At 41.0% G+C, this 54,023-nt stretch carries 46 protein-coding genes and 2 pseudogenes; 36 read left to right on the top strand and 12 right to left on the bottom strand.

Annotated elements, in window-relative coordinates; translation table 11 throughout:
- Positions 1 to 791: pseudogene (locus Q0R88_RS04590) on the bottom strand (OmpA family protein); the annotation flags it as partial.
- A gap of 148 nt (positions 792 to 939) precedes the next feature.
- Here Q0R88_RS04590 and Q0R88_RS04585 point away from each other — a divergent pair.
- Positions 940 to 2,229 (top strand): aminopeptidase P N-terminal domain-containing protein, encoded by a 1,290-nt coding sequence (locus Q0R88_RS04585; RefSeq protein WP_295712911.1) that lies wholly within the window; start codon positions 940 to 942, stop codon positions 2,227 to 2,229.
- A gap of 34 nt (positions 2,230 to 2,263) precedes the next feature.
- On the opposite strand, the gene meaB is transcribed toward Q0R88_RS04585, so the two are convergent.
- Positions 2,264 to 3,160 (bottom strand): methylmalonyl Co-A mutase-associated GTPase MeaB, encoded by an 897-nt coding sequence (meaB, locus tag Q0R88_RS04580; protein ID WP_295712909.1) that lies wholly within the window; start codon positions 3,158 to 3,160, stop codon positions 2,264 to 2,266.
- 114 nt (positions 3,161 to 3,274) lie between these two features.
- On the opposite strand from meaB, the gene Q0R88_RS04575 reads away from it, so the two are divergent.
- The 3 genes from Q0R88_RS04575 (at position 3,275) to Q0R88_RS04565 (ending at position 5,931) form a co-directional block, all read left to right on the top strand.
- Positions 3,275 to 4,270 (top strand): glycosyltransferase family 9 protein, encoded by a 996-nt coding sequence (locus Q0R88_RS04575; protein WP_295712906.1) that lies wholly within the window; start codon positions 3,275 to 3,277, stop codon positions 4,268 to 4,270.
- Between the two features lie 469 nt (positions 4,271 to 4,739).
- Complete coding sequence (locus Q0R88_RS04570; RefSeq protein ID WP_295712903.1) at positions 4,740 to 4,877, top strand: hypothetical protein; 138 nt, start codon at positions 4,740 to 4,742, stop codon at positions 4,875 to 4,877.
- Positions 4,870 to 5,931: a glycosyltransferase family 1 protein gene (locus Q0R88_RS04565; protein WP_295712900.1), complete on the top strand. Its 1,062-nt coding sequence runs from the start codon at positions 4,870 to 4,872 to the stop codon at positions 5,929 to 5,931. The genes Q0R88_RS04570 and Q0R88_RS04565 overlap by 8 nt, the downstream gene beginning before the upstream one ends.
- Here Q0R88_RS04565 and Q0R88_RS04560 read toward each other — a convergent pair.
- On the bottom strand, positions 5,917 to 6,660 hold the full coding sequence (locus Q0R88_RS04560; RefSeq protein WP_295712898.1) for a glycosyltransferase family 2 protein: 744 nt from the start codon (positions 6,658 to 6,660) through the stop codon (positions 5,917 to 5,919). The genes Q0R88_RS04565 and Q0R88_RS04560 overlap by 15 nt on opposite strands.
- An 83-nt stretch (positions 6,661 to 6,743) precedes the next feature.
- Between Q0R88_RS04560 and Q0R88_RS04555 the strand changes: the two genes are divergently transcribed.
- The 4 genes from Q0R88_RS04555 to Q0R88_RS04540 all read left to right on the top strand — a co-directional run bounded on the left by Q0R88_RS04555 (position 6,744) and on the right by Q0R88_RS04540 (position 11,461).
- A complete protein-coding gene (locus tag Q0R88_RS04555; protein ID WP_295712895.1) occupies positions 6,744 to 7,832 on the top strand; it encodes a glycosyltransferase family 1 protein in 1,089 nt (362 codons plus the stop codon).
- A gap of 91 nt (positions 7,833 to 7,923) precedes the next feature.
- A complete protein-coding gene (locus Q0R88_RS04550) occupies positions 7,924 to 9,783 on the top strand; it encodes an ABC transporter ATP-binding protein (protein WP_295712892.1) in 1,860 nt (619 codons plus the stop codon).
- Positions 9,784 to 9,851: 68 nt separating this feature from the next.
- Positions 9,852 to 10,448 (top strand): hypothetical protein, encoded by a 597-nt coding sequence (locus Q0R88_RS04545; protein ID WP_295712890.1) that lies wholly within the window; start codon positions 9,852 to 9,854, stop codon positions 10,446 to 10,448.
- A 62-nt stretch (positions 10,449 to 10,510) separates the two neighbouring features.
- Entirely contained in the window at positions 10,511 to 11,461 is a 951-nt protein-coding gene (locus Q0R88_RS04540) for a nucleotide-diphospho-sugar transferase (protein WP_295712887.1), read from the top strand.
- 61 nt (positions 11,462 to 11,522) lie between these two features.
- Here Q0R88_RS04540 and Q0R88_RS04535 read toward each other — a convergent pair whose 3' ends face one another.
- Entirely contained in the window at positions 11,523 to 12,203 is a 681-nt protein-coding gene (locus Q0R88_RS04535) for a porin family protein (protein WP_295712884.1), read from the bottom strand.
- Between the two features lie 123 nt (positions 12,204 to 12,326).
- Here Q0R88_RS04535 and Q0R88_RS04530 point away from each other — a divergent pair, with 123 nt between their 5' ends.
- Positions 12,327 to 14,054, top strand: a complete 1,728-nt coding sequence (locus Q0R88_RS04530; RefSeq protein WP_295712881.1) for a glycoside hydrolase family 3 N-terminal domain-containing protein — start codon at positions 12,327 to 12,329, stop codon at positions 14,052 to 14,054.
- Positions 14,055 to 14,162: 108 nt separating this feature from the next.
- On the opposite strand, the gene Q0R88_RS04525 is transcribed toward Q0R88_RS04530, so the two are convergent.
- On the bottom strand, positions 14,163 to 14,333 hold the full coding sequence (locus Q0R88_RS04525; protein WP_295712878.1) for a hypothetical protein: 171 nt from the start codon (positions 14,331 to 14,333) through the stop codon (positions 14,163 to 14,165).
- Positions 14,334 to 14,505: 172 nt separating this feature from the next.
- Here Q0R88_RS04525 and Q0R88_RS04520 point away from each other — a divergent pair, with 172 nt between their 5' ends.
- The 9 genes from Q0R88_RS04520 (at position 14,506) to Q0R88_RS04485 (ending at position 27,405) form a co-directional block, all read left to right on the top strand.
- Positions 14,506 to 15,135: a hypothetical protein gene (locus Q0R88_RS04520; protein WP_295712876.1), complete on the top strand. Its 630-nt coding sequence runs from the start codon at positions 14,506 to 14,508 to the stop codon at positions 15,133 to 15,135.
- 69 nt (positions 15,136 to 15,204) lie between these two features.
- A complete protein-coding gene (locus Q0R88_RS04515; RefSeq protein ID WP_295712872.1) occupies positions 15,205 to 18,378 on the top strand; it encodes an ATP-dependent DNA helicase in 3,174 nt (1,057 codons plus the stop codon).
- 204 nt (positions 18,379 to 18,582) lie between these two features.
- The gene (locus Q0R88_RS04510; protein WP_295712869.1) at positions 18,583 to 19,926 is read left to right on the top strand and encodes a M28 family peptidase; all 1,344 of its coding nucleotides are present in this window, start codon (positions 18,583 to 18,585) and stop codon (positions 19,924 to 19,926) included.
- Positions 19,927 to 20,065: 139 nt separating this feature from the next.
- A complete protein-coding gene (locus tag Q0R88_RS27170; RefSeq protein WP_366086741.1) occupies positions 20,066 to 20,209 on the top strand; it encodes a DUF6728 family protein in 144 nt (47 codons plus the stop codon).
- Positions 20,206 to 20,583: a RidA family protein gene (locus Q0R88_RS04505; protein ID WP_295712866.1), complete on the top strand. Its 378-nt coding sequence runs from the start codon at positions 20,206 to 20,208 to the stop codon at positions 20,581 to 20,583. The genes Q0R88_RS27170 and Q0R88_RS04505 overlap by 4 nt, the downstream gene beginning before the upstream one ends.
- A 396-nt stretch (positions 20,584 to 20,979) precedes the next feature.
- Complete coding sequence (gene recG / locus Q0R88_RS04500; RefSeq protein WP_295712863.1) at positions 20,980 to 23,082, top strand: ATP-dependent DNA helicase RecG; 2,103 nt, start codon at positions 20,980 to 20,982, stop codon at positions 23,080 to 23,082.
- Between the two features lie 130 nt (positions 23,083 to 23,212).
- Positions 23,213 to 24,595 carry a M20/M25/M40 family metallo-hydrolase gene (locus Q0R88_RS04495; protein ID WP_295712860.1) on the top strand — a complete coding sequence of 461 codons (1,383 nt, stop codon included), beginning with the start codon at positions 23,213 to 23,215 and terminating at the stop codon, positions 24,593 to 24,595.
- A gap of 273 nt (positions 24,596 to 24,868) precedes the next feature.
- Positions 24,869 to 26,188 (top strand): MFS transporter, encoded by a 1,320-nt coding sequence (locus tag Q0R88_RS04490; protein ID WP_295712857.1) that lies wholly within the window; start codon positions 24,869 to 24,871, stop codon positions 26,186 to 26,188.
- Positions 26,189 to 26,232: 44 nt separating this feature from the next.
- Entirely contained in the window at positions 26,233 to 27,405 is a 1,173-nt protein-coding gene (locus tag Q0R88_RS04485) for an aminotransferase class V-fold PLP-dependent enzyme (RefSeq protein WP_295712854.1), read from the top strand.
- 8 nt (positions 27,406 to 27,413) lie between these two features.
- Here Q0R88_RS04485 and Q0R88_RS04480 read toward each other — a convergent pair whose 3' ends face one another.
- Positions 27,414 to 28,361, bottom strand: a complete 948-nt coding sequence (locus Q0R88_RS04480) for a tryptophan 2,3-dioxygenase family protein (RefSeq protein ID WP_295712851.1) — start codon at positions 28,359 to 28,361, stop codon at positions 27,414 to 27,416.
- 216 nt (positions 28,362 to 28,577) lie between these two features.
- Here Q0R88_RS04480 and Q0R88_RS04475 point away from each other — a divergent pair, with 216 nt between their 5' ends.
- Positions 28,578 to 29,048, top strand: a complete 471-nt coding sequence (locus Q0R88_RS04475; RefSeq protein WP_295712848.1) for a universal stress protein — start codon at positions 28,578 to 28,580, stop codon at positions 29,046 to 29,048.
- Between the two features lie 88 nt (positions 29,049 to 29,136).
- Here the strand turns inward: Q0R88_RS04475 and Q0R88_RS04470 are convergent, their stop codons facing one another.
- Together Q0R88_RS04470 and Q0R88_RS04465 are read right to left on the bottom strand one after the other, a co-directional pair.
- Entirely contained in the window at positions 29,137 to 30,426 is a 1,290-nt protein-coding gene (locus tag Q0R88_RS04470; protein ID WP_295712846.1) for an HAD-IB family phosphatase, read from the bottom strand.
- Positions 30,427 to 30,574: 148 nt separating this feature from the next.
- On the bottom strand, positions 30,575 to 31,540 hold the full coding sequence (locus Q0R88_RS04465; RefSeq protein WP_295712843.1) for an NAD-dependent epimerase/dehydratase family protein: 966 nt from the start codon (positions 31,538 to 31,540) through the stop codon (positions 30,575 to 30,577).
- Between the two features lie 248 nt (positions 31,541 to 31,788).
- Between Q0R88_RS04465 and Q0R88_RS04460 the strand changes: the two genes are divergently transcribed.
- The 3 genes from Q0R88_RS04460 to Q0R88_RS04450 all read left to right on the top strand — a co-directional run bounded on the left by Q0R88_RS04460 (position 31,789) and on the right by Q0R88_RS04450 (position 35,465).
- Complete coding sequence (locus Q0R88_RS04460) at positions 31,789 to 32,970, top strand: formimidoylglutamase (RefSeq protein WP_295712840.1); 1,182 nt, start codon at positions 31,789 to 31,791, stop codon at positions 32,968 to 32,970.
- 57 nt (positions 32,971 to 33,027) lie between these two features.
- Complete coding sequence (locus tag Q0R88_RS04455) at positions 33,028 to 34,200, top strand: TlpA disulfide reductase family protein (RefSeq protein ID WP_295712838.1); 1,173 nt, start codon at positions 33,028 to 33,030, stop codon at positions 34,198 to 34,200.
- A 131-nt stretch (positions 34,201 to 34,331) separates the two neighbouring features.
- Complete coding sequence (locus Q0R88_RS04450) at positions 34,332 to 35,465, top strand: TlpA disulfide reductase family protein (RefSeq protein ID WP_295712834.1); 1,134 nt, start codon at positions 34,332 to 34,334, stop codon at positions 35,463 to 35,465.
- Between the two features lie 113 nt (positions 35,466 to 35,578).
- On the opposite strand, the gene purD is transcribed toward Q0R88_RS04450, so the two are convergent.
- The 4 genes from purD to metK form a co-directional block, all read right to left on the bottom strand.
- Positions 35,579 to 36,853 (bottom strand): phosphoribosylamine--glycine ligase, encoded by a 1,275-nt coding sequence (gene purD, locus Q0R88_RS04445; protein WP_295712831.1) that lies wholly within the window; start codon positions 36,851 to 36,853, stop codon positions 35,579 to 35,581.
- 205 nt (positions 36,854 to 37,058) lie between these two features.
- Positions 37,059 to 38,093 carry a YncE family protein gene (locus Q0R88_RS04440; RefSeq protein WP_295712828.1) on the bottom strand — a complete coding sequence of 345 codons (1,035 nt, stop codon included), beginning with the start codon at positions 38,091 to 38,093 and terminating at the stop codon, positions 37,059 to 37,061.
- A 129-nt stretch (positions 38,094 to 38,222) separates the two neighbouring features.
- Positions 38,223 to 40,745 (bottom strand): M1 family metallopeptidase, encoded by a 2,523-nt coding sequence (locus Q0R88_RS04435; RefSeq protein ID WP_295712825.1) that lies wholly within the window; start codon positions 40,743 to 40,745, stop codon positions 38,223 to 38,225.
- A 210-nt stretch (positions 40,746 to 40,955) separates the two neighbouring features.
- Entirely contained in the window at positions 40,956 to 42,206 is a 1,251-nt protein-coding gene (gene metK, locus Q0R88_RS04430) for a methionine adenosyltransferase (protein ID WP_295712822.1), read from the bottom strand.
- Positions 42,207 to 42,429: 223 nt separating this feature from the next.
- Here metK and Q0R88_RS04425 point away from each other — a divergent pair, with 223 nt between their 5' ends.
- From Q0R88_RS04425 to Q0R88_RS04360, 14 genes and pseudogenes are all read left to right on the top strand, one after another.
- Positions 42,430 to 43,311: a diacylglycerol kinase family protein gene (locus tag Q0R88_RS04425; protein ID WP_295712819.1), complete on the top strand. Its 882-nt coding sequence runs from the start codon at positions 42,430 to 42,432 to the stop codon at positions 43,309 to 43,311.
- 13 nt (positions 43,312 to 43,324) lie between these two features.
- On the top strand, positions 43,325 to 43,660 hold the full coding sequence (locus Q0R88_RS04420) for a translation initiation factor (RefSeq protein WP_295712815.1): 336 nt from the start codon (positions 43,325 to 43,327) through the stop codon (positions 43,658 to 43,660).
- Between the two features lie 411 nt (positions 43,661 to 44,071).
- Positions 44,072 to 44,917: a MotA/TolQ/ExbB proton channel family protein gene (locus Q0R88_RS04415; protein WP_295712812.1), complete on the top strand. Its 846-nt coding sequence runs from the start codon at positions 44,072 to 44,074 to the stop codon at positions 44,915 to 44,917.
- 90 nt (positions 44,918 to 45,007) lie between these two features.
- Entirely contained in the window at positions 45,008 to 45,634 is a 627-nt protein-coding gene (locus Q0R88_RS04410) for a biopolymer transporter ExbD (protein ID WP_295712809.1), read from the top strand.
- A gap of 6 nt (positions 45,635 to 45,640) precedes the next feature.
- The gene (locus Q0R88_RS04405; protein ID WP_295712806.1) at positions 45,641 to 46,186 is read left to right on the top strand and encodes a biopolymer transporter ExbD; all 546 of its coding nucleotides are present in this window, start codon (positions 45,641 to 45,643) and stop codon (positions 46,184 to 46,186) included.
- 39 nt (positions 46,187 to 46,225) lie between these two features.
- Positions 46,226 to 47,056 carry an energy transducer TonB gene (locus Q0R88_RS04400; protein ID WP_295712803.1) on the top strand — a complete coding sequence of 277 codons (831 nt, stop codon included), beginning with the start codon at positions 46,226 to 46,228 and terminating at the stop codon, positions 47,054 to 47,056.
- Between the two features lie 224 nt (positions 47,057 to 47,280).
- Complete coding sequence (locus Q0R88_RS04395) at positions 47,281 to 48,207, top strand: substrate-binding domain-containing protein (protein WP_295712800.1); 927 nt, start codon at positions 47,281 to 47,283, stop codon at positions 48,205 to 48,207.
- Between the two features lie 9 nt (positions 48,208 to 48,216).
- The gene (locus Q0R88_RS04390) at positions 48,217 to 49,935 is read left to right on the top strand and encodes a tetratricopeptide repeat protein (RefSeq protein ID WP_295712795.1); all 1,719 of its coding nucleotides are present in this window, start codon (positions 48,217 to 48,219) and stop codon (positions 49,933 to 49,935) included.
- A 100-nt stretch (positions 49,936 to 50,035) separates the two neighbouring features.
- Positions 50,036 to 50,407, top strand: coding sequence for an NADH-quinone oxidoreductase subunit A (locus Q0R88_RS04385; protein WP_295712793.1), 372 nt, complete (start codon positions 50,036 to 50,038; stop codon positions 50,405 to 50,407).
- 125 nt (positions 50,408 to 50,532) lie between these two features.
- Positions 50,533 to 51,075 carry an NADH-quinone oxidoreductase subunit B gene (locus Q0R88_RS04380; RefSeq protein ID WP_295712790.1) on the top strand — a complete coding sequence of 181 codons (543 nt, stop codon included), beginning with the start codon at positions 50,533 to 50,535 and terminating at the stop codon, positions 51,073 to 51,075.
- A complete protein-coding gene (locus Q0R88_RS04375; RefSeq protein ID WP_295712789.1) occupies positions 51,075 to 51,578 on the top strand; it encodes an NADH-quinone oxidoreductase subunit C in 504 nt (167 codons plus the stop codon). The genes Q0R88_RS04380 and Q0R88_RS04375 overlap by 1 nt, the downstream gene beginning before the upstream one ends.
- 57 nt (positions 51,579 to 51,635) lie before the next feature.
- Positions 51,636 to 52,847 (top strand): NADH-quinone oxidoreductase subunit D, encoded by a 1,212-nt coding sequence (locus tag Q0R88_RS04370; RefSeq protein WP_295712787.1) that lies wholly within the window; start codon positions 51,636 to 51,638, stop codon positions 52,845 to 52,847.
- A complete protein-coding gene (locus Q0R88_RS04365) occupies positions 52,840 to 53,364 on the top strand; it encodes an NAD(P)H-dependent oxidoreductase subunit E (protein WP_295712785.1) in 525 nt (174 codons plus the stop codon). The genes Q0R88_RS04370 and Q0R88_RS04365 overlap by 8 nt, the downstream gene beginning before the upstream one ends.
- 8 nt (positions 53,365 to 53,372) lie before the next feature.
- Positions 53,373 to 54,023 (top strand): annotated as a pseudogene (locus Q0R88_RS04360) (NADH-quinone oxidoreductase subunit F); the annotation flags it as partial.

The raw sequence follows: 54,023 nt of genomic DNA, 5'->3' as shown, positions 1-54,023 counted from the left end.
AATTCATCATACATTTGAGCAACCGGGTTTACCCACTCTAAGTTTTGTTTTGATTTAGGACCAAAAGTATACTCTAAACCACCGTAAGTATAAGAGTAGTGGCTAAAAGTAGGATAAGTGTGAGCACCAGAGAAGTTATATCCCTGTACAAAGCTAACAGTGTAACCTAAGTTTAAAGCTAACGCATCAGATAATCTGAATTTAACACCTGCACCTACAGGAGCAAATAATTCTTTCACGTTTTTATCACCGAATGGTAAAGTATTTACAGTACCTCCTGCAGATGTATTGCTCTTAATTTTATACATATCTAAACCTAAACCGGCAGATGTATAAAAGTTAACGCTGTTTTTGCGGTGTAAAAAGCTAACACTTGCAATGTTGAATACACCACTGATAGCTCCTGAATTGAAAGAAGTTTTATACTCGGTGATACCAAATTTCTCAGTTCCTGCTTTATCAATACCGTGAACTTTACCACCTAAGTAGTCTAATTGTAAGCTAAAGGTGTGAGATAGTTGTTGCCTTAAAGTAACACCATAACCCAAATCAACTTTGAATTTGTTTGTAGTGTTAATAGTAAATGGAACAAGTCCGTCTGTAATACCAACGTTAACGCCGATACTAAAGGTGTTGTACTGACCAATACCACCAAATACCTTGGCAGTAGATGTTTCAGACGAAGTTGTAGTTGCTGTTTTGGTGGAATCGGTTTGAGCATTAGCCATACCTACAACCATCAAAGAAGCAAATGACAATGCGACTGTTTTCTTTAATGTAGAATAATTCATAGTTTTTAAGATTAAACGATTTTAATTGTGATTTTTTTCAAATTTAGTAATTATGTTTGAAACGATGACCAAACATTGTTCCAAAAATTGTAATAGTTACACAAATAAGGAAAAAAAAATGATTTATTAAAATAATCAATTATTAAATATGAAATATTCTGCGATTCAAAACACTTTGTTTACAAATAATAGAAAAAATTTCGTTTCGAGAACAAAAAAGGGTTCGATTGCCATTTTTCATGCAAATGACGAGTATCCTGTGAGCGGAGACCAGACCTTTTCCTTTAAGCAAAATCCGGATTTTTTTTACCTTACTGGCATAGATCAGGAGCAAAGTATACTTATTTTATATCCGGATTGTCCTAATAAAGCATACAAAGAAGTACTTTTTTTAAGACAAACCAATGAACATATTGCTATTTGGGAAGGACACAAGTATACCAAAGAGGAAGCAAGGCTTGCATCGGGCATCGAGAGTGTTTATTGGCTCCATGAATATGATACGATTTTACATAGTATCATAAATTATGCCGAGCATATTTACATCAATACCAATGAGAATGATCGTTATGCCCATACGGTACCTTACCGTGATCTACGGATGTATGAGGCTTTAAAACAGAAATATCCTTTGCATAAATATGAACGCTCGGCGTTGATTTTGAGGGATTTACGGGTTGTTAAATCCGGCATTGAGGTTGAGCTTACCCAAAAGGCCTGTGATATCACCAACGATGCATTTAAGCGGGTGCTGAAATTTATAAAACCAGGCGTTGCTGAATATGAAATAGAGGCCGAAATAACGCATGAATTTTTAAGGCAGCGGGCTACAGGGCACGCTTACCATCCTATAATTGCATCAGGTAAAAATGCTGTGGTACTTCATTATATTGATAATAACCAGGTGTGCAATGATGGCGATGTCATTCTTTTTGATTTTGGAGCTCAATACGCTAATTATAATGCAGATATGAGCAGATCTGTACCGGTAAATGGTAGGTTTACCAAACGTCAGCGTGCCGTTTATGACTCGGTTTTGCGTGTTATGCGTGAGGCAACCAAAATAATAGTGGCCGGTACCATTTTGAACGATTACCATGACGAAGTAGGAAAGATAATGACAAGCGAACTGATAGGGCTTAAATTGCTTGATAAGCATGATGTTGCTAAGCAGGATGCTAATGCGCCTTTATATAAAAAGTATTTTATGCACGGTACATCGCATCATTTAGGGTTGGATGTTCATGATTTTGCAAGCAGGTATAAAGGCTTTGAAGTTGGAAATATACTAACCTGCGAACCAGGTATTTATATCCAGGAAGAAGGACTGGGTATAAGAATAGAAAACAATATTTTAATTACTGAAGGCGGCAACCGCGATTTGATGGTAAACATACCCATTGAGGCCGACCATTTAGAGGAGATAATGAACAGTTGATTGTTTGATGAATAAAGCTTTTTTGTAATAATAGCTACCTTATGTACGTGTCCACAAAATTGTACAGGTTAAAATTTCCTTTTTCCGAAGCTTCAGCAACATCTTGCTGAAGCTTTTTTTTATCAATGTGTTGGGTTAATTTATGCTGGATTAGTTTGTACGCTTTTTCTGCCAGTAATATTTCGCGGCGTTTGTTTTTAAAGTTTGATGATGTCTTGATGAAATCCGCAACCTCCTTAATCCCATTTGCTTGTGATGCGATGGTTTTGAAAACAGGTGGTTGCTCATGTTTCTTTTGAGTTAATATTTTTTTTAAGTTGTTTGCAAAAATGTCAGCGTCAGCCCTGTCGGCTTTATTAATAATAAACGCGTCGGCAATTTCCATAAGGCCCGATTTAATATGCTGGATCTCATCACCAGCTTCGGGTACCAGTACCACAAGGGTAATATCAGCCAGCCCGGTTATCTCAATTTCTGATTGGCCAACACCAACTGTCTCAATCAATACATAATCAAATCCGGCTGCCCGTAATACATCGGCCATCTCGATGGTTTTGGCAGATAGGCCGCCTAATGAGCCCCGGGTAGCCAACGAACGTATAAAAACACCGGGATGGTTAAAATGCGATGCCATCCTTATTCTGTCGCCAAGCAATGATCCAAAGTTAAATGGCGAGGTTGGGTCAATAGCCAGTACAGCTATTTTGCTGCCATCCTTTAAAAGCACATCTATCAACGCGTTAACAAGGGTGCTTTTGCCGGCCCCAGGCGGGCCGGTAATACCAATAATAGGGGTGGGTTTATTAAATGTAAGGCTCTTTAACAGTACGTTACTTTCGGCCAGGTCATTTTCAACAATGGTTAGGGCTCGCGCCACCTGCTTAAAGTCGCTGTAATTAATCATTGCCGGTTGGGTAAAAACAGTTGCCACATTTATGTTTGTAACTGCAAATGACGAAAATTATCATTACATAAGGCAATTTAATCTTTATTATTGCAGTTGTACAGCGGTTAATTTGCCTGTAAATATGCAATCATAAGCACAATGCCCCAATCCGAACAAAAAAAAATACAGCATATATTAATCAGCCGGACTGATGCCATTGGTGATGTGGTGCTTACCCTGCCCATGGCAGCCTACATAAAAGAGCTAATTCCGGGAGCCGTTGTTTCATTTTTGGGCCGTACATATACCCAGCCGGTTATAAACACCTGTGCTGCCGTAGATATTTTTATCAACTACGATGAGATAAAGAAGTTGCCGCAAAATGAGCAGGCTCTTTACTTGAAAAGTAAAAAAATTGATGCTATTATCCACGTTTTCCCTAATAAACATGTTGCCGAAATAGCAAAGGCAGCCGGGATAAAATTAAGAATAGGTACCACCAACAGGGTGTTTCATTGGTTTACCTGTAATAAACTGGTAAAACTAAGTCGTAAAAAATCAGATCTGCATGAAGCTCAGCTAAATCTTATATTATTAAAAGCCTTAGGGCTAAAATTGGTGCCGTCGCTACAGAATATTGTCAGTCATATTAGTTTTGAAAGCAAAACCTTGCTTCCTGACGAATTAGCAAAAAAACTTCCTGTTGATAAATTTAATCTTATCATCCACCCAAAATCCCATGGCAGTGGTATGGAGTGGGGGCTTAATAATTTTGAAGAGCTCATTCATGCTTTGTCTGCTGATAAATACAATATTATTATAACAGGATCAGACAAAGAAAAACTGTTACTGGCCGATTGGATTAAAACGCTGCCGGCAACTGTAACAGATATGACAGGTAAAATGACCTTGCCGCAATTGATAGCTTTTATAAGCCATGCCGATGGATTGATTGCATCGGGAACAGGTCCTTTGCACCTGGCGGCTATGGGTGGTATTAATACATTGGGTTTATTTCCATCGGTAAGGCCGATCCATCCGGGGCGTTGGGCACCATTGGGTGTTAAGGCGGGATACCTGGAAAGTAATACAGCTACCATAAGCCAGATTACGGTTGATATAGTGGCCGAAAAAATAGCCACCTGGCAAAAATAAATAACAAGCTGGGCCGTTGCCAGGCATACCGCATTTAAAGTTTAAATGGAGGCAGGCCATCGCTGTTCTGCTATAAGTAATTTTGCACAGATACATAATCAAAATACTTGTGTATCTGTGTTAGTGCGAAAAAAAATACCTTCCCTTATATCGTATTGAGGGTATCTGCAGTAGTATTGTGTGGCCCAACTGTAAAAATAATAATATGCAGTTTTATCCGCAGGTTGCCGCATGTAAGCTGTTGCAATTTTAATGCAGGTAAACAAATTGTAGCAGATAGCCATTGATATGCGTATAGGGCTTAAAAGAAGCTTTTGTTAGACAAAAAACTTTTGCGTTTGGTAACCACGCTTTGCAAAACAATGATCATAACTGATAGTTGACGTTAGCATAACGGCATGCAAAAAAATGGAGCAAACTGTAAAATGTAATTTTGCCTTACGCATAATTACAACGGGCTCTATAATTGATGACACTTGGCTGTATGGTGAGTGCTAAAACAGGTATGGCTTTTGTACCGGTATTAGCCAGTACATGTATTAAAACATCAGCCGTAAATTTTTATAAAACAGCACAACACGCTACCTATTATTGTACAGATGAATGAAACCAATATTTTAATAACACTGGATTCCATGCGTTATCCCAATACGGGATTATATCATTTTGGTAAAAGTTTGGGGCATGCATTGATAAAGGCCGACGATCCTCGGTTTAAGTTAAATTTCTTTTTACATCACAATACCAAAGAGTTTGATAATGAGGCAGTGGATAAAATGTATCTTAAAAAGTATCACAAATTCTTTTTTGTCAACTATAAAAAAATAAAGCTTTTTCATTTTACAGACCAAATGTCGAGGCTAAAGCCAAAAAAGGTTTGGGGCGAAAAAAAGATCCTCACCATTCATGATATCAACCAGGTACATGAAAACGTGAGCGCAGAAAAATTAAATACATATATTAAAAAGTTGGGCGAGCGGATTTACAAGTGCGAACGGATAGTCGCTATATCACAATTTGCTGCCAATGATATACTCAACTATTTCCCTGATATTGCTAATAGGATTAGCGTTATTTATAACGGTGCTGAGAAATTGGAATTAAAGCATGGGCATCAGCCTAAATATCTACCGCAAAAAAAGTTTCTGTTTGCTATAGGTATTATATCGGCCAAAAAGAATTTTCACGTACTGCCCGCGCTATTGGTAGGTAATGATCATGAGCTGATAATAGCCGGCATTATTACGCCGTATGTTGATCAGATAAAAGCAGAGGCAAAAAAACACGGCGTTGCCGATAGAGTAAAAATACTTGGACCGGTATCTGACGATGATAAGGCATGGTATTATAAAAATTGCGAAGCCTTTGTATTTCCGTCCATAGCCGAGGGTTTTGGCTTGCCGGTGATTGAGGCCATGCACTTTGGTAAGCCTGTTTTTGTGTCGACCCGTACATCGCTGCCAGAAATTGCAGGTGATGCAGCCTATTATTTTGAAAGTTTTGAGCCGGAAGCGATGCAACAGGTTTTAAGTATTGGTTTACGCCATTTCTATGAACAGGATACATCGGCAAAAGTAATGGCGCATGCTGCCCAATATAACTGGGATACAACAGCACAGCAATATTTACAATTGTACCACGATGTTTTAGCCGGCAATTGACCGGGCTTTGCCTTTTAATTTCCTGAACATAAAACGGAACCATAGCTTAGGGCCAAAGTTTTTGAGAATAAGAAAAGGTTTGTCTTTTTCAAAAACTACATCTTTATAGTGGCTTGACATGCCTCCATCTGCAAACTTTGCTATTACATAATCAAGGTAATAAAACTCCAGCTCTTTATCACCAAAACAAGTCATGTTAAAAGCAAAATCGGCCGATGATTTGTATTTTAAGTTATAACTATGTTTTTCAAAAGCCAGTTTGGGGTAAATTATTGATTGTTGAATTATGCCCAGCTTGGCCAGGTAATAATCAGATACCTTGCCTAATGGTTTAAGGTGCCGGGTAAGCACACTGGCATAATAAACCCTGTTAGGTGATGATAGCGCGCCAACCATGGTTGAAAAATCGGGCAGTAATTCATCATCGGCGCCTAAAAAATAGATCCATTGGCCTGTAGCTTTTTTTAGTGCTTTGGTCATGGCGTCGTAAATGCCCTTATCAGGTTCGCTTATCCAGTAATTGATACGGCTGTTATTGGCTTCTAAAATTTCCTTAGTGCCATCGGTACTATTGCCGTCAACAATAATTAGTTCAATAGCAGGGTAGGTTTGCGCGAAGATGCTGTTAAGACAGGTTTGCAATGTTTTAGCCGCGTTGTAGGTAACAACGATAACCGATATAAGCTTGCTGTTTGCAGCTATAACTTCTTCTTTCGCGTTTAGCATCATACTATTACTTAAATTTGCAACAAGGTTTTAATCGGCTAAAAATAGAACAATGGTTCAAAATAAAAACATCTAAATAAAAACTGTTGAAAATATTATTTGATCATCAATACTTTTCCTCTCAAAAATACGGCGGCATCACCCGGTATTTTGCAAATTTGAACCGGGGCTTCAATGAAATTTCCGGCACAAAATGCACAATAGGAGCCTTGTATTCCGAAAATGAATATATTAAAAACTTAGCCCTTCCTTTAAACAATGCAGTAGGGAAAGCTTTTTTTAAAGGCCATAACAGCCGTACCTATAGGTGGAACAAGCGGTACTCCAATTTGCTGATAAAGGCAAATAACTTTGATGTTTTTCATCCCACTTACTACGATACAGATCTTTTAACAGACCTTAAAAAGCCCTTTGTGATAACCGTTCATGACATGATCCATGAGCAGTTCCCTGCTTTTTTTCCTGATGCGGATATTATTATTGCACGTAAAAGGCAGATGATTGAAAACGCCGACGCTATAATTACCATATCACAGCATACTAAAAGCGATATAGTGAAATTTTTTCCGGGGACGAATGCTAAAATAAGCGTAGTGCATCATGGGTACAACCAGAACGTTTTACCGCCAGCCAGTTTATCGCTTCCGGGCAATTATATATTGTACGTTGGCGATAGAGCTTATTATAAAAACTTTGCCCTTTTCGCAGAGTCAATAACTCCTGTTTTACAAAATGGTAAAGATTTGAACCTGTTATGTGTTGGGGGCGGCAGCTTTAACCAAACCGACCGTGATTTGCTAACTAAACTTGGAATTGCAGATAAATGCAGGCAGCTAACTGCTACCGAGGCAGAGTTACAGCAAATATATCAACAGGCCCAACTATTTGTATTTCCATCATTACAGGAAGGCTTTGGTTTGCCACTGCTGGAGGCCTTTGCCAATAATTGCCCGGTAGCATGCAGCAATACCACCAGCTTGCCCGAAGTTGCCGGCAATGCAGCCGAATACTTCGATCCGCTCGATAAAGCCGCCATAGCCGGCGCAGTAACCAACGTTTTATATAATAATGATTTAAGGCAGGAGCTTGTTAAAAACGGGCAGCAAAGGCTGCAGCTTTTTACGCAAAAAAACTGCGTTAATAATACGTTAAACATATATAAATCTGTTATATAACTGCCCTTGGTAGCAGACATTAATCATTATGCACCTTTAAAGCTAAGTATGCCTTATTTTGTATAATTTCACATTTTTATAAATACTTTAAATGAAAATTTATTTCAGGCTGCTCTCATTTGCCAAACCGATAGAGAAATTTGCTATCCCATATATATTTTTTACGCTATTATATGTTCTTTTTAGTACGTCAGTATTGGGATTGCTGGGGCCTTTGCTTAATACGTTGTTTCTGGGGAGTAGCAAAACCGATCCTTTAGCCGCCGTTAAAGCGGCTAAAGATATATCCACCTTTGATATAACCGGGTGGTTTAAATATTATACCGCCCATTTTATTAATGATTATGGAAAATGGTTTGCACTGAAATTTGTATGCGGTGTAATAGTGGTGGCGGTATTTTTAGGTAACATATTTAGATACCTGTCTCAGCGCATTATGGAAAGCCTGCGTATACATACCTTGCTTCGTATTCGTAAAGCTGTATTTGATAACGTAATGAGTTTGCATATGGGGTATTTTAGCAATGAGCGTAAAGGCGATATCATGTCTAAAATAGCATCTGAAGTTCAAACTGTGCAGTTTTCTGTAACGGGGACCCTCCAGGTGGTTTTTAAAGAACCCCTTTTGTTAATTGGTTACCTGGTATGGCTGTTTATGATATCGGCAAAGCTTACCCTTATTTCGCTGCTTATATTGCCGGTGGCTGGCTTGTTAATTTCCCGTATTGTAAAAAAGCTACGTTCACAGGCTATTGAAGCACAAAATTCATATGCCAATATGATAAGCCAACTTGATGAGGCCTTATCCGGCATTAAAATTATCAAAGCATTTAACGCTACCGATTTTAGCATCAAGCGGTTTGATGATGAAAATGTAAAATATTCAAAGATAACCAGGGCGATGTCAAAGCGCCAACAACTTGCCTCGCCGGTTTCCGAAACATTATCGGTAACCATGATCTCATTTGTGGTGCTTTATGGAGGGTATCTTATTTTTAATAATACATCAGCACTTAGTCCCGGCGATTTTATTGCTTACATAGCCTTGTTCTCGCAATTAATGCGGCCGGCCAAAGCCATCGGCGATTCGTTCAGCAACATCCATTCGGGACTTGTTGCCGGCGAACGCATATTGGCGCTTATAGATGAGAAACCAATGATTGTAGATGCCCCGGATGCAATTGCTGTTGATGACTTTAAGGATGCTATCAGGTTTGAAAACGTTTCTTTTGCGTATAAGGAAAAAGATGTGTTAAAAAACATCAATCTTACTTTACCCAAAGGTAAAACAATAGCACTGGTAGGCCCATCAGGCGGTGGTAAATCAACACTTATGGATATGATCCCCCGTTTTATTGAACCTCAAAGTGGTCGTATCATGATAGATGATCATGAAATTAAGGAACTAAAAACAACATCTTTGCGTGCGCTGATGGGCTTTGTTAACCAGGAGTCTATCCTGTTTAATGACACCATATTTAATAATATAGCTTTTGGCAAGCCTGATGTAACACAGGAACAGGTAGAGGCGGCAGCTAAAATAGCTAATGCACACAACTTTATTATTGAAACCGATAACGGTTACCAAACTAATACAGGTGATCGTGGCTCAAAACTGTCTGGCGGACAAAGGCAACGCATCTGCATTGCACGGGCCGTATTGAGCAATCCGCCTATTATGTTACTTGATGAAGCTACATCGGCACTGGATACTGAATCTGAAAAACTGGTGCAAGACGCGTTAAACAATTTAATGAAAAACCGCACCTCGCTGATCATTGCCCATCGTTTAAGTACTATTCAAAATGCCGATTTGATCATCGTGCTTGAAAATGGCTGTGTCGCGGAGCAGGGCTCGCACCAGGGGTTGCTGTTAAAGAACGGTATTTACAAAAGATTGATAGAAATGCAGGCCTTTAACGATGGCGGGGAAAATAATACAAGCAAGTAAGAGTTATTATATTATGCTGTTTTTACAGCTTACATCTATTTATAAAACATTAATTGATTGTTGTTTGCATGAGCCATGTAATAATTACTACTGCCAATATTCCTGAACAATATGAGCGCAGGAAGCAGCAATATATCGACTCCATTGAAACTTGTTTAAAATACTCGCATCTTTTCAATTCTTACACTGTATTGGAATGTGTATCTGAAAAAGAAGAATATCTCGATCAATACAATACTGTTTACAGCACAGAGGGAAATCTGTACCCTAATAAGGGACTAAATGAGTTAAATCATTTGAGGGTTTTTCTTGAGGGATCAACATTAAAAGATTCTGAACCTATCATTAAGCTTTCTGGTAAATATATAATTGACGACAGTTATTTTTTTGAAAAGGTAATAGAGCTTCAGCATAAATTCGACAGTATCTTTAAAAACGATGATGATGTTTTTGAGGGGAACGGCTATCATACTTTTTTTTATTGTTTAAAAAAACGGCTGTTTTTGGATACCATTAATAGTATAGATTTTTCACTTGTTAATGACACGCCTATTGAATGGGATATAAAAAACTATTTAATGGTAATGGACAAGCATATTGAAATTGACAGATTGGGTATAACAGCCTACCAGGGTGCAAACTCCGAGAGAATATTTACTGCATAAGGGTTTGGTTGTTTAGCCTTACCTATTAGCGTATTTAAATCAAAATAACCAATATTTGCAGTATGGAAACAGCTATTGCTAATAGTTCAACAAAATCGGCGGTATTATTTATCATATTTAACCGGCCCGATACCACCAAAAGGGTTTTTAGCCAGATACGGAAGGCGAAGCCGCCTCGCCTTTATATAGCTGCCGATGGGCCACGGGTAACAAAGCCCAACGAGGCTGAGTTATGTAAACAGGCCAGGGCCATTGTAAGTGAAATAGATTGGGACTGCCAGGTGCAAACGCTCTTTAAGGATGTTAATGCAGGCTGTAAAAATGGCGTATCATCTGCGCTCGATTGGTTTTTTTCGCATGAGGATGAAGGAATTATCCTGGAAGATGATTGCCTGCCGGCAGATACTTTTTTTAAATATTGTGACGAACTGCTTGAAAAGTATCGCTTTGATACACGTATAAGGCATATAGGTGGCAGTAATCTGCAGGGAGGTAAAATATGGGGCGATGCCAGCTATTATTATTCAAATATGACACATGTTTGGGGATGGGCCGGCTGGCGACGCGTTTGGAAAGAGTACGATAAAAACCTTTCGCGATATGATGAAAATGATGTGCGTAGCGTATTATCAAATATTTTTGACGAGCCGTTAATAGTTGATGCATGGGAGGAGATTTTTAAGGAGATGAAAGGCGGCTTGATAGATACGTGGGATTATCAGCTAACTTTCACCAATTTTTTTAACAACAGTTTATCCATTATACCCAACCATAACCTGATCAGCAACATAGGCTTTGGCGTAAATGCAACACATACTACCCATGCCGATAGCGCGGAGTCAAACATTCCCGTTGTTGAAATTGGCCAAATAACGCATCCTGTTTACATGGTGCCGCAAAAACAGGCCGATTATATTACTTTAAGTCGCGAGTTTAATGTAGTTGGCCGTAAAAAAGACAAAACACTGCGCCGTAGGTTTAAACGATGGATCAAGTCGCCGTTTAAAAAATAGTCCCATAAAAAAAGCCACCCGGCAATCCCTGATGACTCTTTTCATACTGTTTTAATTGTTTTTACTGAAACTTAAATCCGAGGCCAATTTGCCACACCTGGTTGCGGTAATCGGGCAGGTATGAATCGTTATCGGGATGGTTAGCTGTTAAATCAATATTATATCTTGCCCTTAACTCCACATTTCTGGCAACATCAACACTTAGGCCTATAACGCCGCTAACATTGGTTTGGTCGCCGCGGTTATTGTAAAAGTGTTCATAATCGGTATTAAAATCGGTTTCGTATTTGTTACTTGTCGAAGTTAAAAAGTTTATAGAAGGCCCTACCAGGAAGTTAAAGTTTGGCGCAAGTTTAACTTTTAAAAGCAATGGCACATCAATATAATTTGTACGCTGGGTAAACCTGCCATATTGGGTGTTCGCGGCGTAACCCTTGCCAGAATACATGATCTCCGGGGCAAACGATAATGGGTAAACAATAGGAATTTCCAGTGTTAACCCCGCATTAAAAGCAGCTATGGCATCTGTACTAAAATTTGAATCATACGCGTCAATAGTGTTTGCAATATTTAAGCCTGCAGTTAAGCCAACTTTAACACGGTAAAAATCATCGTCCTGGTGGCGTTGTCTTTCATGTCGTTCGGTGCGGTAGGGAGGTCTGCGGCGTGGTCCATAATATCGTTGCGCACTGGCGGTGTAGGCTGCAAATAAGCAAAGGGTAAAAAAGATAATTTTTTTCATCGTTAGTATGTTTTAATATACTCATAGAGTAAAAATTGTACTAAAGGTTTATTAGCGATTTAATTTTTGTAATAATTACGCAGTCGTGAAGCTGCAAAAACAACATTTACACTACATTTGGACATGCCAAAATTGAAAATCATTTATTGCTTTATATCAATTGTTGCCCTTAGTTTTGTGGGTATTGATGCATTTGCGCAAAAGGAAAGCTATATAGAGAGTTTAAATAAACAAAACCAATGGGTGGATTCTGTTTATAAAAAACTGAGTAAAAAACATCGTGTAGCCCAGCTGCTTTTTGTAAGGGCACATACCAATAAAGGCCAGGCTTATGAAGATTCGGTAGGCAAGGTGATTGAAAAACAGCAAATTGGCGGCCTTGTGTTTTTTCAGGGCGGTCCGGGCAGGCAGGCAAGTCTCACTAATACCTACCAAAAACTGGCTAAAGTGCCGTTACTGATAGCTATGGACGGTGAGTGGGGCCTGGGTATGCGTTTGGACTCTACCATTTCATACCCATACCAGATGACCCTTGGCGCCATACAGGATAATAACCTCATTTATAAAATGGGCCAGCAAGTGGCTTATGATTTTAAACGGATAGGCGCGCAGATAAATTTAGGTCCGGATATGGATGTGAACAATAATCCTGATAACCCGGTGATCAATTACCGCTCGTTTGGCGATAATATGTATAATGTAGCCAGAAAGGGTATTGCCTATTTTAAAGGCATGCAGGATGCCGGTTTGCTAACCACTGCGAAGCATTTCCCCGGTCATGGGGATACCAATGTTGATTCGCATTTTGATCTGCCGCTGTTGCCCTATAGTCGTGGCCGGTTAGATTCGCTGGAAGAATATCCTTTCCGCGAGGCGATCAATGCAGGTATCAGCGGGGTAATGATAGCTCACATGAGCATTCCGGCGCTGGATAGTACTACACATTTACCATCTACCTTATCCCGCCCAATTATTACCGGTGTTTTAAAAGATTCATTGAGATTTAAAGGGCTGGTAGTATCTGATGCAATGGAGATGAAGGGCGTAGTAAAGTACTTTCCCAACGGCGAAGCTGATGTAAGGGCTTTTATTGCAGGTAACGACATCATTGAATTATCAGAAGATTCTAAACGGGCCATCAAGTTGATCAGGAAAGCAGTTAGGCAGGGTAAAGTAAGCAAAGACGAATTTAAAGCCAGGGTGAAAAAGGTATTAGCCGCTAAATATTGGGTCGGGCTAAATAATTACCAGGAAGTACCGCCGGCAAATTTAAGTGAGGATATTAATGGCGCAACCGCTAAAGCACTGGTGCAGCAATTGAGCGATGCTGCCGTAACCGTATTAAAGGGCGATGCATCAACGCTAAAGCTTAATCCATTTTTAAAAACAGCTATTTTAAGCATCGGTGTTTCGTCGCCCACCGTGTTTCAGCAGGAAGTAGCTAGAAGTTTCCCTAACAGCAAATTGTTTATGGTTGATAAAAATACGCAGGCAGTTGAATTAAAAAATATACTGGGTTTATTAAGTCAATACCAGCAAGTAGTAGTAGGTATACATGATACCCGCCTGCGCCCCCAAAGCAAGCTGGATTATACCAGTGATGTAAAACTAATGATTGCCGACCTTGCCGCGCGCAAAAATACCGTAATGAGTGTATTTGCCAATGCATATACAATAGCCGGTCTGCCCGGTATTGAAAACTGCAACGCATTAATGGTATGTTACCAAATGAGCCCCGAGCTGCAAAAATCAGCAGCAAAGGTGTTAACTGGTAACCTAAAACCAACCGGTAAATTGCCGGTAAGCGTTAATGTGTTTTTCCCTACGGGGACGGGGATTGGGTTGCAATAAAATAGATATAAATTTTGTAAAATGTCATTGCGAGCGCAGCGCGGCAATCGCGAACTGTTCGAGGTGAGTTTAATGTTGGTCGCGTATAATATCAAACTTACGAAGTTTTTAAAATTTCGTAAGTTTCTCATTGGCAGGTTTTAACTTTTTTGCCATAGCCAAAGTTTCATCCCAGGTAAACGATTGTCCAATGCCCTTTTGATGGTCGTCAAATCTTTTATCTAATTCATTGCGCTGGTTAATACTTAAGTAATGTTTTCCTTTTTGTGGTTTACCCATAACAATCAGTTTTTGACTCCAAATTTTTCTTAGGTGAATTTATCGTATAAAGCTAAAAATAGTTTTTTCATCAAAATAAATTCGCTATAATAATAAAAAGCCCAAACCTTTAATCACTTAAAACTTAAATTTTATGCCTTGTTTTCACAAATTTTATGGACATCCTGCTCACATGGCGGGAGAAAATGGATTGCTACCAACCTGGGAGGCTGATACATTGATAATTGGGACTTTTAATCCATGCAACGATTGGGTAATAAATAACCAAGCAAATTATTTTTATGGGAGATCTCAATATTTCTGGAAGGCAATCCCTCAATTTGCCTGCTATGATGAAATTGATAATTTAGACGTGGTGGCCCAATTTGATTTTCTTAAAAAAAACCGAATTGCATTAACCGACTTATTAATTTCAATTAATGATGTGGATGTTGAAAATGAAGATCACCGTAATTGGATTGGCAGTTATTTAGATAACGAACTCAATAACTTTCCAGATATTACTTGGAACACAAGTAATATTATAGAGTATATAATTCGCAATAAAATAAAAGCCGTTTATTTTACACGTTTAGGAAACAATGCTCCTTTTGGGGAGCAAATAACCATTATCGAAAATTATTGTAATGTAAATGGGCTTATAAATTTTAGACTACATACACCAACAGGCTTGGGATTGGGAGCAGGAGCTCCAAGAAGAAATAAGCTTATTCATAGATGGTATGAGCAAGGGGGTAATCAGTTTCCATTTTTGTGTCCGGATTTCGATATAAATGACCCCGAATTTGTTTGGCATCTATAATATAACAAGTAACATTCATTTTACCAAGTTGCCATCCCGCCCATCGTTTTCTATCTTTACTAAACAATTATGCAATCCAACTTTAATAAGTACAACGATAAATTCCAGGCGGCTTTAGCGGGTTTAAACCCCGAGCAGCTGGCTGCAGTAAATAAAATGGACGGGCCGGTACTGGTAGTTGCCGGGCCGGGTACAGGTAAAACGCAAATACTGGCGGCGCGGATAGGGAAAATCCTAACCGATACAGATGCCCTGCCCAATGAAATACTGTGCTTAACCTATACAGATGCCGGTGCAGTAGCCATGCGCAAGCGCTTGTTTGAGTTTATTGGTCCCGATGCTTACCGCATCAACATCTATACTTTTCATGCTTTTTGTAACGAGATCATCCAGGAGAACCTGGAGTATTTTGGTAAGCTGAACCTGGAATCATTGTCTGATCTGGAATCGGCTATGCTGTTTCGTGAACTGGTGGATGAGTTTGATAACGACCACCTGCTGAAGCGCTTTACCGGTGATGTATATTACGATACCAAGCGCCTTAAAGACCTCTTCAGCACCATGAAACGCGAGAACTGGGATGCTGCAATGATTGAAACAGCCGTGCAGGAATACCTGGATGATATCCCCAACCGCGAGGAATTTGTTTACAAACGTGCCAACTCCAAAACCGGCATTAAAGTAGGCGACCCAAAGCAAAAGGATATTGATGCCGCGCATGACCTCATGAACAAGCTGGTAGCTGCCGTGCGCGAGTACCAGAACTACGATGCCAAAATGAAGGCCCGTGGCCGGTATGATTATGACGACATGATCATTTGGGTATTGAGGGCTTTCCGCGATAATGAAGAGATTTTGCGTAAATACCAGGAACGGTACCAATATATTTTGGTTGATGAGTTTCAGGATACGAGTGGATCGCAAAACGAGCTGCTGCGGTTTTTACTCAATTACTGGGATGTGCCCAATGTATTTGTGGTGGGCGATGATGATCAGTCGATCTTCAAATTCCAGGGGGCCAATATGAAAAACATTCTTGATTTTGCTACCGACTATGTGAGCACGTTACAGACGGTAGTGCTCAGGCACAATTACCGGTCAAACCAGCATATTCTCGATATTTCAAAGGCCCTCATCAATAATAACTTTGAGCGTTTAACTACCCAGCTTCAACTGGATAAAGATCTGCGTGCATCGCACCCCCGCTTTGTGGAAATGACGGTGGAACCGGTGATCCGTGAATACGAAAATGCCAACCAGGAGTTGGTAGATGTATCGGCACAAATAAAACACCTGATTGATAACGGAACCGAACCGGGCGAAATAGCGGTAATTTACCGCAACCACAGCCAGGTGGAGGAAATGATCCAATACCTGGAGGTAAAAAAGATAGCGGTAAACACCAAACGTAAAATAGATATCTTAACCCAGCCCTTTGGCGAAAAGATCATCAACATTATGAGCTACCTCATGATGGAGCTGGATTCGCCTTATAGCGGTGATGAGTTACTGTTTGAGATATTGCACTATGATTTCTTTAACATTGAGCCCATCGAAATAGCCAAAGCAAGCATCGCGGTATCGCAGGAAAACTTTTCGGCCAATAACCGGGATAAGCAAAGGACATCCATCCGTCGTTACATAAGTGAGCTGCGGCCGCCCGCCCAGCCGGATCTGTTTGCGCCGGATAAATATATGGAGATGAGGTACCTCATGAACAATATTGATGAGTTACTAAAATCGGCGGTGAATGTAACCCTGCAACAGTTTTTCCAGGATGTGATAGCCAAAATGGGGATCCTGCGTTACATCATGCAGCAAACCGATAAAGGAGGCTACATGCAAATGCTCACCAGTTTTTTTGATTTTTTGAAGGACGAAAGTCGTAAGAACCCCGATATTAAACTGGCCGACCTGATGGCCACTATTGAGCTGATGAAAAAGAACAGCATCAGGCTTGATCTGAACAAGGTAATCTTTAGCGACAATGGCGTTAATTTTTTAACCGCCCATGGTTCAAAGGGATTGGAATTTGAACATGTGTTTTTTATCGGCTGCGATAAGCGCACCTGGGATAGCAAGGGCCGCAACAATGGCTTTAGCTTGCCTGATACACTTACCAGTACCTCATCTGATGATATTGCACAGATAGAAGAAGCGCGCCGCTTATTTTATGTGGCTGTTACCCGTGCCAAACAATGCCTCATGATTTCTTACGCCGGTCAGGATAAAAAAGGGAAGGCCCAGGAAGCCAGCAGATTTGTAGGCGAGATATTGGCCAGTACGCACCTGGAAGTAAAATTCCCTAAAGTTACCCCTGAAGTAATGATTGACTTTGTGGCCACCCAGTTTAGTGAGATTGAGAAACCTAAGGTTGAGCTACTGGATACCAATTACATTAACCAGTTGCTGCAAAGTTATACCCTATCGGTAACGCATTTAAATAACTATCTGGATTGTCCGCTGCGTTTTTATTTTCAATGTTTGATACGGGTGCCTTCGGGAAAAAGCCCGTCGGCCACATTTGGGCAAGCGGTGCACTGGGCGCTCAATAAAACCTACAGGTTACTGAAGGAAAACGATAATGAATTCCTGTCTACCGAGCAATTCATGAAAGAGTTTGAATGGTATATGGTGCGTAACAGGGATTCATTTACCAAAAAAGAATATACAACCCGGTTAGCTTACGGCTGGAAGATATTGCCGCCATACTATGAGCAAAATGTTGATACCTGGAACAAAATAGCCGTAACCGAAAAATCCATCAAAAACATTGAGATACAAGGCGTGCCCATAAAAGGTAACCTGGACAAAATGGAGTTTGACGGCAAAAACGTAACAGTTGTGGATTATAAAACCGGTAAAGTAAAAAATGCCAAAGACAAGTTACTGCCCCCAACCCCTGAGGTTCCTATGGGCGGCGATTACTGGCGCCAGGGCGTGTTTTACAAAATATTGGTAGACCATGACCGCACCAACGATTGGGAAGTAATTGACACCATTTTTGATTTTGTAGAACCAGAAAGTGAAGGCGAATACTTTAAGAAAAAGTATGTGATAAGCCCGCAGGATATAGAATTGGTAACCAGTCAGATTACCGAAACTTATCAAAAAATACTGGCCCATGATTTTAATACCGGTTGTGGCAAAAAAGAGTGCCAGTGGTGCCATTTTGTAAAAAGCAATTTTAAACAGGCGGATGAGCTTTTAACCGCGGCGAGCGAGGAAGAAGAGGAAGTGTAAAGGGGGTGAAAAAATGAGGGCATGTGCGATTCCCCTCTTGAGAGGGGCGGAGGGGTGTGTTTTGTCAGGCGCAGAAACACACCCCTGCCATTTCACCTTCCCAAGCGCCCCTCTCAAGAGGGAATTTTAAAAATGACAAAGAGAATCATATCAATCTAATAATGCTATAAATTAAGGTTCCGACAGAAAATCCAATACCACCCAATGAAATACATCACCCTAATCCTCCTTTTAATCACAGCCTCAGCCTCGGCCCAAACCATCATCAAACAGGATGAAAAAATTAAACAAATGGTTGATGAGGTGTCCTCCAAAAACATCGAGACTACCATTCGCAAATTGGTAACCTTTAAAAGTCGGCATACGCTGAGCGATACCAGCAACAAAGCCACCGGCAGCGGTGCGGCGCGTAACTGGATCAAGGCAGAAATGGAAAAATATGCCAGGGAATCGGGCGGACGAATGACCGTTCAATTTGATACGTTCACGCAGCCTAAGGGCACACGCATTGATAAACCGGTAAAACTTAAAAATGTACTGGCCATATTAAAGGGTACCGACCCGGCCGATACACGTGTATACCTGGTATCGGGACATTATGATTCAAGGATTAACGATGTAATGGACGCCAATGGGGTGGAGCCTGGGGCAAATGATGATGCATCGGGTACCGCACTTTCTATGGAACTGGCAAGGGTGATGGCTAAACGGTCGTTCCCGGCAACTATAATTTTTATGACAGTAGTAGGCGAGGAACAAGGATTATATGGATCTACAAACGTAGCCAAACGCGCCAAAGCCGAAAACTGGAACGTAGATGCCATGCTGAACAATGATATTGTAGGCAATACCCACGGTATGGAAACAGATTTGAAAGATAACCGCAGCGTTCGGGTTTTTAGCGATGGGATACCAACCAATGCTACGGACAAACAGGTGGCTGCCTTAAAATCATTAGGAGGCGAAAATGACAGCCCCTCGCGTGAGTTGGCCCGTTACGCCAAGGAAACCGGCGAACGGTATGTTGACCAGCTTGATGTAAAACTCATTTACCGCCGCGACCGTTACCTGCGTGGTGGCGATCACCTGCCGTTTTTGGAACAGGGCTTTACGGCCGTACGGTTCACCGAAATGAATGAGGACTTTAACCGCCAGCACCAGAATATCCGTACAGAAAATGGAGTGGAATATGGCGATCTGCCCGATTTTGTTGATTTTAACTATGTGCAAAAAGTAGCCCGCATGAACCTGTCGGTATTGGCCAACCTTGCCTCGGCACCCGGTCGACCGCAAAATGTAGGCATCATAACCAGCGATCTTACCAATAAAACCAAACTCACTTGGGAAACGCCGGCTACCGGCAAAAAACCAGCCGGTTATTACGTACTGATGCGCGAAACTACGAGCGCTTTTTGGGAAAGGAAATTTTACGTAACCGCTACAACCGCTACACTGGCTTACTCAAAAGATAATTACTTTTTTGCAGTACAGGCTGTAGATGCCGACGGGCATGAGAGTTTGCCGGTTTTTCCTAAGCCGGTGAGGTAGGGGCCCAAAAAGTCCTGTCATTCTGAGCGATAGCGAAGAATCCATTATTGAACTTTAAAAGCTGACGATGCATGTCGGTAAATAGATCCTTCACTATCGTTCAGGATGACAAAAAGGAAAAATATTGTAAGTTTGTATTATGTATTTCTTTAGAAAAAAAGATCCCAACAGGCCAACAAACATTAATCTGCGCATTATGCATATTATAAATGCTATTGCCATAACTATGTTTTTAGCTGGCATCATCTATAAGCTGATACAAGTGTTCATACTCAAAAAATGATGGAAATAATAAACACCAATAACGCGCCTGCACCTATCGGGCCATACAGCCAGGCAACTGTTGCCGGTAACTTTGTATTTGTTTCGGGTCAAATCCCGCTTAATCCTGCTACCGGCGAACTGGTAACCAGCGGCATTAAAGATGAAGCTGTGCTGGTAATGGAAAACATTAAAGCCATTTTAACTGAGGCTGGCATCGGTTTCGGAAACATTGTTAAAACCAGCATATTTTTAACCGACCTTGGGAATTTTGGCCAGGTAAATGAAGTGTACGGCACTTATTTTACCGCTAACTTCCCAGCCCGCGAAACGGTACAGGTATCTGCATTGCCAAAAGGGGTAAATGTGGAGATCTCGGTTATTGCAGTAAAATAGAATGACGTTTTAAAAGGTTTGTCATCCTGAGGAACGAAGGATCTATTCGCAGACTGTACAGGGTGAAGAAACATGGCGAATAATAGATGCTTCACTGCGTTCAGCATGACAAATTGGTTAAAATAAACATGTCATCCCGAGGAGTGAAATTTTGGGAAACTTTAAAAAAAGGCTGTCCTGCTGAGCCTGTCGAAGCATGTGGGCAAAGGCCTCTACGCGCGACCCTTCGACAAGCTCAGGGTGACAGGCCTTTTTAGAATGCAAATACGTTAAATAACAAACGCGTCATTGCTGGGCACAAAGCAATCCCAAACTATACAGGGCGAACCTGCAAATCGGAGATTGCTTTGTTCCCCGCAATGACGATTTTATAATATATGGTTCTCAAATAAACCTATGGATCCTTTTCAAACACCCATCGTATACCTAAAAGGTGTTGGCCAGGCCCGGGCCGAAGTTTTGAAAAAAGAATTAGGTTTAGCTAATTTCGAGGATTTGCTGCGGCATTTTCCTTTCCGGTATATTGATCGTACCAAGTTTTATAAAGTAAAAGATATTCAGTCCGATCTGCCTTATGTACAGGTGCTGGCCCGCGTTATTAGCAAACAGGTAGTGGGCGAAAAGCAAACCAAGCGCCTTGTAGTACAAAGCCGTGATGACACCGGCACACTGGAACTGGTTTGGTTTAAAGGCATTAACTGGATAGAGAAAACCATTGTTCCCGGTACTGTATATATTGTATTTGGCAAACCCGGTTTTTTTAACGGGCAGGCGCAAATGGCGCATCCCGAAATGGAGATATACTCACCTGCCACCATGCAGCGGCAGGGAAACGCTACTTTGCAGCCGGTATATAATTCTACCGAAAAGCTAAAGCAGTTTCAGCTGGATAGTAAGGGAATCCAGAAACTTACCTCCGTTTTATTAGGTCTGCATGCTAAGGATATCAATGAGAATTTACCGCTGTATATCCTCCAGCACTTTAAACTAATTGGCCGTGCAGAGGCCTACCGGAATATTCATTTCCCCGCGGATGCCAACTTACTGAATGAGGCGCTGCATCGCTTAAAATTCGAAGAATTATTCCTTTTGCAATTGAAGCTATTGCGCAATAAGCTGCTGCATACTCAAAAATTTAAAGGGAATGTTTTTAATACTGTTGGTCATTATTTTAATGATTTTTATCACCATAAGTTACCCTTTCAATTAACTACGCCTCAAAAACGCGTGCTGAAAGAGATAAGGCAGGATACCCAGCGCGGTGTGCAGATGAATCGCCTGTTGCAGGGTGATGTGGGCAGCGGTAAAACTGTTGTTGCATTGATGGCCATGCTGATTGCTGTTGATAATGGCTTTCAAACCTGTATCATGGCACCTACCGAGATATTGGCTAGTCAGCATTTTCAAACAATCAGCAGTTTGGTAGGCGAGGGCTTTATCGAGGTGGCACTGCTAACCGGCTCTACCAAACAAAAAGACCGTAAAGTACTGCATCAGAAACTGGAAAGCGGCGAATTGAAAATACTCATAGGTACCCATGCTTTGATAGAGGATAAAGTGCAATTCAAAAACCTGGGTTTTGTGGTGATTGATGAGCAGCACCGCTTTGGGGTAGAGCAGCGGGCAAAGCTATGGCGAAAAAATATTATACCACCTCACATCCTGGTGATGACGGCCACGCCCATACCCCGTACCCTGGCCATGACCTTGTATGGCGACCTGGATGTATCTGTAATAGATGAATTACCCGCCGGGCGTAAGCCTATTCAAACGCTTCATTTCTTCGAAAATCAGCGCCTGCGGGTTTTCGGCTTCATGAAAAAAGAAATTGCATTGGGCCGGCAAATTTACATTGTATATCCCCTGATCCAGGAAAGTGAAAAGCTCGATCTGAAAAACCTGGAGGATGGTATCGCGGTTATGTCGCGCGAGTTTCCACTGCCCGATTATCGCATAAGTATAGTTCATGGCAAACTAAAACCTGCCGATAAGGAATTTGAAATGCAGCGCTTCATCAAAGGTGAAACGCAGATCATGGTGGCAACCACGGTTATCGAGGTGGGGGTGAATGTGCCCAACGCCTCGGTAATGATCATTGAAAATGCCGAGCGGTTCGGTCTGTCGCAACTGCACCAGCTGCGTGGCAGGGTAGGGCGTGGGGCCGAGCAATCCTATTGTATTTTGATGAGCAGTCATAAGCTGAGTCAGGATGGTAAGATTCGCCTGGATACCATGGTGAAAACCAATAACGGCTTCGAGATTTCTGAAATTGACCTGCAGCTGCGTGGTCCCGGTAATTTGGATGGCACCCAGCAAAGCGGCGTGCTCGACCTGAAGGTGGCCAACCTGGCAACAGACCAGGAGCTGTTATTCAAAGCCCGCAAAACGGTAGAGCAAATATTGGCGAAAGATCCTCAGCTGGCCCTGCCCGAAAATCAGGTGTTGCACCATTCCTTCCAAACAAAAAATGCGGGTTTAAGCTGGGATAAAATTTCCTGAGTCTTTCATTATTGCCGCAAAATATTACATTTGTTTCCGACTGACTTTTGTTGATCATTTCATCAATAATTATCGTGCATAAACGTACATTATTGATGATTTATCGCCGTTTATTGACTAATTAATTTCGATGAAAAAAAGATTTACCCTACTATTTTCTGTGCTGTTATCAGCAAACCTGCTCCACGCGCAGGACTCATTAACCATCCGTAAAATTTACGATGAAGCCCTTGTAAACGGCAAAAGTTACGAAAGCCTGCGCTACCTGTGTAAAGGTATCGGTCAGCGTTTAAGCGGTTCGGCCAACGCCCAAAAAGCGGTGGACTGGAGTAAGAAATTGATGGAAAGCTATGGCTTTGATAAGGTTTATTTGCAGGAAGTTATGGTTCCGCATTGGGTTAGGGGCGCAAAAGAAACCGCCTTCATCATTGATGGCAAAACCCGTATCCCGGTGCCGATAGCAGCATTAGGAATGACGGTAGCGACACCAAAAGAAGGAATAACCGCAAATGTTATTGAAGTACAAAGCCTGAAAGAGGTAGAAACTCTTGGAGAAAGCGTTATAAAAGGTAAAATAGTTTTCTTTAACAGGCCCTTCGATCCAAGGTTTATTGAAACCGGTCGCGCTTACGGAACTGCTGGTGATCAGCGTTTTATGGGGCCGGCTGTTGCGGCCAAATATGGCGCTGTTGGTGTTATAGTTCGCTCACTTACGGAGTCGCTGGATGATTATCCGCATACCGGTGCAACTTTGGCTGATAAGGATGGGAAGAATATCCCGGCAGCAGCGATATCAACAAAGGCGGCTAACAGGTTAAGCACCATGCTTAAATTGCGTAAGCTGCCATTGGTTAAGTTTTACTTTAAACAAAGCTGCCAAACACTGCCCGATGTGTTATCATACAATGTAGTGGGCGAATTAACCGGCACCGAGCACCCCAATAAGTTTATCACTGTAGGTGGTCACCTTGATTCATGGGATTTGGCAGAAGGAGCCCACGATGATGGTACCGGTGTAATGCAATCGGTTGAGGTTTTAAGGGTATTTAAAGCGATAGGATATCGTCCTAAAAACTCGGTACGTGCAGTGTTTTTCATGAACGAGGAAAATGGCGACAAAGGCGGCGCCAAATACGCCGAGCTTGCTGCACAAAACAAAGAAGAACATATTGCGGCTATTGAAACAGACGAAGGCGGCTTTACGCCACGGGGCTTTAGTTTTGCTGATGTATCCAATGATTTTATAAAAAAGATAAACAATAACTGGAAAGCACTATTTGAACCGTACGAAGTTGACCAGCTAACCATTGGTGGAGCCGGTACAGATATTGAGCCGATGAAAGAGAAATTGCCGGGAGTAATCCTGATTGGGTTTAGGCCCGATTCTCAGCGCTATTTTGATATCCACCACACACCAAACGATGTTTTCGAGAACGTGAACAAACGCGAGCTTGAACTGGGTGCAGCAGGTATAGCATCCTTAATTTATTTGATAGATCAGCACGGGTTATAATTTCAGATATGCAGATTGTAGATGTGCAGATTATAGATGTGCAGATATGCAAATTTCAAATGTGCAGATTAAGTATATAGATTAATAAGCCTATTTCCCGCCGCCTGTGTCCTCACAGGCGGCTTTTTTATTCTGTTAGATTAGGAAGCCCTACTTTGATAATTGCAATTTGCATATCTGCACATCAACATCCCGCATCACAAAAAAATCCTGTTAATCCTGCAAAATCTTGTTAATCGTGTTGTAAATTTGCGGCACATCTAAAACAACACTGTGGCCGAAGAAGGAGATAGTAAACCCAAAATTGATTCCTTTGCAGCATTGCGATATAAAGATTTCAGGTCTTACATCGGGATGCGCTTTTGTTTCACCTTTGCATATTCAATGCAGGCCGTTGTAATCGGCTTTTATATTTACCAGTTAACAAAAAGCGCGTTTGCGTTGGGGCTTGTAGGTTTGTGCGAGGCCATACCGGCAGTGTGTATTGCCTTATATGGAGGTTATATTGCCGATAAGTCCGAAAAGCGCAAAATGCTGTTATTCATTTTTAGCGGGGTAATCCTTACCTCTCTTGTAATGTTTACGGTTACCCTCAAAAGCATGAGTGGGGTTATCCATGCCGGTTGGATAGTACCTGTCATTTATATCATGATCTTTTGCAATGGTATTGCCAGGGCCTTTTACGGACCTGCAACTTTCACCATTTACGCGCATAGTATACCCAAAGAATTATATCCTAACGGAAGCACCTGGAGCAGTTCGAGCTGGCAGGTTGCCTCTATTATAGGTCCGGCGGCTGGTGGCTTAATCTATGGCTATTCTGATAAGCTGATCCCTGGCTTAAGCGGTATTACAGCAACATTTGTTGTAATTATCTTTTTCTTGCTGGTGTCATTAATGCTTGTTGCATTATTACGTAAATATCCGCCGGTATTTGTACCTAAGGAAAGTATCTGGAAAAGCCTTTCTGAAGGCATCCACTTTGTGTTTAGCAATAAAATGATGATTGGCGCCATGAGCCTTGACCTGTTCTCGGTGTTTTTTGGCGGCGCTGTGGCATTGTTACCCATATTTGCCAACGAGATATTAAAAGTAGGAGCCGAAGGGTTGGGCATTATGCGGGCAACCTCGTCATTAGGTGCAGTATTAACCATGCTGGTCATGACCAGGTTTTCGCCTATGGGTAAGCCCTGGCGTAATTTGCTTATCGCGGTAACGGGTTTTGGCGTTTCTATTATCTGTTTTGGTTTATCGCGAAGCTTTTACCTGTCGCTATTGTTTTTATTTACCGAAGGTGCATTTGATAGCGTTAGCGTAATTATTCGCGGTACCATTATGCAACTGTTAACTCCAGATCATATGCGAGGCCGTGTATCGGCAGTAAACCAGATGTTTATCGGCTCATCAAATGAGATAGGCGCTTTTGAATCAGGAACGGCTGCCCGCCTGTTGGGTACCGTGCCTTCAGTGATATTTGGTGGCAGCATGACTATGATCATCGTGGGCATTACCTACCTTAAAACTAAAAAGCTGATCCCATTATCGCTACAACAGATACAACCACCCAAGGTGGAAGCTGAAACATCTGTTTAGCCGCGTGTGTATTTATATCTTTATTACCTAATAATAATGGTGAAATGATTCCAAGGGGGATATTAGATATAACTTATACAGATGTGTTCAGGGGGCTGTATTATTGTTTCCTGGATTTTATTAAAATTAAAGAAGCATATAATACTCCTATAAATGAGGATGAGGTGATTTGCCTTTCCGTACGTTCTGGCTTTGATGTTTTATTGAGCGCGCTTGATTTGCCAATAGGGAGCGAAATAATAGTTACTTGTATCAATATCCCCGATATGTTTGCTATTATAACTGCCCATCAATTGGTTGCTGTGCCGTTGCCTATTAATAAAAACACGTTGAGCATTTCGCCACAGCATTTAAAAGAGGCTGTTACGCCCAATACAAAGGCCATATTAATTACCCATCTTTTCGGCGTTATCACAGACCTGGATGAAATTGTGGCCATAGCTAAGGAATATAACATAATGGTGATTGAAGATAGGGCACAGGCCTTTGCGGGGCCTGTTCTTAGCAGGAATATACTATCGGATGTAATCATGTTTAGTTTTGGCCTTATCAAAACTAACACTACGGTAAGTGGTGCTTTACTTCAAATAAAGTATCCTTCCATTTGCAGTAAAGTAATTGCACTTAACAGGCAATCACCCACGCAGCGCAGTTCTGTTTTCTTCAAAAAACTTTTCAAGGTTTTAGTGATGAAGATACTAACCGCTAAAGTTATTTATACTTTGTTCTATAAAATATGCATAGCCAAAGGGAAAGATTTTGATGCAGTGTTATCCGGATTTACAAAGGGTTTTCCCGGCGAAAGTATGCTGGTAAAAATAAGATTCCAGCCCTGTGCGCCAAACATCAGGTTGATTAACTACAGACTGAAAAACTTTAAAGCTGATGTTATTGATCAAAGGAAAAAGCTGGCATCAGATATTTTAAAAGATGTTTCGGCAACAATTTTAATTGGCGCCTGCGCCAAGCAGCATAACCATTGGGTTTTACCTGTAAAAACAGAAAAAACCGCCATGCTTATTGATTATTTACGATCAAATGGATTTGATGCAACCCAAAAAGCATCAAGTCTGGTAAAGCTTTCATCACCGGTAACAGTAGTTAACGATGATGAGCTTAATCTTGAAAATTTGGTTTACTTACCCATGTACCCCGGTATGAATACCCTTGAAAGGAACAGGCTGGCAGCGTTGTTAAAAAGCTTTGCCAGCGCGTAAGTTATCATCTACGCCAACACGCTATCTACCCAGGCCTTACCCCAGTTTTCAATTTCTTCGACGGTCCAGAGTGATGGATAAAATATACGTTTCTGGAAACGCGGAGGCAGGTACTTTTGCCAGTTGGTGCCACCGGTAGCTTTAATTTCTTCGGGCTCGCGGTTAAGGTAACGAACGGCAGATTTATAATGTGATAGCGGCCAGTTCACATTTACATTGATATCAAGTTGGCGCAACTCATTTTTTAATTCGGGGGTAAATTGACCTGCCGCTTCAAATTTGAGGGCCAGGGTATTAAAATTATAATTTGCCGCTGCTTTTCCAAGTTCAATGAAAGTTTTGGAATACTTTTTTTCGAATTGTTTAAGTGTCAAGGTTTTTTTTCCGGTTGATAACTCGGTTGCTCCAAATTTCCAGTAAAGGTATTCAAACTGCTCTTCGATGGGGGCATCACGCAATTCTTCCCGTTTATCTTTAGCAACCAGGTTAATAAAATCGGTAGCGTAAATTTCAATCATTCGGTATTGTCCTGATTGAAATCCACTGGCTGGCAATAATGACATTCTGAATTTGAGGAACTGCTCTTTCTCCATACCATCAACCATGATCTCGAATGATTGGGTTAAAGCGCCAAAATAACGGTTAATGCGTTTTAAACGCGCTGTTAAAAATTCTGCGGTTAATGGTTGGGCTTCTGCAATCTGGCGGCACTCGTGCAGGGCCAGCTTAAAGTAAAGTTCGGTTATCTGGTGATAGATGATGAATATTTCTTCGTCGGGGAAAGGTGTTTTAGGACTTTGCAGGCTCAGTAAAGTATCCAGGTGGATATAATCCCAGTACGTTAGAAAATCGGCATAAAGTAAGCCGTCTAAGTATGAGTTCATATCCTGGCCCATGGCCTCATATTTTTCTTGTAGTTGCGACAGGCGCTCCTCAATCTCGGGATGGAATTGCATGGCCAAAGTTAATAAAAATGAAATGAGCTTAAATAGGGGTATTGATCTGCAAAAGATAAAACATTTTTGAGATGAGAGCGTATTATGTCTGAATCTGAGTTTATTGGATTAACGAATTGCTAAAATTTTATGTTCTTGTTTGATGTATAGGTAATTCTGTTAATTTTATAGAACCAGAAAAATCCGGTTTGTTCAAATCCTTAACCCTTAAATATCATGAAAATCAATAATGTACTCATAGGCGTTGACGAGAGTACCTACGCCCACAATGCAGTTGCTTATGGCTTTGATATTGCCCGCAAGTATAACGCGGCAGTTGGTTTAGTACATATTATTGAACCCGTTATATATCCGCCCGATACTAACGATGGCTTAGTCGGTATGTCCATGGATCCAGCTATGGGCCAGATGCAGGTTGAGCTTGTAAACCTACAAAGTGAACACTCATCAACCGTTATAGAGGGTTTGATAAAAGAATTTGGAACCGGGCTAGTTGTAACTAAGTTTATTGAATTTGACGATGCCGGTAATGGGATAATAAATTGTGCAAAACAATTTAATGCAGATTTGATAGTAGTAGGCACCCACAAACGTTCGGGTCTTGATCGTTTGCTGTCTGGAAGTATAGCGGAGAGCGTCATCCGACACTCAGATATACCTGTGATGGTAGTACCTTTTGCAGAATAGGTCCGGTTCGGGGTTCGTGTTGCGTGGTTCGGGTGGCATAAGCTTGAAAGCTTTCGCTATCAACCCATGCAAGCCGAATCCTGAAACCTTAATATAGTAATCTGAATTTTATGGTATGTTCAATGGCCTTTAGCTGATTGAGTACTTCGGTATCATAACCAGTGTTCACGTCAGTAATTACGTATCCTATTTGTGGGTTGGTAACCAAAAATTCACCTACTATATTGATGTTATGGCGCGCAAATACATCATTTATTTTGGCCAGTATACCCGGTACGTTTTTGTGGATGTGAATTAGTCGGTGAGCGTTGTTAACCCTTGGTGGCTGCAGATCAGGGAAGTTACAGCTTGTATGCGTTTTTCCTTCGTTCATGAAAGCCATAACTCTTTTGGGGATAAAATCGTTGTTATGGGGATTATGCTTAGGATCGTCAAATATGATAATGCCGCAACCAGTAGCTGCATCGGCCAGTTTGCGGTTGCATTTTCCAAAAATACCTATCACTTTTAACCTGCCTGCATTCTGGATCTGCTCTGGATTAGGCTGATGCCCTTCATCACAGAATAAAACTCCCGCTTCTTCTAAATATTTTTCTTCAATATCTTCCCTGTTGCGGATGTTGTAACCTTCCTTTTTCATCTGCGCCTGGGCATCCTCATCAATATTGCCTACTACCAGGCATTTAATGCGGTTTTTAGGGTATGATATAGCCCTTGGCAGTTTATTAATGTACAGGAACTCATCAAAGCTTGGGGTAATATGGTCGGCTTTTTCGGCTACGGATTTGCGTTCAATATTCTCGGTAAAGGCAAAGAATTTTTTGATCATACCTGATTCCTTTAGCTGGAAATCAGAATAGCCATCACCAATGCCATAAATATCACCTGGCAACTGTAATTCTTTCAACAATTTAACCTTACCACCCTCTTGCGAAAGGGGATTGGTGCGGTCGTAACCTACAATATTACCTTCTTCATCAAACTCGAAGGTATTGGCGTAAATGTTTTCTTTTTTGATGTGATACTCGGTAACCACGGGTGTAATGAATTCTTTAAAACCACCTGATACGATCAAAACCTCATCCTGGTGATTTTTAAAGAAAATAGTATTACGGGAAAATGATGTAGATACTTTTTTCTTAAGATGGCTTATCAGCTGCTTTAAATGATCGCGGTTGGCCTGCAATAATTTAACCCTTGCTTCTAAACTTTGAGTAAAGGATAACTTGCCTTCCATGGAGGCATTGGTTAAATCTTCAATCTGTTTGTAAATACCCTCCCTGTCGGGGTGATTTTTGAGAGATATACGGGCCAGTTCGTCAAGGGCCTCAACCTGTGTAAACGTGCTGTCGAAATCAATAATAAAGTACTGCTCCATCTTGGGTGCAAAGGTGCGAAAAATTTTGTAGATAGAATAAGTAGAGTTTTATTAGTTGATTGGCTGAGCTGTTATTTTACTTTATTATAGAAAACGCCGTTGCCCTGAGGGGGCCGTATTTAGATCACAAATTATCATGATCTGCTAATTATTTCAACGCCTCACAAATCTCCTTAACCGTTTTACTTATCGGCTTAAACTCAATCCCAATAGCCTTTTTAATTTTTGAGTTATCAAACTCGCGTGTAACAGAGGCTGCCTGGGCAGATGTTTTATCAATAGCCGGATCGCCGCCTGTAAGCGCAGCCCAAACAGCAGCTCCGCGCCAGCCAATTTCCATAAGCCAGGGTTTGGCTAAAATGGCGGGCGGCTTTATACCGAATCCGTGTGCGGCGGCTGTAGTTATAGCTTCATAGGTATGGTTTTCGGCAGTAATGATATAGCGTTCGGCTGTAATATTGCTGTTCATGAGGCCCGTCATACATTTGGCCACGTCTTCCACATCAACAAAACCGATACTGCCGCTGGTGTAAAATTTAAGCCCTTTACGTATAGTCTCGAACAAAGCGCCACTACCTTCCTTACCAGCACTCGCGCCTATAATAAGCGACGGATTTACAATTACGGCATCCAACCCTTCGGCAATTCCCCGCCATACTTCCATCTCGCTTTCCAGCTTGGATATGGCATAGCCATCATTTTCTGTTGATTGTTCCAGGTGATGATTCTCGGTAGTCAATTCACCTGGTTTGGCAAGGCCTATGGCGGCAATGGAGCTTACATGAACCATCCTGATGCCCTTTTCAGTACATAAATTAACCAGGTTGGCTGTGCCGGTAACATTTGTATTGATCATCGGCTCTTTATCAGCAGCTTTGAGTGATACCCATGCCGCGCAATGGTAAACCTGTGTTACACCTTCCAGCGCGTTTTCCAATGCAAAAATATCCAACAGATCGGCGTTAATCCATTCAATTTGCCCTTGAAAAGGAACCAATAAATTAGGTATGGTTGAGGTAGTCCGTTTAGTACAGCGAATACGCGCACCGGATTTAGCCAGTAACTTTGCCAGTTCGGCCCCGAGAAAACCTGTTGCGCCAGTAATAAGAATCATATGTGCAGATTTCAGATGTGCAAATATGCAGATATTAGTTAGATGTGCATACGTGCAAATTAAGTTCGTTGACGTCGCCGTTTCAGATGTGCAGATGATCTCAATTGGACAAAAAAGATATGCATATCTACATTTTCATATTAAATTTCACATCTGCAGATCAACCCTTATATCTACACATTTCAAATTTGCACATCTGCACATCAATCTGCACATTTGCACATCTGCATATTTGCACATCAAACATTATGTCCTTAGCTGATTTTTTTACACCCATTGATCTTAAAAAGATCGCTCCTAAAAAGGGGTATTATACCAGCCAGCTTGGCGATAAAATTGTGCATTATTCTGTCGATTTCCCCGATCTTGAGGAAAAAACAGACCTCGCCATTATTGGTGTTATGGACGATAGAAACGCAACCGATAACCAGGGCTGTGCTCTTGGTCCGGATTATATTCGCGAAAAATTATACCAGCTTAACGAGGGCGGCTATAATTTAAAAATTGCCGATCTGGGCAATATTGTTGCCGGGGCTACAGTTACCGATACCTATTTCGCCCTTAAAACTGTAGTGTCAGAATTGGTTAAAAAGGATATTATCCCCATTATTATAGGTGGCGGGCAGGACCTCACCTACGCCCAATATATGGGATATGAAGACCTGGAGCAAAAGGTAGACCTGGTGGTGATTGATTCAAAGTTCGATTTGGATGAAGACGAAACATCCGGAAGTTTGGAAACCACCTCGCAATCTTATCTCAATAAAATATTTTTACATGAACCCAACTACCTGTTCAATTTCAGTAACCTGGGTTATCAAACTTATTTTGCCAGCCAGGAGAGCCTTCGGGTTATGGATAAGCTATACTTTGATGTACACCGCCTTGGCGAGCTAAGCGGCAATATAGCCATAACGGAGCCCGCTATCCGTAATGCCAGTATGATCAGTTTTGATGTGGGCGCTATCCGGTCATCAGATGCAATGGGTAATGCCAATGCATCTCCCAACGGCTTTAACGGGCAGGAAGCCTGCCAGCTATGCCGCTATGCCGGGTTTAATGATAAACTGAGCTCTATAGGCTTTTATGAATTTAACCCTGCTTATGATAATAATGGCCAAACAGCTATGTTACTGGCGCAAATGATATGGTACTTTGTTGATGGTTTTTATGGCAGGAAAAGTGATTTTCCGCTCAACCCCAAATCACAATACCTTATTTACAAAACCAGCCTTAAGCATGAAGACCAGGAAGTTGTATTTGTAAAAAGTAAAAAATCAGATCGTTGGTGGATGCAGGTACCTTACCCAAGCGGCGGATCGCGCAATGAGCGTTTTCACCTGGTGCCCTGTAGTTATGCCGATTATAAAACAGCCACATCCGGCGAGCTGCCCGACCTTTGGTGGCGTACGTATCAAAAATTAAACTGATAATTACAATTAGAACAGCATTTTAACGTTATCAAAACTTACAGTTTTTATATTCTGATGAAGAAAATATTTTTTTTAGTAACTGCATTACTGCCAGTTATGGCATTTGCTCAAACTCCTGAAACCTTTACCATAAACGGCAAAATAGGAAGCACCGGCGCCCCCGCTAAAGTCTATTTATCATACCAGTTAGGCGCTAATAGCATTATCGACTCTGCAAACGTGGAGAATGGTGCATTTAGTTTCACCGGCAAAATGCTAAACCCCGTTAATGCAACATTGGTAGTTGACTATAAAGGATTGGGTATTGAAAAATTTACGCAGCAATACTCTGATGGCAGAACACTTTCAAATAATGCCGATAACCTGAGTTTTTTTATTGATAAGGGTACAGTAACTATTACCAGTAAAGATTCTTTAAAAAAAGCACAGATTACCGGTTCGCAACTTAATATTGATAATGTAAAACTGCAGGCGCAACTGAAAGGTATCAATATAAAAGCCGAAAGATTAATGGCCGAGGTTAAGGCTGCAACACCAGAACAGCAAAAATCGCCTGCGTTTCAAAGCAGTATGCAGGCAAAATACAAAGCGCTGCAAACCCTGCAGAGTTTTACTTTAAAAAGCTTTATAACCGATAACCCTAATAGTTACCTTAGCTTACTTGCCTTAAGTTCGGTAGGTGGGCCATCGCCTGATCCCAGCGAAATTCAGCCATTGTACAATTCGTTATCGCAAAGTGTAAGGGAAACCGAGGCGGGTCGGGTTTTAAAAAGCCAGCTTGATATGTTAAAAGCGACTGCTGTTGGTTCAGTAGCGCCGGATTTTACACAGAATGATGTGAACGGTACGCCTGTTAAACTATCATCATTTAGAGGTAAATATGTATTGCTTGATTTTTGGGCTTCATGGTGCGGCCCATGCCGCCAGGAAAACCCTAACGTGGTACGCAACTATAACAAATACAAAACAAAAAACTTCACAGTATTAGGAGTATCATTGGATAAGGCCGAAAGCAAATCGGCCTGGCTTGCCGCCATTAAAAACGACGGACTTGACTGGACCCAGGTATCTGATCTTAAATACTGGAACAACGCGGTAGCAGCACTTTACTCCGTAACCTCTATCCCTCAAAATTACCTGATTGGCCCTGATGGAAAGATCGTTGCCAAAAACCTTCGCGGCGAAGACCTTGATGCCAAGCTGCAGGAATTGTTTGGGAAGATATAGTTTGGTAAGTGGTGATTGAGTAATACCTGTCAGTTAAACTTAATTCAGGTGCTCAGCAATGTAACTTTTTTATTGACTATGACTAATATGTAGTTAATACATATTATATTGCGATATAAACTTTATCATTCATGAAAAGAATAATATTATTGGCATTAGCTGTAATACCCGCTGTTGCTTTTGCACAGGATACTAAATATAGCATACAAGGAAAGATAGGCGAATTTAACGCGCCTGCCAAAGTTTACCTCGAATACAGGTTTCCTAAAGGCAAACCTATTTATGATTCCTGTATGGTTGTTAACGGTAAATTTCATTTTGCCGGTTCAGTTGGCGCTGCGCCACTTAATGCTTACCTGTTATTTAATCGTAAAGGTACCGGCACAGGTAATGCTGATGGTTACCGCGTAATTTACCTTGAACCTGGTGTTATCAACCTAACGGCTACTGACAAGATTGAAAACGCAACAGTTGAAGGCCCAAAAACAAACCAGGAGAACGAAAAATACCAGCTTGGACAAAGGCCAATAAGTGATGCCTATGCTGCGCTTGAGGAAAGGCAAAAAGCAGCTACAGAAGAGCAAAAAGCTTCGCCTGAGTATGCCAAAAAAGCAAAAGCCGATGAAAAAGCCATCGACGATATGAGCGCTGCTATAGATAAGAAATTTATCCAGGAAAATCCCGGATCTATTATCAGCCTCAATGCTCTTGAATCCTTAGCCTACAGTGCCGATTATGTAGATATTAAACCGTTATATGATGCTTTAACAGCTGCTGTAAAGAGCACTGAAGCAGGCAAAGCCCTGGGCGAAAGGATGCCTAAATTAAAGGCTGTGGCATTGGGTGCAACTGCACCAGAGTTTGCCGAAGCTGATACCAGCGGAAAGATTGTCAACCTGTCATCATTTCGCGGGCAGTATGTGTTGATTGATTTTTGGGCATCATGGTGCGGCCCTTGCAGAAGGGAAAATCCTAATGTAGTAAAAGCTTATAACCACTATAAAGGTCAAAAATTTACTATTTTGGGTGTATCGCTTGATAAGCCAAACGCAAAAGAAAAATGGTTAGCCGCCATTCACAAAGATGGCCTCACCTGGAATCATGTTTCTGATTTAAAATTCTGGGATAGTAAAGCGGCCGGTTTATATGCCGTTCGCGGTATTCCGCAAAACTTTTTGATTGATCCCAATGGAAAAATCATTGCCAAAAATCTGCGTGGCGATGATCTGGAAGATAAGCTTGCTGAGATCTTCGGGAAAATATAGTTGGTTCATTGGTTCACTTGTTCATTAGTGAACTGTTTAAAAAAAGCCATGCCAAATTTAATTGGCATGGCTTTTTTAATTAATAGTCTTTTATAGAACTATGCCACTATAAACTAAAGAAGATCGAACCCAATATCTTTCCTGAAGTACATACCATCGTAATAAATACGGCTGGCATCGGCTGTGGCTTGTTGCAGGGCGTTAAACATATTATCCTGCAGTGTAGTGATAGCTAAAACTCTGCCTCCAGTAGTTATTACGTTTTCGCCATCGTTACTGGTGCCTGCATGAAACACTATGGAGTCGCGCACGTTTTCGGTACCGGTTATTACTTTGTTTTTGAGGTATTCGCCGGGATAGCCGCCTGCAACCATTACTATGGTGGCAGCTGTTTTTGGAGATATGATGAGTTCCTTTTCATCCAGGTTACCTTCGGCAACACCCTGGAGCAGGTCTACAAAGTCGCTTTCAATACGGCGCATAACGCTTTCTGTTTCCGGATCGCCCATGCGGCAGTTGTACTCAATAACCCATGGCTCACCATCCTTGTTCATCAGGCCAATAAATATAAAGCCTTTGTAAGGGATATTATCTTTTTTCAGCCCCTCAACAGTAGGGATAATTACCAGTTCTTCTACCTTTTTCATGTAGGCAGCATCGGCAAAAGGAACCGGCGAAATAGAACCCATGCCGCCTGTGTTTAAACCTGTATCACCTTCGCCAATACGTTTGTAATCTTTTGCTTCGGGGAGTATTTTGTAGTTGGTGCCATCGGTCATTACAAAAACAGATAGCTCAATACCCTGTAAAAACTGCTCAACCACCACACTCGAACTTGCTTCGCCAAACTTGGCTTCGGCAAGCATTTGCGTAAGTTCCAATTGAGCTTCTTCAAGGCTAAGGCATATTAATACACCTTTACCTGCCGCAAGTCCATCAGCCTTTAATACTACGGGCAAACCCGCGGTAGCCAGGTAGGTAAGGCCTTCCTGAAGGGTATCTTTGGTAAACGTTTTGTAGGCGGCTGTAGGGATGTTATGCTTTTGCATAAACTGCTTGCTGAAATCCTTGCTGCCTTCTAACTGGGCGGCATGCTGCTCCGGGCCAACAACCGGTACATTTTTCAATTGCTCATCGGCCAAAAAGAAATCATGAATTCCCTTAACCAGTGGCTCCTCGGGACCAACCAGCACCAGGCTGATGGCGTTTGCAATAACAAAAGTTTTAATGCCCTCAAAATCGGTAACCTTTAGGTTAACGTTGGTGCCGTACTGGTGGGTACCGGCATTGCCGGGGGCAATAAAAAGCTTTTGGCATTTAGGACTCTGTGCAATTTTCCAGGCGAAGGCACTTTCCCTTCCGCCCGAACCGAGGATCAGGATATTCATGTGGGCAAAGATAGGTTTTTGGACGAAAGATTTTAAGATGAAGGTTAAAAGACGAAGGATGAAGGATTTTGATCTTCGTTTTTCAGTTCAGTTGCGCTTGTTTGTAAGTTAAACGAGCGCAACTAAACTATATTAATATCAATACCTGATTGCCCGCCAGGCCCATTCCGCAATACAGTAGCCAAATTAAGTTGATGGGTTGGTTTTATTTTCCAACTTCAATTATATGAAACGTGCCGGGTACTTGTTTGGGCCGTGGGTTTGGGTTTTCTGTTGTTGCGGCTACGTGAGTGGTTTTAGCTGCCGGTAAATAAAGCCTGTGTGTTAGCAGATCAATACCGATTGTACGTGCGCTGGGCTCAGATGGAATATTCTCCACAAATTCAAATTTATTAGCATTGATTTCTCTTACCACACTTATTGTTCCTTCGCCGTTTGAAGCGTAGGCTGTTTTTAGTTCAGGATCAAATACCAGGCCGTCGCAGCCGCCAATAGGGAATTTAGCCAGGTTTTTACCGTTAGTGGCATCCATGATCACCATGGTTTTATTGCCGCCGCAACCAATAAATAAACGGTTGGTTTTACGATCGATGTCCAGGCCTGATGGCTCATCGCCACCGTTAATTTTATACCTGTCCTGTACTTTTAAGGTGGTGGCGTTTATCACCACTATTTCGTTTGTGGTTTCTGCATTTACAAACACCTTTCCTTTTCCATCAGATACACCGGTTTCGGGCTTTGCTCCTAAGGGGATGGTGGCTACAACTTTATCTGTAGCCACATCAATAACAGTGGCATCCATGCTTCGGCCATTAAATGCGTATACCTTTTTTGCAAAGGGTTCATAAAATATAGCATCTGGATTTGTACCTACAGGAATCTCGCCCAAAACCTTGAAGCTTGTAAGATCAAACACAATTACCTTATTAGCACGCCCGGTGCTGATATAGCCCTTATTTAATGCATTAACCAGTGCAATACCATGTACACCCGGAGTATTGGGGATATAGCTTATAGAATCGCCGGCGGTTGATAAAATATTAACCTGGTTACCATGTGATGTGTAAATGCGTTTATGAGCCCCATCAACAGTTATATAATCCCAGCCGCCATTGCTGTTAACAGGAATATTCTTCAATATATGAAACCCGGTTTTTTGCTGGGCCCTGGAGTAAATGGGATTGGTTATTATAAAAATGGCAACCAGGATGGTTGCTGGTAGTAGGTTTAAGTTTTTCATAAGTAATTGGTTTTTACGCAATTTACCTAATTAATTCTGTAGAAATTTTGGATGTACATCATTGAGTTTATTTCCTTGATATTGAATGCTGCAGGCAAACCCGGGCCATAATCAGCAATGGTGATCAGGTTACTTCGCGTCGTTTATCTGTTTGATAGCATCATCTGCAGCTTTTGCCCCTATAACATCGTTCAGTTGCGAACGCCCGATTTTTATATCATTCAATAGCTTAATGAATTTTGGGGCTAAGCCAAACTGTTTGAAATCTGTACCTAAAATAGCCAAAGCATTGATGCCTTGCTGTACGTAGGCAGGGGTATCAATACGGGAGGTCATGGCGGCCAGGTCAGCTATCATCCTATACTGGTTATTTGCGTTTTTACTGTTGTAAGTATTATAAATATAAGGCCATTGTTTGCTGTTGCCATATTTGGCATACACGGCAACAATAGCTTTGGTGAGCTCGCCTTTGTTGTCGCTTTCAAAGTTTTTGGCAAGAGTTATGGCTTGCCCGGCATCTAATAACGCAATGGCATTTAAAGCAGCTCCTTCTACAGCATAAGATTTATTGCTTAATGCCTGTTTATATAAAGGGAGATAAGCGGATACTTTAAGTTGACCTAATACGGAGATAGCTGCTGCACGTACCAAAGTATTTTTATCGGTTTGGGCCAGTAAAGTAAGTATCGGTATAGCTGCACTATGAATATCATCATTGCTCATATCTAACGCCGTGACAGCTTTGATACGCAAGCCATAATATTTATCCTGCAGGGCTGCTATCAGCACTTTTTGTGCTCCCTGTTCATTCTGATGGTTTGCTGCCGAATCTATTGCTTCCAAACGGTCTTGATATAAAGGGGCGTTAAAATATTGAAACACTAATTCTTGCAACGTTTTGTTATCCTTTTTTTCAGCCAGCAGCACTTTATCACCATCCACATTTACCAGTTCGGGTTTTGAGGCAACATGCAGGGTTAAAGTATCCGTTTTATCATTCATCCAAATTTTATGGCGTTCTTTTTTTCCATCGGCATAAATATCTATAGCCATTGGTAGCCTGAATATTTGTCCTTGCTGAGTTTGCTGTAAATAAACGGTTTCGGTTTTGGCTTCGTTATCCCATTTATAACTGATGTTTAATATGGGGTGACCGGCGCCATAATACCATTGGTTAAAAAACCAGTTCAGATCCAGGCCGCTTGCTTCTTCCATAGCTAATCTAACCTGGTGTGCTTCTGCAGTTTTAAAGGCATTCGTTTTAAGGTAAATGTTTAGTCCTTTAAAAAATGCGGCATCTCCTAAATAATTGCGTAGCATATTTAAAATGCGCCCTCCTTTATTGTAAGTTACAATCGCATCAAAAGTATCTTCCCTATCGTGGTAATAAAACCTTACCAGGTTTTTAGTATGTGCATCGGGCGAGCTCAGGTAATTTTGTAATGCCGCATAGTTAACGGCATCAGCTTCATCCCTGCCATATTTATGCGCTGCCCAAAGCATTTGGCTAAAATCGGCAAAAGATTCGTTCACCGTAAGGTTGCTCCAGCTTTCGCTGGTCACATAATCGCCAAACCATTGATGAAACAGTTCGTGGGCAATAGTCTGTCTGCCAACATCGTAATTGGCGTCTATCAGCTCGCGCGAAGTTTCTTGAACTATCTCGCTGTGCAACGTAGCCGAGGTGTTTTCCATAGCACCACCCGGGTGGTCACGCACTACAACCTGGGCATATTTATTCCATGGAAAATCAACGCCCAATAGTTTTGAATAAAATTCCATGATTTCCGGTGTCATCCCAAAAATCTCCCGGGCGTAAGGAGCATATTCGGGCTCCAGGTAGTAGTTAACTTCTTTATTACGCCATTTGCCATGATAGATCTTAAAATCTCCAACAGCCATCATAAATAAATAAGGGGCATGGGGAAGGTCCATTTTCCAGGTATCGGTACGGGTTCCATCGGCATTGTTTCTTTGTGATGCCAATCGGCCGTTCGAGAGCGTAACGTACTTTGAAGGAACAGTCATTGAGATCTCTTCGGTCGATTTCTGGTTCGGCTTATCAATGGTAGGAAACCATACAGATGCACTCTCTGTTTCGCTTTGCGTCCATACCTGGGTAGGTTTATTCTTTTCGGTGCCATCGGGGTTAATAAAAAATAAAGCCTTGTGCCTTATAATGCCATGTCTGCCTGTTTTTAAATTGTTTGGTTTGGCCGTATAGTTAATGTAGATGGTATAGCTTTCATTATTATTATAAACTTTATCCAGTTGTATTGCTACGGAAAGGCTGTCAACATACTTATATTTCAACGGAATATTTTTGCCGTTTTTTACTATCGCGATATTATGAAGATCCATTCCTTTAGCGTCAAGCCTTAGTGAATCAGTAGGATAGATGTGTGGCTTGATTGTAACCCATTCCTTGCCATACAAATACCGTTTTTTATAATCAAAACTAACAACCAGCCTGGTATGTATGAGATTATTGATCCTCGGTGCCGTAGCCCGGTAAATTTTCATTGACGGATCATCAGAACTGCTTTCCTGCGCGCGCGAAACAGGTGTCCATGAAAGCTCTATAAATATAAAAAGGAAAATAATTTTAAAAATCACACTCTTGAAGGTATCTGCCTCCCATTTATTTGCCATTGCTTTTGTGTCTTATTTATCAGAACGGCAAATTCAAAGCCATGTTATTAATCTACTGAAAATAAGGCAATTGTAAATCATTAAATTAGTGTCGTTACTTTATATCGTCAAGTAACAGTGATATAGCTGAATAGCGTTGTTCCAGATATAAAACAAAAAAAGCGACTGATTTTTACCAGTCGCTTTTTGCAATAATATATATTGGATAGCTTACAACCCAAAGGCTGCTTTTACTTTATCAACATAATCTAATTTTTCCCAGGTGAAAAGTTCCACTTCGCGTTTTAGTTCGCTGCCGTCATGGGCAATAAAAGTTTTAGTTACGGTTTCGCTTGGTTTACCAAAGTGACCATAAGCGGCGGTTTCACTGTAAATAGGGTTACGCAGCTTAAAGCGGGTTTCAATGGCGTATGGAGTCATATTGAAAACAGCCTCTACTATTTTGGCTATTTCTCCATCGTGTAATTGAACTTTGGCAGTGCCGTAGGTGTTTACGTAAATACCCATTGGCTGGGCCACGCCTATAGCATATGATACCTGTACCAAAACTTCGTCGCAAACGCCGGCGGCAACCAGGTTTTTGGCAATATGGCGTGTGGCATAAGCAGCAGAACGATCAACCTTTGAAGGATCTTTACCTGAAAATGCGCCACCACCGTGTGCACCTTTACCACCATAAGTATCCACAATAATTTTACGACCGGTTAAACCAGTATCGCCATGTGGACCGCCAATAACAAATTTGCCGGTTGGGTTAATATGGTATTTGATCTGATCGTTAAAAAAGTGGGCGTATTTTGGATATTTTGCTTTAACACGAGGAATCAGGATACTGATGATATCTGCACTGATTTTGGCAAGCATTGCTTTCTCTTCGTCAAAATCGTCGTGTTGTGTGGAGATAACAATGGCATCAATGCGCTGTGGTTTGTTGTCATCGCTATATTCTAACGTCACCTGCGATTTTGCATCCGGGCGAAGGTAATTGATCTCGCTGTTTTCGCGACGGATAGCTGCAAGCTCAATTAGTAAGGCGTGAGCTATATCCAAAGCCAAAGGCATATAGTTATCGGTTTCTACAGTAGCATAACCAAACATCATACCCTGGTCGCCGGCGCCCTGCTCTTCTTTAGCCTGGCGGTCAACACCCTGGTTAATATCCGGCGATTGTTCATGAATAGCTGATAGCACACCGCATGAGCTGCCGTCAAACATATATTCACCTTTGGTGTAACCAATTTTGTTGATTACCTCGCGGGCTATTTTTTGTACATCTAAATAAGCTTTTGATTTTACTTCGCCGGCCAAAAATACCTGCCCGGTAGTTACCAGCGTTTCGCAGGCAACTTTTGAATTGGGGTCGAAAGCTAAAAAATGATCTATCAGCGCGTCTGAGATCTGGTCTGCAACTTTATCGGGATGTCCTTCTGATACGGATTCAGAAGTAAATAAATATGGCATATAAAATTTTTATACAATTAATTTAAAACAGCAAAAGAGGAGATTTAAAGGCATCGTAGTAAAAAGAAGCATTGGTTTTAGCACTTTTTTACGTGGTTGCAATCCAGTTACCTGTCGGTAATCAATTAAATCATTCCACTTTCGGGTAGCAAAAATAAAACAAATTTTACAAAGCCGAAAATACATTTACTTTTGATACTTTATTTAATATTAATACAGATAGTTGAAACGTAAAGCGTTATTTATAATAAATCCGATATCGGGGGGGAAGAAGAAGGATGGTGTGCCAGAGTTGATAGACCAGAACCTTGATAAGAATGTGTTTAATGCCGACATTGTTTATAGTGATGGTGTATCACATGCCCGAATAATAGCCGGCGAAGCGGCAAATAAGTTTGATGTGGTGGTTGCTGTTGGCGGTGATGGTACTGTAAATGAGATATCTTCGGCAATTGTGGGTAGCAGCACCGCTTTAGGTGTGGTTCCCTTTGGCTCAGGAAACGGATTGGCCCGGTTTTTAGGAATTCCGATGAATACTGCCGAATCAATAAAAGCGTTAAGTGCCTATAAAATAGAAACCATTGATTCGGGACAGATGAACGGTTTGCCGTTTTTTAATATGGCAGGTATGGGTTTTGATGCTCACATTGCCGAAGTATTTTCGCATGGTAAAAAGAGGGGTTTTTTAACCTACATCAAATCAACCATGCAGGAGATTATGAACTATAAATCTCAGGAGTACCGGATTGAAATTGATGGAAAAATATACGAGCGCGAAGCTTTTATTATAAGTATTGCCAATTCATCACAATGGGGTAATGATGTGCACATTTCACCAAAGGCATCGGTGCAGGATGGTTTACTGGATGTGTGTGTGATTCAAAAATTCCCCATATGGCGCCTGCCCGAGATTGGCGCACGCCTGATGCTTAAAACAATTGAATCCTCTAAGTATATTGAAATTATAAGAGGAAAGAACATAAAGATTACCCGGCAAAAGGCGGGGCCTATCCATCTTGACGGCGAGCCACATGTAATGGATACCGATATACATATTAATATAATACCCGGCTCATTAAAAGTAATTGTAGGCCCCGGCTATTAAAAAATAGATTATTATGGCTAAGAAGAATTTTACAGGTGTAGTTTATTCAACCGATCCCGACTTTGAATACCAGGAAAATGGCAGTAATGCTGCTCAAACCCTGCCACCACAACAGCAAAACTTTAAAATATATCTTGATAGGAAGGGTGGAAGTAAATTGGTTACCCGGATAACCGGTTTTGTAGGCACTGATACCGATCTGGAATCGATTGGAAAAAAGCTAAAAACAAAATGCGGGGTGGGCGGTTCGGTAAAAGAGGGCGAAATATTGATCCAGGGTGATTTCAGGGATAAAATATTAATCCTGCTGCAAACCGATGGCTATAAAGCAAAAAAGGCCGGCGGATAACTGCTGTATAAGTGCCTCATTAACCAAATATTAAACCAATTGATAGCGTATTTTTTACACTGGAAAATTTAAACCTTGCTATCAGAGTTTCGCATTACGGGCATAATAAATGCCGCGCCAATTTGAAGTGTAACGAAATAGTAGCATAAATTTTATCAGGATTGCTTGATAATATTAAAAAAAATGGTTTTCATTGCAAATAATTGTAGTGGCAACACACAATAATCAGACATTATTACGTTATTTATATCCAATTGCACACAAAATGTAATTTGGTATTAAAAAATTGTAAAGAATAATATAAATGATTTTTTTATTTCAATAAAATTCTATTTTTGTTATTCGCATTTTAGAGCACATTTTAACTAACTTATAATATAAACAAAAACTAAAAACTAAAAATTAAAAGTAATGGCAAACGCACCAACAAAACCAACTACTCCTGTTAAGAAAGAAAGCTCAAGTGCATCGGGCATGTTTGCTTCTTTAACTATTCCTATTTGTTTAATAGTATCAACTTGTATTTTTATATTCATATTAGGCGATGCAAGTCACTTTAAAGGCGGAGATGTTGAACACGGCAACCCGGCAGATATCTTCGGTACTGTACACAAAGGTGGTGTTATTGTACCAATGATCATGGGTTTCCTTTTAATGGTTATCGTTTTCTCTATCGAGCGTTTCGTAGTAATCGGTAAAGCATCAGGTACAGGCAGTGTTGATTCTTTTGTTAGAAAAATCCAGTCCTCTCTTAACGCAGGTAACATTGCAGCAGCAGCAGCTGAGTGCGACAAACAAAAAGGTTCTGTAGCTAACGTTATCAAATCAGCCTTGAAAAAATATGGCGAAATGGAAGCTGAACCTAATTTAGATGTTGACCAAAAAACTTTGGCAATCCAAAAAGACATTGAAGAAGCTACAGCTTTAGAAATGCCAATGTTAGAGCAAAACTTAACCATCATCGCTACATTAGTATCTATCGGTACATTAACCGGTTTATTAGGTACAGTAATCGGTATGATTGGTGCGTTCTCTACATTAGCCGCCGCTGGTGCTCCAAACCCTTCTGAACTTTCAGCACACATTTCTGAAGCTTTGATTAATACAGCTTTAGGTATCAGTACTTCAGCTATATCAATTATCATGTACAACGTATTTACATCAAAAATTGATAAACTGACTTACGCTATTGACGAAACAGGATTTAGCATTGTACAAACATTTGCTTCATCTCACAAAAACGCCAACAGAGCATAAAAATATAGTAGTGCTTAGTTTTTCCCGCATAAAATAAAAGCGGGGGATTTTAATACTTAACAATACTATATATTTTAAAAAAATTAAAACATGGCAAGGATAAAAGTTCCAAGAAAGAGTACAGCAATTGACATGACCGCCATGTGCGATGTGGCATTCTTGTTGTTAACTTTCTTTATATTAACTGCAAAACCAAGAACCGATGATCCGGTTCCAATCGATGTGCCAAGGTCTTCTATTCAGCAGCCGGTTCCTGATGAGAATTTTGCTACAGTAACTGTAGGTAGTAACAAGGCTTTTTTCGGTATTGAGGGAACAGATCTTCGTAAAGCAACTTTAGAGCAAATGGGCTCGATTTATAAAATCGGGTTTACACCAGAAGAAATGAAAAAGTTTTCAGGTGTAGAGTCATTCGGTGTGCCAATTCAGCAGATGAAGCAATTCCTTGCTCTGTCGTCAGAGCAGCAGAGAAAGTTTGCGCAACCAGGCATCCCGAGAGATTCGGTAAGCAATGAGTTGTTTAACTGGATCCGCGAAGCCCGTAAGGCTACCGTAGCACTGCATAACGTACAAATGCGTATCGCTATAAAAGGTGATAGCAAGGAAGAGTACCCTGTTATAAAGGATGTTGTTGGGATTTTGCAAAAGCAAAAAGTTAATAAGTTTAGTTTAATAACTTCAGTTAGTGGCGGTGCACCTGCCCCTAAATCAAAATAAGGAATCATGGCAGAATTAGACACCTCCGGGGGAGGGAAACATAAAGGTGGGAAGGTACGCAGTAAAAAGCAATCAACCCGTATAGATTTAACCGCGATGGTGGATCTGGCTTTCTTATTGATCACATTCTTTATCATGACAACCACATTGGCCAAGCCTAAAGCGTTGGACCTTGCAATGCCGGATAAGGATGAGAAAACCAAAGATCAGTTGCCTATTGCTGCTTCGCGTTCATTAACCCTTTTATTGGGTAGTGATGATAAACTGGAGTGGTACCTTGGCGAGCCGGGTAAATCGGCACCTGAAGTTATCAGCTACGGTAAGGATGGCTTACGCAAATTACTCGTTGAAAAAAGTAAAGAAGTACAGGAAAAAACCGGTAAAACTATTTTTGTTGTAATAAAACCAAGTGACAAGTCAAAATACAAAAACATGGTTAGCGTATTGGATGAAATGAACATCACCAATATACTAATGTATGGTATTGTTGATATCACCGCACCAGAAATTGAGTTGTTGAAGAGGGAAAACCTATACAACGATACCAAATAATAATAAATAACGTTAACTAACATTAAAGCCTGACAAAAAATGTTTGGATCAAAATTAGACATATTAGATCAGAAATGGATCGACGTTGTTTTTAGTAGCAGGAATAAAGCATATGGTGCTTATGAACTAAGAAAGGATAATGCAAAAAATACTAACAGGGCGCTTGTAATAGCCATTATATTATTTGTATTTATAATTTCTTTGCCTACTATAATCAACAAGCTGAAAGGCTTGATCCCTAAAGCTGATGAAAAAGTGAAGATAACAGACGTAGTGCTGTTACCTCCACCACCGGTGGATCAAACCAAAAAACCACCTCCACCGCCACCAGAACCACCAAAACCAAAGGTTGACCAGGTTCGTTTCCCACCTCCGGTTGTAAAACCAGATAATGAGGTTAAGGAAAAAGATCCACCAACGGTTAAGGAACTCGCTGTAGCGGATCCAGGTCAAAAAGATCAAAAAGGTGATCCGAATGCTGATATCAGGATTGATGAGCCGGTAGGTAACTCAGATATTAAGCAGGTTGTTGAAGAAGATCCTAATAAGATCTTTGCATCTGTTGAAAACTTACCCGAGTTTCCGGGTGGTGTTGAAAAATTTGGTGCTTATTTGAGCAAAACCATCAGGTACCCTGCAGTTGACCGTGAAAACGGTACTCAAGGACGTGTAATCCTTACTTTCGTTGTGGAACGTGACGGATCATTAACTGATATTAAGGTTTCAAGAAGCCTTAGCGCAGGTACCGATGCAGAAGCAATACGTGCACTAAAAGGTTCACCAAGATGGAAACCAGGTATTCAAAACGGAAGGCCGGTTCGTGTACAGTATAGCGTACCCGTAAGCTTTACATTAGCCAGCGATAACTAGGATAATGCCATTTAATTTCAATAAAGAGCAAAAATCGCCCAAAAGGCGGTTTTTGCTTATTTTAGGAACTGCCGCATTTATTTGCTTTGTAATTTTGGGCCTGATGATCATGTTTTGGGATAAACTTCCATTACAGTTGCAGCCATATCAGCGGATACTTTTCGGAGCTTTTATTATCGGATACGCGATTTTGCGTTTCTCAAGGTTGTTCAAAAAAGATCAGGATGAAGATTAGGTTTGATTTTAAATACTTTTTTTTTGCGCTGATTGTATCAATTGGTTTACAGGCCTGTAAACAAAAAGCTGCAAAACCGATTGCCGACGATACATTCAATTCGGGTAAAAGTACCTTTGTTGCCGACGAATCTTTTGCACCAATAGTAGGGCAGGAGGAATATGTTTATAAAAGCAGAAATCCGGAGGCACAGCCCACTTTTTTGTATAAAACAGAAAATCAGGCGGTGAATATGCTATTAAATGATAGTGTCAGGATGGCAGTGCTTTCAAGGGATTTGGATACTGCTGAACGTAATATTATCATTAAACGCTCTTTGAACGTTGCAGTACTGCGGTTTGCAACTGATGCCATTACATTGATAGTAAATCAGGCATCAAACGATACTACTATTACTGTTGCTGCATTAAAAAATATGCTCCGTGGAAAAGGCGATGCAAATAAAACAATTGTTTTTGATAACCCTAACTCAAGTTTGGTAAGGTATTTGAAGTACTTTTCTGGTACTAAAGAATTCAATCAGAAAAATATTTATGCCTTAAAATCAAATAAAGAGGTTATTAAATACGTTAGTGAACACCCGGACGCACTTGGTGTCACAGGTTTTAGTTGGCTTAATGATCCGGATGAGGATATGATACCTTATGTGGCTAAAGTTAAAATTGTAGGGGTTAAGGATGAGGCTAATAAGCAGTACGGAGAGTACTACTTTAAACCTTCTCAAGAATCACTCGTCTTAAAACAGTATCCTTTAAGCAGGGGGTTATACCTGGTTAATACTTCCAGCAAAGATGGTTTAGCTACCGGGTTTGCAACATTTTTAGCCAGTGATGTGGGGCAGCGGATTATATTAAAATCGGGTTTATTGCCTGATGTTATGCCGCCAAGAGAGATAAATTTAAAAAGTAAATTATAACTAAATAAGATGAAAATGATCAGTAAAATAGCTAAGGCAACATTAGGACTGGTATTTATAGGTTCATCATCAGTTTTTGCGCAAAGTCTAGCCGACGCCAAAAAAGCTATTGACGCCGAACAATATCAAAAAGCCAAATCAATGCTTAAAAACCTTACGGTTACACAGGCCGATAAGGACGAAAACTTCTTTTACCTGGGTTGGGTATACATTAAACAGGATTATACCGACTCTGCAAAAACGGCATTCAATAAAGGTATTGCTGTAAATCCTAAATCGGGTTTAAATTACGCTGGTTTAGGTGCGGTTGCCCGTTTGGATAAAGACAAAGCAGGTGCAACTACCAATTTTAACCAGGCCGTATCTCTAGCCGGTAAAAACAGTAAACCATTTGTATATGTAGGTAAAGCTTATTTATTGCCTACAACCGCAGATGGTAAAATATCTGTTGATGATGCAAGTGCAGCTATCGCTGTTTTGCAAAAAGGTAAAGCCGCTAATCCAAAAGATGTTGAGTTATTGATTACTTTAGGTGATGCATATGCGTCACAGGTAAAAAGTAATGAAGCTTACCAGGCTTATTCAGATGCAACTACAATTGATCCCAAAAATCCAGCTGCTAAAGTAGCAACCGGTGTTTTGTGGAGATATGCAAATAACTTTGAAGATTCAGAAAAACAATTCCAGGATGCATTAGCCATTGACCCTAATTTTGGGCCGGCTTACCGCGAATGGGCTGAAACTGATAACCGTTGGGCTAATGCCGATCCTAAAATGGCATCTGTTAAAATTAAACAAGCAGTTGAGGAATACAAAAAATACCTGAGCTTAACAGATCTTTCTGTTGAATCCCAAATGCGTTATGCCGACTTTTTGATCAGCGCCGGTCAATTTCAGGAGCTTCAAACAGTTGCTGCTGATTTGTCAAAATCTGCAAAATCAAACTTAAGAGCGTACCGTTACTTAGCTTATGCCGCTTTAGAAAATAAAGATTATCCTGCCGGCTTAGCTGCTATGAACACCTGGTTAGCCAAAGCAGATCCAAAAAGGATTGTACCACGTGATTATTTATACCTTGGCAGATTACAAATTGCATCTGGACAGGATTCAACAGGTATTAACACTTTAAGGAAAGCAATTTCTTTGGATACTACCCAGGTTGATGTTTATGGTGAAATTGCTAAATCACTATATGGTAAAAAGAAATATGGCGAAGCTGCTGCAACTTATGCCAACTATATTGCAAAATCGCGCAAGGTTCAACTTAATGATTACTTATCAATGGGTATGAGCTATTACAAAGCATATAATGATCAATATTTTAGCACTGCCAAACCAAAGCCGGTTGCTGATACCACTTTATTGACCAAAGCAGACTCAGCTTTTAGTTATATTCAGCACAAAGCAAAAGCACCATCAGGTATTGTAGCCTTATTCCAGGCGCGTGCTAATGATCAGAAAGAGCCAGCAGACAGAACTGCGTTTAAGGGCTATGCTAAGCCATACTATGAGCAATACATTGCTTTAACAACTGCAAAGGGAGTAACTGATGCTGATAAATCATTCATGGGTGAAGCTTATGCTTACCTTGGAGGTTATTATGAGTTTAAGGAAAAAGACGAAGCCAAAGCCGTAGAAAACTACACCAAGGCTAAAGAATTGGATCCTACAAATAAACAGGCAGTAAATTACTTTGCACGTAAAGCCGCAGGCGGTAAAAGCAAATAATTGAGAAAAACAGGAATTTAGAATTCATATTTTAATAAATAAAAAAGGTCTCTTGAAAAAGAGGCCTTTTTTATTATTGTTCCATTAGTATATTTGCAGCATGGAAGTACAAAGTTTACCGGTTAATTATTTGCCCATCATATTTCAAATGCTTGTGGCTTTAGGGTTTGTGGTAACCACCATGTTTGTTACGCATAAAATTGGCCCCAAACGTGCTACAAAGGATAAACTTACGCCTTTTGAATCAGGTATTGAGGTTGTGGGTAATGCCCGTTCTCCTATGTCTATCAAATATTTCCTGGTGGCAATACTATTCGTATTGTTTGATGTGGAAGTAATTTTTATGTATCCCTGGGCAGTAAACTTCAAGGCGATGGGTAAAGATGGTATGATAGAAATGTTCATTTTTATGGGCACTCTTTTATTAGGTTTTATCTACGTTGTTAAAAAAGGCGCGTTAGACTGGGATTAAGTTTAGAACGATTCTAAATATAGCCCTTGTAAACGCATAGTGTATCTTTTACATCGTTATTATTGTAAATTTGCCGTCATTATCCTTGCTTGTATAGGGTAATAATTTTCTATTAAAATTGTTCAATGAGTGATATTCAAATAGTTGATGCCCCTGCAGGTGTAGAAGGCGCCGGTTTTTTTGCTACCTCGCTTGATAAAGTAATAGGTATAGCCCGCTCAAATTCATTATGGCCCCTGCCATTTGCTACCTCATGTTGCGGTATCGAGTTTATGGCAACTATGGCTTCTCATTATGATCTTTCGCGTTTTGGTGCCGAGCGGTTAAGCTTTTCACCACGACAGGCTGATCTTTTGATGGTTATGGGTACCATCGCAAAAAAAATGGCTCCGGTATTGCGCCAGGTTTATTTGCAAATGGCCGAGCCCCGCTGGGTTATGGCTGTAGGTGCTTGTGCTTCAAGTGGTGGTATATTTGATACTTATTCTGTTTTGCAGGGTATAGATGAAGTTATCCCGGTTGATGTTTATGTGCCTGGTTGCCCTCCTCGTCCGGAAGCTATTATCGATGGCTTTATCAACATTCAAAAGCTGGTACAGACAGAATCGCTTCGCAGAAGAAATGAGCCTAAATACCAGGAATTATTAGCTAAATACGGAATCCAATAATGGCTACTATACCCAACGAAGAGCTTTTAAAAAGAATTGGTGAGAAATTTGGCGAGCAGGTAACTTTAGTTGGCGAGCCTTATGGTTTACTTACTGTAGAGACCGGCCGCGAGCAGATTATTGATCTGTTGACTTTTTTAAAGACAGATGCCGCACTTCGATTTATATTTTTAACAGATATCACAGCTATACATTATCCTGAGCAGGAAAAGCAAATTGGTATCATTTACCACTTGCATAGCCTTACCACAAACACCCGTATCCGGATAAAAGTATTTTTGGTTGATGGCGACGTGCATATCCCAACTGCTACCGTGCTATGGGAAGGCGCCAACTGGATGGAACGCGAAACGTATGATTTCTTCGGAGTTATATTTGATGGCCACCCGGATCTGCGCCGTATTTTAAACGTAGACGACATGACGGCTTTCCCAATGCGTAAGGAATTTCCGTTGGAAGACCCAAATCGTGTTGACAAAAAGGATTACTTTTTCGGAAGATAATATTATGCCGTATGGGAAACCTCAACGGCATCACCATAAAGAAAATAATTTATACTGATGCAAAATCATCCTGTATATACAGATAACGATCCTCAAAACGAGCTTTCAACCTTAAACTTAGGGCCAACCCACCCTGCAACACACGGTGTGTTTCAAAACGTGTTGCAGTTGGATGGCGAGAGGATTGTAAGCGGCGTATCAACCATAGGTTACATACACCGGGCATTTGAAAAAATTGCCGAACACCGCCCATTTTACCAGATCACCCCACTTACAGATCGTTTAAACTATTGTTCATCGCCAATCAATAATATGGGTTGGCACATGACCGTAGAAAAGCTTTTGGGTATCACCACCCCGAAGCGGGTTGATTACCTGCGTGTAATTGTGATGGAGCTGGCCCGTATATCAGACCATATTGTATGTAATGGTGTACTGGGTGTTGATACAGGCGCTTTTACCGGTTTCCTGTACATGATGGAATACCGCGAAGCCATTTATGAAATTTACGAAGAGGTTTGCGGAAGCCGCCTTACTACAAATATTGGCCGTATAGGTGGTTTTGAACGTAACTTCAATAGCATTGCCTTTGCAAAACTGCGTAAGTTTTTAGTTGATTTTCCTAAAACGCTTAAAGAATTTGAATCGCTGTTTAACCGTAACCGTATTTTTGTTGACAGAACAAAAGACGTTGCCGCGGTTACAGCCGAGGATGCATTAAGCTATAGCTGGACAGGCCCGATACTACGCGCCACCGGTGTTGATTATGATGTAAGGGCCATGAACCCATATTCATCATACGAAGATTTTGATTTTGAAGTACCCGTTGGTACCAATGGTGATGTTTACAGCCGCTTTTTGGTACGTAACGAAGAAATGTGGCAGAGTATGCGCATTATTGAGCAGGCCCTTGTAAAGCTGGAAAAAGAACCATCGGATATATTTCATGCTGATGTGCCTGAGTTTTACCTGCCGCCGAAAGAAGAAGTTTATAATAACATGGAAGCCCTTATTTATCACTTTAAAATTGTGATGGGCGAAATACCTACCCCTAATACCGAAGTTTATCATTCTGTAGAAGGAGCTAATGGCGAATTAGGTTTTTATTTGGTTAATGATGGTGGGCGCAGCCCATATCGTTTGCATTTCCGCAGGCCAAGTTTTATCAATTACCAGATGTATGCGCCAATGAGCCGAGGTATGTTATTATCAGATGCGATTATTAATATGAGTAGTTTAAACGTTATAGCCGGAGAATTAGATGCTTAGAGTTGAAGATGCTCAGGTTTCGGTTGAGTTTAGCCCGGAACTGCTGAATAAATTTGCTGATGTGGTTTCCCGCTATCCCGCAGGAAAACAAAAATCAGGGCTGTTGCCGATCCTGCATTACGTACAGGCCGAGTTTGGCTGGGTTAGTCCGCAGGCGATGGATAAAGTAGCGGCATATTTAGATATTTTACCTATTGAGGTGTATGAGGTTGCTACGTTTTATACCATGTACCTTTTGCGCCCGAGTGGCAAATATGTACTGGAAGTGTGCCGTACAGGCCCTTGCGGTGTAGTTGGCGCCGATAAGATAATGGATCATATTGGAAAAACCTTAGGCGTTAAAGAAGGTGAAGTTACTCCCGACGGCTTATTTAGCTGGAGAGGTGTTGAGTGCCTTGCTGCCTGTGGTTACGGTCCGGTTTTACAAATAGGCCCTGAATATACTTTTTACGAAAATTTAACTGAAGCGTCTGTTGATAAATTGATCGGCGACTTAAGAGTTAAGGCAAAAAATTAACAGTTAATATGGGACGCAAATTACTTTTAGAACATATAAACGTACCAGGCATCAATACATTTGATGTTTACCGCTCAAAAGGGGGCTACGCGGCTGTTGAAAAGGCTATAAAAACCATGTCGCCAGAAGCGATTGTGGAAGAGGTAAAGAAATCTGGCTTGCGCGGTCGTGGCGGTGCGGGTTTCCCTACCGGTATGAAGTGGAGCTTTTTGGCTAAACCCGAGGGCGTAGAGCGCTACCTGGTTTGTAATGCCGATGAATCTGAACCCGGAACCTTTAAAGACCGTTACTTGATGACCTATATCCCTCACTTATTAATTGAGGGAATGATAGTAGGCAGTTATGCCTTAGGTGCAAAAACATCATACATATACGTTCGCGGCGAAATGATGCCGCAGATCCGGATCCTTGAAAAAGCCATTGCCGAAGCTAAAGCTGCCGGTTTCCTTGGAAAAAATATATTAGGCACAGGTTATGACCTGGAGCTGTATGTACAACCGGGTGGTGGTGCTTACATCTGCGGCGAAGAGACCGCGCTTTTAGAATCATTAGAAGGTAAGCGTGGTAACCCGCGTATTAAACCACCATTCCCGGCTATTGCTGGTTTGTACGGTTGCCCAACAGTGGTAAATAACGTTGAATCAATTGCTGCTGTAGTA

This window comes from Mucilaginibacter sp., assembly GCF_025362475.1.
Lineage (GTDB): Bacteria > Bacteroidota > Bacteroidia > Sphingobacteriales > Sphingobacteriaceae > Mucilaginibacter.
Note: the sequence above shows the minus strand (reverse complement) of the source record. Positions and strands in the feature narration are given on the sequence as shown.

Bases quoted from the DNA above. Each gene is read 5' to 3' on its own strand.
- Q0R88_RS04405 (WP_295712806.1), top strand. From the start codon at position 45,641: ATGGCAGAATTAGACACCTCCGGGGGAGGGAAACATAAAGGTGGGAAG.
- Q0R88_RS04460 (WP_295712840.1), top strand. From the start codon at position 31,789: ATGTCCTTAGCTGATTTTTTTACACCCATTGATCTTAAAAAGATCGCT.
- Q0R88_RS04475 (WP_295712848.1), top strand. From the start codon at position 28,578: ATGAAAATCAATAATGTACTCATAGGCGTTGACGAGAGTACCTACGCC.
- Q0R88_RS04540 (WP_295712887.1), top strand. From the start codon at position 10,511: ATGGAAACAGCTATTGCTAATAGTTCAACAAAATCGGCGGTATTATTT.
- Q0R88_RS04450 (WP_295712834.1), top strand. From the start codon at position 34,332: ATGAAAAGAATAATATTATTGGCATTAGCTGTAATACCCGCTGTTGCT.
- Q0R88_RS04385 (WP_295712793.1), top strand. From the start codon at position 50,036: ATGGAAGTACAAAGTTTACCGGTTAATTATTTGCCCATCATATTTCAA.
- Q0R88_RS04565 (WP_295712900.1), top strand. From the start codon at position 4,870: ATGAATGAAACCAATATTTTAATAACACTGGATTCCATGCGTTATCCC.
- Q0R88_RS04375 (WP_295712789.1), top strand. From the start codon at position 51,075: ATGGCTACTATACCCAACGAAGAGCTTTTAAAAAGAATTGGTGAGAAA.
- Q0R88_RS04390 (WP_295712795.1), top strand. From the start codon at position 48,217: ATGAAAATGATCAGTAAAATAGCTAAGGCAACATTAGGACTGGTATTT.
- Q0R88_RS04485 (WP_295712854.1), top strand. From the start codon at position 26,233: ATGATTCCAAGGGGGATATTAGATATAACTTATACAGATGTGTTCAGG.
- Q0R88_RS04455 (WP_295712838.1), top strand. From the start codon at position 33,028: ATGAAGAAAATATTTTTTTTAGTAACTGCATTACTGCCAGTTATGGCA.
- Q0R88_RS04545 (WP_295712890.1), top strand. From the start codon at position 9,852: ATGAGCCATGTAATAATTACTACTGCCAATATTCCTGAACAATATGAG.
- Q0R88_RS04495 (WP_295712860.1), top strand. From the start codon at position 23,213: ATGAAAAAAAGATTTACCCTACTATTTTCTGTGCTGTTATCAGCAAAC.
- Q0R88_RS04395 (WP_295712800.1), top strand. From the start codon at position 47,281: ATGAAGATTAGGTTTGATTTTAAATACTTTTTTTTTGCGCTGATTGTA.
- Q0R88_RS04525 (WP_295712878.1), bottom strand. From the start codon at position 14,333: ATGGGTAAACCACAAAAAGGAAAACATTACTTAAGTATTAACCAGCGC.
- Q0R88_RS04535 (WP_295712884.1), bottom strand. From the start codon at position 12,203: ATGAAAAAAATTATCTTTTTTACCCTTTGCTTATTTGCAGCCTACACC.
- Q0R88_RS04585 (WP_295712911.1), top strand. From the start codon at position 940: ATGAAATATTCTGCGATTCAAAACACTTTGTTTACAAATAATAGAAAA.
- Q0R88_RS04380 (WP_295712790.1), top strand. From the start codon at position 50,533: ATGAGTGATATTCAAATAGTTGATGCCCCTGCAGGTGTAGAAGGCGCC.
- Q0R88_RS04420 (WP_295712815.1), top strand. From the start codon at position 43,325: ATGGCTAAGAAGAATTTTACAGGTGTAGTTTATTCAACCGATCCCGAC.
- Q0R88_RS04365 (WP_295712785.1), top strand. From the start codon at position 52,840: ATGCTTAGAGTTGAAGATGCTCAGGTTTCGGTTGAGTTTAGCCCGGAA.
- Q0R88_RS27170 (WP_366086741.1), top strand. From the start codon at position 20,066: ATGTATTTCTTTAGAAAAAAAGATCCCAACAGGCCAACAAACATTAAT.
- Q0R88_RS04515 (WP_295712872.1), top strand. From the start codon at position 15,205: ATGCAATCCAACTTTAATAAGTACAACGATAAATTCCAGGCGGCTTTA.
- Q0R88_RS04510 (WP_295712869.1), top strand. From the start codon at position 18,583: ATGAAATACATCACCCTAATCCTCCTTTTAATCACAGCCTCAGCCTCG.
- Q0R88_RS04435 (WP_295712825.1), bottom strand. From the start codon at position 40,745: ATGGCAAATAAATGGGAGGCAGATACCTTCAAGAGTGTGATTTTTAAA.
- Q0R88_RS04415 (WP_295712812.1), top strand. From the start codon at position 44,072: ATGGCAAACGCACCAACAAAACCAACTACTCCTGTTAAGAAAGAAAGC.
- Q0R88_RS04530 (WP_295712881.1), top strand. From the start codon at position 12,327: ATGCCAAAATTGAAAATCATTTATTGCTTTATATCAATTGTTGCCCTT.
- Q0R88_RS04465 (WP_295712843.1), bottom strand. From the start codon at position 31,540: ATGATTCTTATTACTGGCGCAACAGGTTTTCTCGGGGCCGAACTGGCA.
- Q0R88_RS04550 (WP_295712892.1), top strand. From the start codon at position 7,924: ATGAAAATTTATTTCAGGCTGCTCTCATTTGCCAAACCGATAGAGAAA.
- Q0R88_RS04440 (WP_295712828.1), bottom strand. From the start codon at position 38,093: ATGAAAAACTTAAACCTACTACCAGCAACCATCCTGGTTGCCATTTTT.
- Q0R88_RS04400 (WP_295712803.1), top strand. From the start codon at position 46,226: ATGTTTGGATCAAAATTAGACATATTAGATCAGAAATGGATCGACGTT.
- metK (WP_295712822.1), bottom strand. From the start codon at position 42,206: ATGCCATATTTATTTACTTCTGAATCCGTATCAGAAGGACATCCCGAT.
- Q0R88_RS04560 (WP_295712898.1), bottom strand. From the start codon at position 6,660: ATGATGCTAAACGCGAAAGAAGAAGTTATAGCTGCAAACAGCAAGCTT.
- Q0R88_RS04570 (WP_295712903.1), top strand. From the start codon at position 4,740: ATGACACTTGGCTGTATGGTGAGTGCTAAAACAGGTATGGCTTTTGTA.
- Q0R88_RS04520 (WP_295712876.1), top strand. From the start codon at position 14,506: ATGGCGGGAGAAAATGGATTGCTACCAACCTGGGAGGCTGATACATTG.
- Q0R88_RS04480 (WP_295712851.1), bottom strand. From the start codon at position 28,361: ATGCAATTCCATCCCGAGATTGAGGAGCGCCTGTCGCAACTACAAGAA.
- recG (WP_295712863.1), top strand. From the start codon at position 20,980: ATGGATCCTTTTCAAACACCCATCGTATACCTAAAAGGTGTTGGCCAG.
- Q0R88_RS04575 (WP_295712906.1), top strand. From the start codon at position 3,275: ATGCCCCAATCCGAACAAAAAAAAATACAGCATATATTAATCAGCCGG.
- Q0R88_RS04410 (WP_295712809.1), top strand. From the start codon at position 45,008: ATGGCAAGGATAAAAGTTCCAAGAAAGAGTACAGCAATTGACATGACC.
- Q0R88_RS04370 (WP_295712787.1), top strand. From the start codon at position 51,636: ATGCAAAATCATCCTGTATATACAGATAACGATCCTCAAAACGAGCTT.
- purD (WP_295712831.1), bottom strand. From the start codon at position 36,853: ATGAATATCCTGATCCTCGGTTCGGGCGGAAGGGAAAGTGCCTTCGCC.
- Q0R88_RS04470 (WP_295712846.1), bottom strand. From the start codon at position 30,426: ATGGAGCAGTACTTTATTATTGATTTCGACAGCACGTTTACACAGGTT.
- Q0R88_RS04505 (WP_295712866.1), top strand. From the start codon at position 20,206: ATGATGGAAATAATAAACACCAATAACGCGCCTGCACCTATCGGGCCA.